39 protein-coding genes (1 of these 39 running past the window's edge) are annotated in these 41,590 nt (G+C 69.2%); 24 read left to right on the forward strand and 15 right to left on the reverse strand.

The window, feature by feature from the left end:
• Nucleotides 1–174: the 3' portion of a fatty acid desaturase family protein gene (locus tag FCN18_RS12650; RefSeq protein ID WP_137095071.1), read on the forward strand. 948 nt of this gene lie to the left of the window's left edge; 174 of the gene's 1,122 nt are visible here — the last part of the coding sequence; the start codon falls outside the window, past its left edge; the stop codon is at nt 172–174.
• A 13-nt stretch (nt 175–187) separates the two neighbouring features.
• The gene (locus tag FCN18_RS12655; RefSeq protein ID WP_112275265.1) at nt 188–418 is read left to right on the forward strand and encodes a hypothetical protein; all 231 of its coding nucleotides are present in this window, start codon (nt 188–190) and stop codon (nt 416–418) included.
• On the opposite strand, the gene FCN18_RS12660 is transcribed toward FCN18_RS12655, so the two are convergent.
• Nucleotides 401–1,225: an MBL fold metallo-hydrolase gene (locus FCN18_RS12660; protein ID WP_112275267.1), complete on the reverse strand. Its 825-nt coding sequence runs from the start codon at nt 1,223–1,225 to the stop codon at nt 401–403. The genes FCN18_RS12655 and FCN18_RS12660 overlap by 18 nt on opposite strands.
• A gap of 88 nt (nt 1,226–1,313) precedes the next feature.
• Here FCN18_RS12660 and FCN18_RS12665 point away from each other — a divergent pair, with 88 nt between their 5' ends.
• Together FCN18_RS12665 and FCN18_RS12670 are read left to right on the forward strand one after the other, a co-directional pair.
• On the forward strand, nt 1,314–1,883 hold the full coding sequence (locus FCN18_RS12665) for an NUDIX hydrolase (RefSeq protein ID WP_137095072.1): 570 nt from the start codon (nt 1,314–1,316) through the stop codon (nt 1,881–1,883).
• 31 nt (nt 1,884–1,914) lie between these two features.
• Nucleotides 1,915–3,402, forward strand: a complete 1,488-nt coding sequence (locus FCN18_RS12670; RefSeq protein WP_112275271.1) for an MFS transporter — start codon at nt 1,915–1,917, stop codon at nt 3,400–3,402.
• 128 nt (nt 3,403–3,530) lie between these two features.
• Here FCN18_RS12670 and FCN18_RS12675 read toward each other — a convergent pair whose 3' ends face one another.
• Together FCN18_RS12675 and FCN18_RS12680 are read right to left on the reverse strand one after the other, a co-directional pair.
• A complete protein-coding gene (locus FCN18_RS12675; protein ID WP_137095073.1) occupies nt 3,531–4,535 on the reverse strand; it encodes a Gfo/Idh/MocA family protein in 1,005 nt (334 codons plus the stop codon).
• A gap of 17 nt (nt 4,536–4,552) precedes the next feature.
• The gene (locus tag FCN18_RS12680) at nt 4,553–5,557 is read right to left on the reverse strand and encodes a LacI family DNA-binding transcriptional regulator (protein WP_137095074.1); all 1,005 of its coding nucleotides are present in this window, start codon (nt 5,555–5,557) and stop codon (nt 4,553–4,555) included.
• A gap of 124 nt (nt 5,558–5,681) precedes the next feature.
• On the opposite strand from FCN18_RS12680, the gene FCN18_RS12685 reads away from it, so the two are divergent.
• From FCN18_RS12685 to FCN18_RS12725, 9 genes are read left to right on the forward strand one after another with little or no spacing between them, the layout of a single operon-like run.
• Nucleotides 5,682–6,575 (forward strand): TIM barrel protein, encoded by an 894-nt coding sequence (locus FCN18_RS12685; RefSeq protein ID WP_137095075.1) that lies wholly within the window; start codon nt 5,682–5,684, stop codon nt 6,573–6,575.
• Between the two features lie 23 nt (nt 6,576–6,598).
• A complete protein-coding gene (locus FCN18_RS12690) occupies nt 6,599–7,606 on the forward strand; it encodes a sugar ABC transporter substrate-binding protein (protein ID WP_112275279.1) in 1,008 nt (335 codons plus the stop codon).
• The gene (locus tag FCN18_RS12695) at nt 7,603–8,646 is read left to right on the forward strand and encodes an ABC transporter permease (RefSeq protein WP_112275281.1); all 1,044 of its coding nucleotides are present in this window, start codon (nt 7,603–7,605) and stop codon (nt 8,644–8,646) included. Before FCN18_RS12690 ends, FCN18_RS12695 begins: the two co-directional genes overlap by 4 nt.
• Nucleotides 8,643–9,422, forward strand: coding sequence for an ATP-binding cassette domain-containing protein (locus tag FCN18_RS12700; protein ID WP_112275283.1), 780 nt, complete (start codon nt 8,643–8,645; stop codon nt 9,420–9,422). Before FCN18_RS12695 ends, FCN18_RS12700 begins: the two co-directional genes overlap by 4 nt.
• Nucleotides 9,419–10,354, forward strand: coding sequence for a 5-dehydro-2-deoxygluconokinase (iolC, locus tag FCN18_RS12705; RefSeq protein WP_113644160.1), 936 nt, complete (start codon nt 9,419–9,421; stop codon nt 10,352–10,354). Before FCN18_RS12700 ends, iolC begins: the two co-directional genes overlap by 4 nt.
• Nucleotides 10,351–11,238 carry a Cgl0159 family (beta/alpha)8-fold protein gene (locus FCN18_RS12710; RefSeq protein WP_113644161.1) on the forward strand — a complete coding sequence of 296 codons (888 nt, stop codon included), beginning with the start codon at nt 10,351–10,353 and terminating at the stop codon, nt 11,236–11,238. Before iolC ends, FCN18_RS12710 begins: the two co-directional genes overlap by 4 nt.
• Nucleotides 11,235–12,125 carry a 5-deoxy-glucuronate isomerase gene (gene iolB, locus FCN18_RS12715; RefSeq protein ID WP_112275287.1) on the forward strand — a complete coding sequence of 297 codons (891 nt, stop codon included), beginning with the start codon at nt 11,235–11,237 and terminating at the stop codon, nt 12,123–12,125. The genes FCN18_RS12710 and iolB overlap by 4 nt, the downstream gene beginning before the upstream one ends.
• Complete coding sequence (gene iolD / locus FCN18_RS12720; protein ID WP_112275289.1) at nt 12,122–13,957, forward strand: 3D-(3,5/4)-trihydroxycyclohexane-1,2-dione acylhydrolase (decyclizing); 1,836 nt, start codon at nt 12,122–12,124, stop codon at nt 13,955–13,957. The genes iolB and iolD overlap by 4 nt, the downstream gene beginning before the upstream one ends.
• A 5-nt stretch (nt 13,958–13,962) precedes the next feature.
• On the forward strand, nt 13,963–14,214 hold the full coding sequence (locus FCN18_RS12725) for an ABC transporter permease (protein ID WP_206077877.1): 252 nt from the start codon (nt 13,963–13,965) through the stop codon (nt 14,212–14,214).
• A 109-nt stretch (nt 14,215–14,323) separates the two neighbouring features.
• Here the strand turns inward: FCN18_RS12725 and FCN18_RS12730 are convergent, their stop codons facing one another.
• On the reverse strand, nt 14,324–15,436 hold the full coding sequence (locus tag FCN18_RS12730; protein ID WP_137095076.1) for a glycosyltransferase: 1,113 nt from the start codon (nt 15,434–15,436) through the stop codon (nt 14,324–14,326).
• Between the two features lie 64 nt (nt 15,437–15,500).
• On the opposite strand from FCN18_RS12730, the gene FCN18_RS12735 reads away from it, so the two are divergent.
• On the forward strand, nt 15,501–16,214 hold the full coding sequence (locus tag FCN18_RS12735; protein WP_137095077.1) for a Clp protease N-terminal domain-containing protein: 714 nt from the start codon (nt 15,501–15,503) through the stop codon (nt 16,212–16,214).
• 4 nt (nt 16,215–16,218) lie between these two features.
• Here the strand turns inward: FCN18_RS12735 and FCN18_RS12740 are convergent, their stop codons facing one another.
• Nucleotides 16,219–17,118, reverse strand: a complete 900-nt coding sequence (locus FCN18_RS12740; protein ID WP_137095078.1) for a nitroreductase/quinone reductase family protein — start codon at nt 17,116–17,118, stop codon at nt 16,219–16,221.
• 770 nt (nt 17,119–17,888) lie between these two features.
• Nucleotides 17,889–18,353 (reverse strand): hypothetical protein, encoded by a 465-nt coding sequence (locus tag FCN18_RS12745; RefSeq protein WP_228713899.1) that lies wholly within the window; start codon nt 18,351–18,353, stop codon nt 17,889–17,891.
• A gap of 131 nt (nt 18,354–18,484) precedes the next feature.
• Between FCN18_RS12745 and FCN18_RS12750 the strand changes: the two genes are divergently transcribed.
• Nucleotides 18,485–18,838: a YciI family protein gene (locus tag FCN18_RS12750; RefSeq protein ID WP_137095079.1), complete on the forward strand. Its 354-nt coding sequence runs from the start codon at nt 18,485–18,487 to the stop codon at nt 18,836–18,838.
• A 10-nt stretch (nt 18,839–18,848) separates the two neighbouring features.
• On the opposite strand, the gene FCN18_RS12755 is transcribed toward FCN18_RS12750, so the two are convergent.
• Nucleotides 18,849–19,775 carry a VOC family protein gene (locus FCN18_RS12755; RefSeq protein WP_113644167.1) on the reverse strand — a complete coding sequence of 309 codons (927 nt, stop codon included), beginning with the start codon at nt 19,773–19,775 and terminating at the stop codon, nt 18,849–18,851.
• Nucleotides 19,776–20,035: 260 nt separating this feature from the next.
• Here FCN18_RS12755 and FCN18_RS39060 point away from each other — a divergent pair, with 260 nt between their 5' ends.
• The gene (locus tag FCN18_RS39060; protein ID WP_158303093.1) at nt 20,036–20,998 is read left to right on the forward strand and encodes a hypothetical protein; all 963 of its coding nucleotides are present in this window, start codon (nt 20,036–20,038) and stop codon (nt 20,996–20,998) included.
• A gap of 939 nt (nt 20,999–21,937) precedes the next feature.
• Nucleotides 21,938–22,669, forward strand: coding sequence for a hypothetical protein (locus FCN18_RS12765; RefSeq protein WP_170200545.1), 732 nt, complete (start codon nt 21,938–21,940; stop codon nt 22,667–22,669).
• A gap of 452 nt (nt 22,670–23,121) precedes the next feature.
• Here FCN18_RS12765 and FCN18_RS12770 read toward each other — a convergent pair whose 3' ends face one another.
• The 7 genes from FCN18_RS12770 to FCN18_RS12800 all read right to left on the reverse strand — a co-directional run bounded on the left by FCN18_RS12770 (nt 23,122) and on the right by FCN18_RS12800 (nt 36,253).
• Nucleotides 23,122–27,438, reverse strand: a complete 4,317-nt coding sequence (locus tag FCN18_RS12770) for a hypothetical protein (RefSeq protein WP_137095083.1) — start codon at nt 27,436–27,438, stop codon at nt 23,122–23,124.
• Nucleotides 27,431–28,918: a lipase/acyltransferase domain-containing protein gene (locus FCN18_RS12775; RefSeq protein ID WP_137095085.1), complete on the reverse strand. Its 1,488-nt coding sequence runs from the start codon at nt 28,916–28,918 to the stop codon at nt 27,431–27,433. The genes FCN18_RS12770 and FCN18_RS12775 overlap by 8 nt, the downstream gene beginning before the upstream one ends.
• 21 nt (nt 28,919–28,939) lie before the next feature.
• Complete coding sequence (locus FCN18_RS12780) at nt 28,940–29,395, reverse strand: hypothetical protein (protein ID WP_137095087.1); 456 nt, start codon at nt 29,393–29,395, stop codon at nt 28,940–28,942.
• A gap of 317 nt (nt 29,396–29,712) precedes the next feature.
• Nucleotides 29,713–31,779: a hypothetical protein gene (locus tag FCN18_RS12785; RefSeq protein WP_137095089.1), complete on the reverse strand. Its 2,067-nt coding sequence runs from the start codon at nt 31,777–31,779 to the stop codon at nt 29,713–29,715.
• A gap of 88 nt (nt 31,780–31,867) precedes the next feature.
• Nucleotides 31,868–33,865, reverse strand: coding sequence for a hypothetical protein (locus tag FCN18_RS12790; protein WP_137095092.1), 1,998 nt, complete (start codon nt 33,863–33,865; stop codon nt 31,868–31,870).
• Entirely contained in the window at nt 33,862–34,575 is a 714-nt protein-coding gene (locus FCN18_RS12795) for a hypothetical protein (RefSeq protein WP_228713900.1), read from the reverse strand. Before FCN18_RS12795 ends, FCN18_RS12790 begins: the two co-directional genes overlap by 4 nt.
• Before the next feature lie 325 nt (nt 34,576–34,900).
• A complete protein-coding gene (locus tag FCN18_RS12800; RefSeq protein WP_137095094.1) occupies nt 34,901–36,253 on the reverse strand; it encodes a helix-turn-helix domain-containing protein in 1,353 nt (450 codons plus the stop codon).
• Nucleotides 36,254–36,275: 22 nt separating this feature from the next.
• Between FCN18_RS12800 and FCN18_RS12805 the strand changes: the two genes are divergently transcribed.
• The 7 genes from FCN18_RS12805 to FCN18_RS12830 all read left to right on the forward strand — a co-directional run bounded on the left by FCN18_RS12805 (nt 36,276) and on the right by FCN18_RS12830 (nt 41,191).
• Complete coding sequence (locus FCN18_RS12805; RefSeq protein ID WP_137095096.1) at nt 36,276–36,641, forward strand: hypothetical protein; 366 nt, start codon at nt 36,276–36,278, stop codon at nt 36,639–36,641.
• Nucleotides 36,642–36,706: 65 nt separating this feature from the next.
• Nucleotides 36,707–36,934 (forward strand): hypothetical protein, encoded by a 228-nt coding sequence (locus FCN18_RS12810; RefSeq protein WP_137095099.1) that lies wholly within the window; start codon nt 36,707–36,709, stop codon nt 36,932–36,934.
• Between the two features lie 412 nt (nt 36,935–37,346).
• Nucleotides 37,347–38,618: an ApeA N-terminal domain 1-containing protein gene (locus FCN18_RS12815; RefSeq protein ID WP_137095101.1), complete on the forward strand. Its 1,272-nt coding sequence runs from the start codon at nt 37,347–37,349 to the stop codon at nt 38,616–38,618.
• Between the two features lie 179 nt (nt 38,619–38,797).
• Complete coding sequence (locus tag FCN18_RS39065) at nt 38,798–39,262, forward strand: ATP-binding protein (protein ID WP_158303094.1); 465 nt, start codon at nt 38,798–38,800, stop codon at nt 39,260–39,262.
• 145 nt (nt 39,263–39,407) lie between these two features.
• Nucleotides 39,408–39,734, forward strand: coding sequence for an anti-sigma factor antagonist (locus FCN18_RS39070; protein ID WP_158303095.1), 327 nt, complete (start codon nt 39,408–39,410; stop codon nt 39,732–39,734).
• Nucleotides 39,735–39,981: 247 nt separating this feature from the next.
• Nucleotides 39,982–40,344: a VOC family protein gene (locus FCN18_RS12825; RefSeq protein WP_137095106.1), complete on the forward strand. Its 363-nt coding sequence runs from the start codon at nt 39,982–39,984 to the stop codon at nt 40,342–40,344.
• A 184-nt stretch (nt 40,345–40,528) separates the two neighbouring features.
• Complete coding sequence (locus FCN18_RS12830; protein WP_158303096.1) at nt 40,529–41,191, forward strand: nuclease-related domain-containing protein; 663 nt, start codon at nt 40,529–40,531, stop codon at nt 41,189–41,191.
• A 10-nt stretch (nt 41,192–41,201) separates the two neighbouring features.
• Here FCN18_RS12830 and FCN18_RS12835 read toward each other — a convergent pair whose 3' ends face one another.
• Nucleotides 41,202–41,432, reverse strand: coding sequence for a hypothetical protein (locus FCN18_RS12835; RefSeq protein ID WP_206077878.1), 231 nt, complete (start codon nt 41,430–41,432; stop codon nt 41,202–41,204).
• Nucleotides 41,433–41,590 lie beyond the last annotated feature (158 nt).

Below are 41,590 nucleotides of genomic sequence, written 5' to 3' on the forward strand. Positions count from 1 at the left end.
GAGGTGCGCGCGATCTGCGAGAAGTACGGCCTGCCGTACCACACCGGTCCGCTGCACAAGCAGCTCTTCTCGGTGGCGAAGAAGCTCGTCAAGCTGGCCTTGCCCGGCGGTAAGGGTGCGGACGAGCCCAAGGCCAGTACGCTGAACCGCGACCGGAACCTCAGTGCGGCGTAGGGACGACAGCGACATGGTGAGTCGGTTCGAGAGCGGCAAGGACACGGTGCAGGTGCTGACCGAGTCCGCGGCCACGCACATCGGCAACATCGCGGGGATCGTCACCGGTGCCGTGCGCGACATCGCGCGCGAGACCGGCGACTGGCTGACCGACGTGATCGAGATGCGCGAGGCGGCGCAGCGGGCGCGGGAGGACGACGAACGTACCGCCGGTGAGGCGGACGGATCACTCGGGCGCGAGTGATCTCGCGAGGCCGGTGAGCGGGAGGCTTTCGCCGCGCCGCAGCAGCCGCACGCTCGTGCCGGGGTGCCGCCTCGCCGCCTCGTCGAGGAAGTTCGAAATCGGCGACGTGAAGTTGCGGTAGTCATCGAAGTGCACGGGCACGGCGTGCGCCGGATCGAGCAGCTCCAGCAGCTCGCCGCCTTGCCGGTCGTCCATCGTCACCAGCATGCCGAGCACCCTCGTGCCGCCAAGATGCAGCACGGCGAGGTCGATGCCGGGAAGCCGCTCGCGGATCTCACGCAGCTCGTCGTGCACCACCGTGTCGCCGCTGACGTAGATGCGCAGCCGCCGGGAGTCTGGCGCGGCGACGTAGTCCCAGACGGTGCCCATCACGGGCGGCAGCACCTTGCCGAGCACGCCGGTGGAGTGCCGCGCGGGCACGGCTGTGACCGTGAGTGTCGCGCCCCGCTGGCGCAGGGTCTCCGCCGACCACGTCGCGAGCGGCACCGGCTCGCGGAACCCGTGGCGCCGCAGCCGCCGCGCCGCGTGGCCGGTGGTGAGGATCGGCAGGTCGGGGGCGAGTCCTCGCCGCGCGACACGGTCGAAGTGGTCCCCGTGCAGGTGGGAGAGCACCACGGCGTCGAGCGGCGGCAGCTCCGCGATCCCTGCCGACGGCTCGGTGCGCCGCCGCGAGAACAGGCCCTGGCCGAAGTAGCACCACTGACCCCGGTGCAGGAAGTTCGGATCGGTGAGCACCGTGAACGGGCCGAGCCGCACCAGCGTCGTCGCCGTGCCGATGAACGTCAGTGAGTCCTCGCGGGGAAACATCGCCGTGGGCTACCCGCACGGCCGCGGCGTAACCTCCCGATCATGACCGTCCACAACGGAGCGTCCACGATGGCGCTACGCTGCGTTCATGGCTGACGCTCTCGCTCCGTTGACGCGGCTGCTGCACCGGTATCGTGCGCAGGATCCCGTGGAGGAAGCCGACCTCGCTCGCGTGCGCGAGCTGGTGGAGACCAGCGACGCGCCCTGGGACCGGTCGACGCCGCTGCACGTCACCGGATCGGCGTTCGTCGTGCACCCGGGAACGAACCGGGTCCTGCTGCGCTGGCACGAGCGGCAGCAGGCGTGGCTGCACGTCGGCGGCCACTTCGACCCAGGTGAGAACGACCCGCTCGACGTCGCACTGCGTGAGGGCCGGGAGGAGACGGGGCTGCGCGACCTCGCGCCGTGGCCGGACGCGGAGCTGGTGCACCTCGCGATCGTGCCGGTGCCCGCGAAGGGCGCCGAGCCCGCACACGAGCACGCCGACCTGCGCTTCGTGCTCGCCACCGGCGTACCCGGCACGATCACGGCCGAGCGGCCCGACGCGCCTCTGCGCTGGCTCACGCTGCCCGAGGCGCTCGAGTCGAGCGACCTGCCGAACCTGCGCGAGAGCCTGGCCCGCGTGGAGCGGCTGGTTCGTCCTCCGGGGGTGAGGTGACGGGTGCCTCGAGAGGGCACCGTGTGTCCTCATGAGCACCGCGACCACCTCGGCGCACAGCGGCGTCCTCGGGACGGCGTGCGTCTCCACGTTCGTCGTCAACGCCAACACCTCGGCGGTCAGCATCCTGCTGCCCTCGATCGGCTCCGACCTCGGCGTCTCGATCGACCTGCTGCAATGGGCCGTGACCGGGTACATGCTGGTCGGGGCGGCCACGATCGTCACGTCGGGCGCGCTCGGCGACGTGTTCGGCAGGCGGAGGATGTTCGTCTACGGGCTGCTGCTGTTCGTGGTCTCGTGCGTGTTGATCGCGCTCGCGCCCGGCGGCTGGCTGGTGATCGTGGGCAGGGTGATCCAGGGCGCGGCGGGCGCGGCGATCGTCGCGTCGGGGCTGAGCCTGCTCTCGGTGGTCACCACCGGGCCCGCACAGATGCGCGCCGTGGCGCTGTGGGGAGGGGCCGCGGCTGCAGGCGCAGCGGCTGGGCCCGTGCTCGGCGGTGTGCTCAACGAGGCGACCGGCTGGCAGGGACTGTTCTGGATCGACGCGGGCATCGCCGCCCTCTGCGTGCCGTGGGTGTTGCGCACGGTGCCGGAGTCGCGCGACCCTGCGCGCCCACGCAAGATCGACGTGGCGGGCACGCTGCTGGTGGCCGCCGTGCTCGCGCCCTTCGTGTTCGCGATGACGGAGGGCTCGTCGTGGGGCTGGGCGTCGGTGCCCACGCTGGTGTGCCTGGTGATCTCGGTGGTGGCGGCCGTGGTGTTCGTCGCCGTCGAACGCAGGGTGGCCGCGCCGCTCGTGGACCTGCGGCTGCTGCGCAACACGCGACTGGTGGGCGCGACCACGGCCATCCTCATCGGGGCCGGGGCGATCGCGGGACTGTCGCTGCTGATCAGCCTGTACTTCCAGGAACCGGCGACGTTCGGGATGAGCAGCCTGGAGGCCGGGCTCGCGACGCTGCCACTCGCGGCGCTGGTGATTCTGGCGGCTCCCGCCGTGACCCCGCTGGCGCACAAGTTCACGCCCCGCGCGGTGATCATCGCCGGGTTCGTGCTGATGACGGCCGGGTTCGCGGTGCTCGGCGCCGTCGGGCCGTCGTGGACGTACTGGGCGATGCTGCCTGCCCTGGTCGGAATCGCCGTCGGGCTCGCGCTGTCCAACGGGCCCGCGTCGTCCATCGCGACCGCGTCGGTGGCCGAGGAGGAGGTCGGCGCCGCGTCGGGGATCTCGAACATGGCCAGGTACGTGGGCGGCGCGGTGCTCACCGCGGTCGCCGCCGGAATCTACGGGTCGGTGACCGCGAACCGCGAGGCTGCGGGCGATCCGAGAGGCTCGTCGCTGGCCGACGGGCTCGCCGTGTCGTGCCTCGCGCTGGCGATCTTCTCGGCGTCGGGGATCGTGCTGGGCTTGCTGGCGGCCCGGCGTGCGCGCCGCCCCCGGCCGCTCGACTACGCCGCCGCCGCGGCGGCGACCGCCCACACTCTCCCGGTGCACACCGCGGAACGCGCCCCGCTGGGGTGACCCCGCGGTTGCAGTGAAGGCCACCTTCACTGCGTTGGATCAACACAGCGGCGCGCAGCGTCTCCGTTTGGGTGGTGGTGGGAGGCGGGTGGGCGCAGGGATGGTGGCCTTCACTGCGTTGGATCAGGTCAGCCGGATCGGACCTCCGCGAGGGCTACCGGGCGGTGTTCGGCGCGGGAGATCTCGCACGCCTCGGCGACGTAGAATGCCTCCAGCGCGTCCGCCGGGGTGCACGGGCTGGGGCTGCGGCCGGCGACGACCTGCGTGAACGTCTCCAGTTCACGGACGTAGGCGGGGGCGAAGCGGTTCAGGAAGTGCGGGTACGGGGGGCCCGCGGGCCGGTCGATCCCGGGCTCGGCGGACGTGAGCGGGGTCCGCTCGTCGAGCCCCACGGCGATGCTGTCGTGCTCGCCCAGCAGTTCCAGCCGCACGTCGTAGCCCGCGCCGTTGTAGCGGGTGGCTGAGACGAGCGCGATGGTGTCGTCGTCGAGCGTCAGCACGGCGGCTCCCGTGTCCACGTCGCCGGCCTCGGCGAAGAACGCCGCACCGCGGTTGGTGCCCAGCGCGTAGACCTCGGCCACCTCGCGGCCGGTGACCCAGCGGATGATGTCGAAGTCGTGCACGCCGCAGTCGCGGAACAGCCCGCCGGAACGGGGCACGTACTCGGCGGGCGGGGGAGCCGGGTCCAGCGTGGTCGCCCGCAGCGTGTGCAGCCTGCCGAGCTCGCCGGAAGCCACGGCGGCGCGCGCGGCGGCGTAGCCCGCGTCGAACCGCCGCTGGAACCCGATCTGCACGGGCACCCCCGAGCCCTCGGTGGTCTCGATGACCTTCAGCGTGCCCGCGAGGTCCGCCGCGACGGGCTTCTCGCAGAACACTGGGATCCCCGCCGCGACCGCCCTGCCGATGAGCTCGGGGTGGGAGTCGGTGGCCGTGGCGATCACCAGCCCGTCCGGCGCCGAGGCGAACAGCGCGTCGAGGTCGGCGACGAACTCCGCGCCGAGCCCGGCCGCCGCCACCCGCGCGCGCTCCGGGTCGAGATCGGTGACGAGCAGCGACTCGACCTCCGGGATGCCGCGCAGGATCCGCGCGTGTGCCGTGCCGATGCGGCCGATACCGGCGAGTCCTAACCGCATGTGCCGCCCTTTCGTGGTCAGTTCGGGGGAGCGCCGGTGGTGCCCCTCGGCACCAGCGACGGGTGGAGCAGGTGCCGTGCCGGGGCGGTCCGCTCGCCGCGCACCCGTTCGAGCAGCGCCTCGATCGCGAGCCTGCCCATCTCCAGCCTCGGCTGGTCGACCGTGGTCAGGGAGACACGGCGGAGCGCCGAGAACGACGTGTTGTCGTAGCCGACCACCGAGATGTCCTCGGGAATGCGCAGGCCCTCCTCCTCCAGCGCGGAGATGGCGCCGAAGGCGTTGAAGTCGTTGCCGCAGAACAACGCCGTGGGTCTTTCGGCGCGCGGGACCGTGTCGAGCAGGTGGCGGACGGCCTTCTCCCCGGCGGTGTCGGTGTGCTCGCTCGGCAGCACCACGGGAGTGAGCCCGTGCGCCTTCATGGCGAGCCGGTAGCCGCGCCGCCGGGCCGCCGCGGTGGTGGCGGTGCCGCCGTCGAGGTGTGCGATGCGGCGGTGCCCGAGCGAGATGAGATGCTCGACGGCGAGGACGGAACCGGCCACCCCGTCGTCGTTCACGGTGTCCACGGTGGACAAACGCGAGCCGCGGGAGACCAGCACCACGGGGCACGTTCGCGCGGCGGCCTCGATCGCGGACGCAGGCAGCACGGGGGAGAGCAGCACGACCCCGGCGGGGTGGAAGGAGAGCAGGTTGCGCAGTGCGGCCTTTTCCCTGCCGGGACTGCGGGAGCCGGAGTTGAGCACCAGCTCGAACCCGGCCTCCCTCGCCGCGCCCTCCAGCCCCTCGATCACGTCGGCGAAGAACGCGTTGCGCAGGTCCGAGACCATCACGCCGAGCACCGTGGACGTGCGGCTCGCCAGTGCCCTCGCCATCACGTGCGGCTGGTAGCCCAGCTCGTCGGCCGCCGTGAGCACGGCCTGCCGCCGCCGGTCGCTGACCTTCGGCGAGTTGTTGAGGACGAGGGAGACCAGTGCCCTCGACACGCCCGCACGGGCGGCCACGTCCTCCATCGTCGGTCGTGCCAACACGCCCTCCGCAAGAAACCGCTCCGCGACGCACTTGACAGTGCCGCTCGGGACGCTACACGCTTGGAGCGCTCCAACCAATAGAGCGCTCCAACGGCGGAGCGCCCGGGAGGGACGCACCCTGATGACGTCGCCGTCGCGGTTTCGTGTGGCAGGAGCCCCGATCTCGTGGGGTGTGTGCGAGGTGCCGGGCTGGGGCACGCAGCTCGACGTCACCACGGTGCTTGGCCAGATGGCCGAACTGGGTCTGGGGGCTACGGAGCTCGGGCCGCCGGGCTACCTGCCGACGGAACCCGGGGCGCTGCGGGCGTTGCTGAGCGAGTACGCGCTGGGGCTGGTCGGCGGTTTCCTCGCCGTGCCCATGCACACCGAACCGGAGCGCGCCCGCGCCGCCGCCGAGGAGTCCGCCGCGCTGCTCGCCGAGTGCGGGGCGGAGGTGCTCGTGCTCGCCGCCGCGACAGGGCTCGACGGCTACGACGAACGGCCCGCGCTCGACTACCGGGGCTGGCGCGCGCTCGTCACCACGGCGGAGGAGATCCAGGTCCTCGCGCGAAGGCACGGGCTGCGCGCGGTCCTGCACCCGCACGTCGGCACCCACGTCGAGCGGGAGGACGAGGTGGAGCGCTTCCTCGCCGACTCGTCGCTCCCGCTGTGCCTGGACACCGGGCACCTGCTCGTCGGCGGCACCGACCCGGTGGCGCTCGCCCGGCGGCACCCCGCGCGCATCGGGCACGTGCACCTCAAGGACGTCCGCGCGGACCTCGCCGGGCGGGTGCGCGCAGGGGAACTCGACTACACCGCCGCCGTCGGGCAGGGCCTGTACGTGCCGCTCGGCGACGGCGACGTGGACCTCGCGGCGATGGTCGGCTTCGTCCGCGCCGCGGGCTACCCCGGCTGGTACGTGCTCGAACAGGACACCGTGCTCGGCGAGCACGACACGGGCGACCGGCCGAAGCGGGACACCGCGCGCAGCCTGGCCTACCTGAACGACCTCGTCAGCCGGCTGCCCGCCGGCTGAGCCGAACCGACTGGAGAGAGACGATGAAGTCCGAATCCACTCACAGGTTCCTTCCGAAACGACGATGGCTCGCCGCGGCGGGACTCGCCGGCGCCCTCGCGCTCACCGCGTGCGCCGGGCCCGAGGGCGAGGAACCCGCCGCGCAGGAGGGCCAGAACCAGCAGGCGCAGGGCGACCTGACCGTCTCCGTGATCTCGCACGGCACGGCGGGCGACGCGTTCTGGAACGTCGTCAAGAACGGCGCCGAGGCAGCGGGCCGCGACCTGGGGGTCCAGGTCGAGTACACCGCGGACGGTGACCCCGGCGCGCAGGCTCGGCTCATCGACAACGCCGTGGCACAGCGGGTCGGCGGGCTCGTGGTGTCGATGGCCAACCCCGACGCGCTCGGGCCGTCCATCCAGCGCGCGGTGCAGGCGGGAATCCCGGTGATCACGATCAACTCCGGCGAGGACCGCAGCGCCGAGTTCGGCGCCCTCACGCACGTCGGGCAGAACGAGACCGTCGCGGGCGAGCAGGCCGGTGCCGCGTTCGCCGATGCGGGCAAGCGCAAGATGCTGTGCGTCATCCACGAGGCCGGCAACATCGGCCTCAACCAGCGTTGCGACGGCGCACGTGAGGGTTTCTCCGGGCAGGTCAGCAATCTCCAGGTCGACATCAGCAACCCGACCGACGTCGAGTCGCGGATCAGGGGAGCCGTGCAGACCGACCCGTCGATCGACGCGGTGCTGACGCTGAACTCGCAGGTCGCCGCACGCGCCGCGAGCGCGATCGAGGCCGCGAACTCGAACGCCGAGGTGGCGACGTTCGACCTCAACGCCGACGTCGTCTCGGCCATCAAGTCCGGCGAGGTGCTCTTCGCCGTCGACCAGCAGCAGTACCTCCAGGGCTACCTGCCGGTGCAGTTCCTCAAGCTGTATCGCGACAACGCCAACGTGGTCGGCGGAGGGCGGCCGGTGCTCACCGGGCCGGACCTGGTGGAGCGGGACAACGTCGACCGCATCGGCCAGTACGTGGAGCGGGGCACGCGATGACCGTCGCGCCACCCACGCCCGTCGACGAGCGCGTCGCGGCGCCCCGCCTGCTGGACCGGCTCGTGGTCCGGCCGGAGATCGGGGCGCTGCTCGGGGCGATCGTGGTGTTCGTGTTCTTCTCGCTCGTCACCGACCAGTTCCTGAGCCCGGGAGGCGTCTCGACGTGGCTCGACGACGCCTCGACGCTCGGGATCATGGCGGTGGGGGTGTCGCTGCTGATGATCGGCGGGGAGTTCGACCTCTCCGCCGGTGTGATGACCGCGTCGACAGCGCTGGTCACGGCGATACTGGCGACCGAGGCGGGCTGGAACGTGTGGGTGGCGCTGGGTGCCTCGCTGGTGTTCGCGCTGCTGGTGGGCGGGTTCAACGGATGGCTGGTGATGCGCACCGGCCTGCCGAGCTTCATCGTCACCCTGGGCACCTTCCTCGCCCTGCAGGGACTGAACCTCGGGGTGACGCGGCTGCTGACGGGCACCGTGCAGGTGTCGGGTGTGCGGGCCGCGGACGGTTACGAGTCGGCCGGGATGCTGTTCGCGTCCACGATCGAGATCGGGGGCACGGAGTTCCAGGTGTCGATCCTGTGGTGGATCCTGGTGGCGGCGGTCGCGGCGCTCGTGCTCGTGCGCACGCCGTTCGGTAACTGGATCTTCGCGGTGGGCGGCTCGGCCGTCAGCGCCCGCGCCGTCGGCGTTCCGTTGGTGCGCACCAAGATCCTGCTCTTCATGACAACGGCGTTCGCGGGCTGGATCGTCGGCTCGATCAACATCCTGCGGTTCGACAGCGTGCAGGCCAACCAGGGCATCGGTCAGGAGCTGCAGTTCATCATCGCCGCGGTGGTGGGCGGGTGCCTGCTCACCGGTGGCTTCGGGTCGGCGATCGGGGCAGCGATCGGCGCGCTGATCTTCGGCATGGCGCGGCAGGGCATCGTCTTCGCGGGCTGGGACAACGACTGGTTCATGTTGTTCCTCGGCGTGATGTTGCTCGCCGCGGTGCTCGTCAACAACACGTTCCGGCGGCGCGCGGAGAGGGTGCGGAGATGACTCCCCTGATCGAGGTCACCGGCATCGGCAAGTCCTACGGCAGCGTCCACGCGCTGCGGGACGTGTCCACTGTGGTCAACGCGGGTGAGGTCACGTGCGTGCTGGGCGACAACGGTGCCGGTAAGTCGACATTGATCAAGATACTGGCCGGGGTGCACCAGCACGACTCCGGGGAGCTGCGGGTCGGCGGCGAGCCGGTGCGGTTCTCCTCGCCGAGGGACGCGCTCGAGGCGGGCATCGCGACCGTCTACCAGGACCTCGCGGTCGTGCCGCTGATGAGCGTGTGGCGCAACTTCTTCCTCGGCTCGGAGCCGACGATCGGGTTCGGGCCGGTCAAGCTGCTCGACCGGCGGAAGGGCAAGCGGGTCACCAAGCAGGCGCTCGCGGAGCTGGGCATCGACCTGCGGGACGTCGAGCAGCCGGTGGGCACGCTCTCCGGTGGTGAGCGGCAGTGCGTCGCCATCGCGCGGGCCGTCCACTTCGGAGCAAAGGTGCTGATCCTCGACGAGCCGACCGCGGCGCTCGGCGTGAAGCAGGCGGGGATCGTGCTGCGGCACGTCGCGCAGGCGCGTGATCGCGGCCTCGGCGTCGTGCTCATCACCCACAACCCGCACCACGCCTACCCGGTGGGCGACCGGTTCCTGCTGCTCAAGCGGGGTGCGCCGCTGGGCACCTACGAGAAGTCGGAGATCGACCTCGGGGAGCTGACCAGCCAGATGGCGGGCGGCGCGGAACTGGCGGCGCTGGAGCACGAGTTGCGGTCGGTGGAAACGTGACGCTGGAGGCGCTCACCGTGGGCCGCGTCGGGGTGGACCTCTACCCCGAGCAGAGCGGTGTGCCGCTGGCCGAGGTCAGGACGTTCGCGAAGTCGCTGGGCGGCACGGCGACCAACGTCGCGGTGGCGGCGGCGCGGCTGGGCAGGCGCACCGCCGTGCTCACCAAGGTGGGCGCCGATGGCTTCGGCGACTACGTGCGCACGGCGCTGCGGGGCTTCGGGGTGAGCCCCGACCACGTGGGCACCGCGCCGGAGTTGCGTACTCCGGTGGTGTTCTGCGCGCTCGACCCGCCGGAGGATCCTCCGCTGCTGTTCTACCGTGAGCCGCTCGCGCCCGACCTCTCGCTGACGGAGCGGGACGTGCCGTGGGACGTCGTGGAGGCCGTGCCCCTGCTGTGGGTCACGGGCACGGGCGTGTGCGCGGAACCGGCGCGCGGCACGCAACGGGAGATCCTGCGGCGCCGGGATCGCCGGACCCACACGGTGCTGGACCTGGACTACCGGCCGATGTTCTGGCCGGACGAGGGCACGGCACGCGCGGAGATCGGCGCGCTGCTGGAGCACGTGACCGTCGCCGTGGGCAACCGGACCGAGGCGGAGATCGCCGTGGGCACCGCGGAACCGGCCGAGGCGGCGAAACGGATGCTCGAACGCGGCGTCGAGCTCGCCGTCATCAAGCAGGGCGGTGACGGCGTGTACGTCGCCACGCGAGAGGGCGCGTGGACGGTGTCACCCCGGTCCGTCGACGTCGTGTGCGCGCTGGGTGCGGGCGACGGCTTCGGCGGGGCACTCGTCCACGGCCTGCTGTCGGGCTGGGAACCGCCGCGGATCGCCGCCTACGCCAACGCGGCGGGCGCGATCGTCGCCTCCCGGCTCGCGTGCGCGGACGCCATGCCCACGGCCGACGAGATCGAGAGGACACTGGCGAGTTGATCACCGAGGAGCAGTGGGCGGACCTGTTGCGGGTGCGCGCGACCGATCCGCGCGCGGTGCGCCGGGCCTACGACCGCCGGAAGCGCAGAGCGAGCCTGCTGTCGGAGCGCGGCACGCTCTTCCTCGTGGCCGCCGACCATCCGGCGAGGGGCATGCTGGGCGTCGGCCCCGATCCGCTCGCGATGGCCGATCGCAGGCGGCTGCTGGAGCGGCTGCTGGTCGCGCTCGCCGACCCCGCCGTCGACGGCGTGCTCGGCACCCCCGACGTGGTGGAGGAGCTGTTGCTGCTCGGCGCGCTCGACGGCAAGGTGGTGCTCGGCTCGATGAACCGGGGCGGGCTCGCCGGCGCCGACTGGGAGATCGACGACCGGTTCACCGCCTACACTGCCCGTTCCATCGTCGACTGTGGACTCGACGGCGGGAAGATGCTGCTGCGGATCGTGGACTCCGATGCCGGGACCGCGCCCACTCTGGAGTCGTGCGCGCGGGCGGTGTCCGAGCTCGCCGGGGCCGGGCGGCTCGCCATGGTGGAGCCACTGCCGTACGCCCGTGACGGCGGCACGCTGGTGCTGCGGCGCGACGCGGCCTCACTCGCCCGCGCGATCGGCGTGGCCTCCGGCCTTGGCGTCACGTCGGCGTACACGTGGCTCAAGCTGCCGAGCGTGCGGGAGGCCGTTGTGCTCGACGCGACGACGTTGCCCGTGGTGGTGCTCGGCGGGGTGCCGTCGGGGGACTACGCCGCCGATCTCGAGCAATGGGGCGCGACCCTGCGCCACCCCGTGGTGCGAGGGCTGGTCGTCGGCCGTTCGCTGCTGTACCCGCCGGACGGCGATGTCGCCGGTGCGGTGGCCGCCGCGGCGCGAATGCTGGAGAAGTCCCGATGAGCGCCCTGCATCGCCCGCACGGGACGCTCGCCGACGGGGCCGACCCGGTGCGGCTGTACCCGGAGGACGCGGGCTGGGCCTACACCGGGCTGCGCGTGCTGACCCTGGAGCCGGGCGAGCCGCGCACGGTCACCACCGGCGAGTTCGAGGCGTTCGTGCTGCCGCTCTCCGGCGGGTGCGAGGTCACCGTCGACGAGGAGCGCTTCGTGTTGCGCGGGCGGTCGTCGGTGTTCACAAGGGTCACCGACTTCGCCTACGTGCCACGGGATGCCGAGGTCGAACTGTCCGCTGTGGAGGGTGCGGAGATCGCGCTGCCGATGGCCCGCTGCGAGCGCAGGCTCGTGCCCCGCTACGGACCCGCCGAGCTGGTGCCGGTGGAGGTGCGGGGCGCGGGCAACGCGACCCGCCAGGTCACCAACTTCGGTGTCCCCGGGGTGTGGGAGCACGCCGACAAGCTCAACGCGTGCGAGCTGATCACCCCGGACGGCAACTGGTCCTCCTACCCGCCGCACAAGCACGACGAGGCAGGCGAGTGCGAGGTCGTCAACGAGGAGATCTACTACTTCCGCATCGCCGGGCGCGACGGGACCACGCCGAGTACGGCGGGCTTCGGGCTGCACCGCACCTACACCGCCGACGGGGAACTGGACGAGGACGTGGCCGTGCGCGACGGCGACGTGTTCCTGATCCCGCGCGGCTACCACGGCCCGTGCGTGGCGGCGCCGGGTTACCCGATGTACTACCTCAACGTGCTCGCCGGGCCCGGCCCCGAGCGCTCGATGGCGTTCTGCGACGACCCCGCCCACGGCTGGGTCAGGGACACGTGGCGCGACCTGCCTGCCGACCCGCGCTGCCCGGTGACCGGAGCCGAAGGGAGGCGGGGGTGAGACTGACGACCGCGCAGGCACTGGTGCGCTGGCTGGTGGCGCAGCGCGCCGAGCTGCTCGACGGAACCGAGGTGCCGTTGTTCCCAGGCGCGTTCGCGATCTTCGGCCACGGCAACGTGCTCGGCCTCGGCAGCGCGCTCGAGGAGCATCGCGACCGGCTGCCGGTGTGGCGGGGGCACACCGAACAGGGCATGGCGCTCGCCGCCGTCGGCTACGCCAGGGCCGTGCACCGGCGTCAGGTGGGCGTGGTGACGTCGTCGATCGGACCCGGTGCGCTCAACATGGTCACCGCCGCAGGGGTCGCGCACGCCAACCGCCTGCCGTTGCTGCTCCTGCCCGGCGACACGTTCACGGGCCGCGCGCCCGATCCGGTGCTACAGCAGGTGGAGCACTTCGGCGACCCGGCGGCCACCGTCAACGATGCCTTCCGCGCCGTGAGCCGCTACTTCGACCGCGTCGTCCGGCCCGAGCAGCTGGCGCACACCCTGCCCCAGGTGGCGAGGGTGCTCACCGATCCGGCCGAAACCGGTCCGGTTACGCTCGCACTGCCGCAGGACGTGCAGGCCGAGACGTTCGACTTCCCCGGCTCGCTGTTCGAGCCCGTTGTGCGGCGGGTGCCTCGGCCCCGCCCGGACACCCGCGAGGTCGCCGAGGCCGCCGACGTGCTGGGAAAGGCCCGGCGCCCCCTACTCGTGCTCGGCGGGGGCGTGCGCTACTCCGGTGCGGAGCGGGAGGCGCTCGCGTTCGCGCGCGAGCACGACTTCCCCGTCGTCGAGACCACCGCGGGCCGCACCCTGGTCCCGCACGACGAGCCCCTCTACGCGGGCCCACTCGGCATCACCGGCTCCGCCTCGGCCAACGCACTCGCGGCCGAGGCCGACGTGGTGCTCGCCGTCGGCACCCGGCTGCAGGACTTCACCACCGCGTCGTGGACGGTGTTCGACCCCCGGGTGCGCCTGGTGACCCTCAACGTCGCGCGGTTCGACGCGGTCAAGCACGGGGCCACGGCGGTGGTGGGCGACGCGCGCGAGGGGCTGGCCGAGCTCACCTCGGCGCTCGCGGGCCGCGGCGTCGTCGACCCGGCGTGGACCATGCGGGCGGCCATGGAGCGGGCGCGGTGGGACGACTACGTCGACGGCCTGCGCGCACCCGGCGAGGGGCTGCCCACCTACGCGCAGGTGGTGGGCGTGGTCAACGACGCCGCTGAGCCGGGGGACTACGTCATGACCGCGTCGGGCGGGCTGCCGGGCGAGCTGGTGGGCGGCTGGCGGGCGATGGACACCGCGAGCATGGACGTCGAGTACGGCTTCTCGTGCATGGGCTACGAGCTCGCCGGCGCGTGGGGCGCGGCGCTGGCCCGCGACGGCGTGGTGACGACGCTGCTCGGCGACGGCTCGTACCTGATGCTCAACTCGGAGCTGTTCTCAGCCGCGTTCGCCGGGCATCCCTTCGTCGCGGTGGTGTGCGACAACGACGGCTACGCCGTGATCGCGCGCCTGCAGGAGGGCCAGGGCGCGCCCGCGTTCAACAACCTCTACGCCGACTGCGCCTCTGCACACGAGAACCCGCCGCGCGCCGACTTCGCCGCGCACGCCGAGGCGCTGGGCTGCGTCGCGTTCGCCGCCGCCGACCTCGCCGGGTTCCGCGACGCCTACGTCAAGGCGCGTCAGGCCGCGCGCACGCAGCGCAGACCCGTGGTCGTGGTGCTGCGCACCGACCCGGCCGCCTGGACCGACGCGGGGGCGTGGTGGGAGGTCGGCGTTCCACCGCACCTGCCCGGCCACGCCGAGTACGAGGTGGGCAAGGCCCGCCAGCTGCGTTACCGCGCCTGAGCGTCGTGCGGGCGCGGCAGGCGGCGGACGAGACGCTGACGACGCTGATGCTCGCCCTCGGCGGGGTCGCGCTGCTGGTCGGCGGCATCGGCGTGGCGAACACGATGGTGATCGCCGTGCTCGAACGCCGTGCGGAGGTGGGCCTGCGCCGTGCCCTCGGCGCGACCAGGGCCCATGTGCGCAGGCAGTTCCCGGGCGAGTCGGTGCTGCTCGCGGGCTCGGTGGGATCGGCGGCGTGGTGCTGGGCGGCGCGGTGACGGCGGTGTTCGCGGCGAGCCGCGACTGACCGTTCGCGCTGGCCGGTGGGTGCTCGGCGGCGCGGCCGGTGCCACCGTGCTCGTCGGCGCGCTCGCGACGATGTGGCGGTCAGCGGAATGCCTCGTCGGTGGTGGGTACGCGCGCCAGTTCGCCGGCGAGCTGGCGCGCCCGCGTTCGGTAGGCGGGCGTGGTGAGCACCGTGTCGAGCGCCGCCCGCAGGCTCGCCGCGTCCGGTGTGGTGTGAACGCCCGCGCCCGCCTCGGCGACCCGCCGCGCGTTCAGGTGCTGGTCCTCGGCGAAGAGGGGCGCCACCACGAGCGGAGCCCCGGCCGCGAGCGCGCCGAGTGTCGACCCGCCGCCGCCGTGACACATCACTGCGGCGGCATGGCCGAGCACCGTGTTCTGGTCGACCCAGCGTTCCACGCGCACGTTCGGCGGCGGTTCGCCAAGCGTTGCGGGATCGAGCCCATGGCCCACGGTCAGCAGCACGTCGGCGTCGAGCCCGGCGACGGCGGCCAGCGCCTCGGGGTAGACCGGCGCCGCATCGGAGAGCACGCCCGTGACGCTGCCGAACGTCGCGTAGACGAACGGTCGTCCCGCGCGCTCGCCCGGCGAGGCCCAGGCCGCGTCGCGGAACCGTCGTGTCCGTGGGGGATCCGGCACGGTCGGATCCTCGAGCCCGGCGGGGAACAGGGTCAGGTACGGCGATTCGTGCAGGCGGGTGGCGTCCGGGTCGGGAGGCAGGCCGGACGCGCGGCGCAGCCCGTCGACACTCTCCGCCGCGTAGCGCACGAACCGCTCCTCCATGACGCCGAGCCCGATCGCGATCCTGGCGTGCGGCACGTCGTGCAGCTCCGCGGCCACGGCGGCGGCGAACTCGGCGCTCTCCCGCACCACGACGTCCGGCCCCCAGTCCGCGATCGTCTCCGCGAGCCGGGGGAGTGCGGCGCGCGGCCGGAGCCTGCCGAAGATCTCCCCGCACATGAACGCGTTGGCCTCGTCGTGCGGCAGTGTCGCGAGGATCTCGTAGGCCGCCGCCACCGCGTCGGCGGGCGGGTCGTCGACGCGCCGGAATGCCGCACCGGTCGCCTCCGCGGTGCTCGCGAGCGCGTCCGGCCCGGTGACCAGCACGTCGTGGCCGGTACGCAGGCACGACCGCACGAACGGAGCCATCGGGCCGAAGTGCCCGGCTCCCGCGGTCGAGGAGAACAGCACCCGCATCGCCTCACGATACGCCGTCAACCCAGAGTTGACGAGGCGCGAATCGTCAACCTATGGTTGACCCGTGACCGAACCCATCCAGATCCGTCTCGACGACCTGATCGAGTCGATCAAGAAGGTGCACACCGACGTCCTCGAGCAGCTCACCGACGCCGTGCTCGCCGCCGAGCACCTCGGCGAAGTGGCCGACCACCTGATCGGCCACTTCGTCGACCAGGCCCGCCGCTCCGGCGCGTCCTGGACCGACATCGGCAAGAGCATGGGCGTCAGCAAGCAGGCGGCACAGAAGCGTTTCGTGCCGAAGCCGGACGCCGTGCTCGACCCGGACGACCTCGGCCGGTTCACCCCGCGCGCCAAGAACGTCGTGCGGCTGGCGCAGGATGAGGCGCGCGCCGCGGGCAACCCCGAGGTCCTTGCCGAGCACCTCGTTCTCGGCCTGCTGGGCGACCAGGACTCCCTCGCCGCCAAGGCGATCGTCGCGCAGGGAATCGCGCTCGCCGCCGTGCGGCAGGCCGCCCTCGCCGCCCTGCCGGCGAAGGCCGGGAGCGTGCCCGATGCCGTGCCCTACGCCGCGACCGCGCGCAAGGCACTGGAACTGACGTTCCGGGAAGCGTTGCGGCTGGGCCACAACTACATCGGCACCGAGCACGTCCTCCTCGGTCTGCTGGAACACGAGGGCGACGCCGGCGTGCTCACGGGCCTCGGACTCGACAAGGCCGACGTGGAGGCCAACGTGCTCGCCGCGCTCGCCGAGATTGTCGCCAACCGTCCACAGTAGAGGATCAGACCGGCGGGAACGGAACGGACTCCAGCACCGGCAGAAGCTGCTCCTCCTCGTAGTCCAGGTGCGAGTTCAGCTCGGCCGACATCCGCTCCAGCTCCGCACGGAACCGTGCCGGGCCGGTGCTGGTGATGTCGGCGAGCAGCTTCTCCAGCTCCTCCCTGATGCGCGAGACCGTGCCGTGCTCGGCCCGGAGGCGTGCGATCGCCTCGCGCAGGTGCGGGTACTCCCGCTCCAGGTTCGGCAGCAGCACCGCCTCCTCGCCGCCGTGGTGGAAGTGCAGTCCCTCGCAGAAGGCCAGGCAGTGCTGGCGCAACCGCAGGCTGAGCCCCGGTGGCCTGCCGGCGGGTTGCGCGAAGTACTCGTCTGCCTGGGCGCGGAGCTCGGCGAGCTGTGCCCGGAGCCACGTGTGGATCTCGACGAGCTTGGCGGCGAGCGTCGTCACCTCGGCGGGTTCCGTGGTCCACCGCGCCCGTTGCAGGACCACCACGGGAAGCTCACGTGCGGTGCGGGCCTGGTAGTCGCCGAAGCCCGGTTCCCTGGCCACGACCTGCTCGAACAACCGCTGGCGCTCGGCACCCTCGGCGGGAACGGCGATGGCGTCGAAGGTTTCGGTGCCCAGCTCGACCCTGACCGCGGGATGGGCGAGCAGGTTGTGGTACCAGGCGGGGTTGCGCGGTCCGCCACCCGCGGAGCCGACGATCACGAGCTCGCCGTCGACGCGGAGGTACGCGAGCGGAGAGGTGGTCTGCTGGCCTGATCTCGCGCCCACAGTGGTGAGCAGCAACAGGCCCCCGCCCTCGAATGGGCCCCCGACCCTGCCGCCGTTGGCGCGGAACTCGTCGACGACGGCCTGGTTGAAGGGCGCGACCTTGGCAGGTGCGTTCGGATGTGCTGGCAAGTAGGAATCTCCTTCGGTACGGGGAAAAACGGCAGGAACGCACGACAAATCGTCGCCCTGGCGCGAGGAAATGCGGACACACACGCACGCGACCGTGCGGATGTGGCGGGAGAGAAGAACGCGGCGAGGCGGAAAGCCTCTGCCACTACGGCAAAATCAGCCGGCGTCCGTGAAGTGAGTACTCACGATGGACCCCCTAGTGATGACGGTGCCTCCATGCCGACCACCTTCAACCCGGTTGGCGACACGCGACACGAGCGCCATTACACCCGAACCGTGATCGTCCTGTCAACGTGAGGAAAAGCGGGAGAATCGCCATGATCGGGGGAATCCTGAGCGGATATGTCGGATCCGGTCAGGATTCCCATGCGAGCTGTCACGCGATGGGTGCTCACGCCGGACCCACCCGAGCCCTCGTTCGCCGAGGTGCTCATCGGCTCGCCGTTCGGCCCGGGGATCGGGGACGGGCCGCCGTTCTTCGACCCGCCGGGCTGGACGCCGCACCCGGCCTGCTCGGCTGGACGGCCGAGCGCCGGTGCGGCGGTGGAGTGTCTCAGCCACGCGAGCGGACGGCTCCCGTGCTCGCCGCCCCGGTGGAACCGGACCTGCTCGCGCACCAGCCCGAGTACTGGCGGAGGCCGCGCAGCGGCAGGCGTGGCCGGTCGGGTCGCTGCGGTACCCCGTCGTCACTGGCGACGCCGCCACGGTGGCGCGGACCCTGAGGGAACCCGCACCCACCCACGGGCAGCGCTCCTCGCGCTGCAGCTTTCCTAGGCGGCGTCGGCGTCGGCCTCGATGCGGCCCTGCGCGGCGGCGGCCATGCTCGCGCGGCACGTGCGCACGATCTGGCGGGTCGCGGCTCCCTCGGGACTGCGCCCGCAGCGGGGGCAGCTCACCGACACGTGCCACGTCAACTGGTCGACGGCGACGTTCGCCGCGGTCGAGCAGTCCCGGCACCAGCGGTGACCGGTGACCACGAAGACGTGCTGCGGGCTCGCGATGCACTCGTGCACCCAGCGCCGGTGGGTGCGGCACGTCAGCCGCTCCAGCGGATCCAGTCCGTTCGGCTCGGCGGCGTCCTCAGCGGTGAGCGTCTGGGCGAGGGCGCGATCACGCAGCCCGGCGTAGGCGGGGTCCACCGGAGCGAGGCGGTGCCCACGGTGCCGGTCGCGGCGCAGCAGCGGCGTGACGGCGGCGTCGGTGACGGTGGTCTGCGCGGTGCGGTGTTCGGACATCGTCGGCCTCCTCCCGGTGTGTGCCCCTCGGGCACCTTCTACCCATACGTCGAACCAGGTGCCGCCGAATCGACATGCCGCTGGGGAAGAATCCAGAATTCCGGAAGGTCCGACACCGCGAAGGAGCAGCCGTGCCGCACTACCTGCTCAGCATCTACCAGCCCGACGGCGACCCGCCGCCGCCCGAGGTACTGGAACCGATCATGCGGGATTTGGAGGCCGTGAACACCGAGATGCGAGAGGCAGGCATCTGGGTGTTCGCGGCGGGCCTGACAGCTCCGGACACGGCGAGTGTCGTGCGCGCCAAAGGCGGCGACGTGCTCGTCACCGACGGTCCCTACGTCGAGGGCAAGGAGCACATCGGCGGGTTCACGGTGATCCAGGCACCCGACCGCGAGACCGCGCTCGGCTGGGCCCGCAGGGTGGCCGAGGCCATCACGCTGCCGATCGAGGTCAGGGCTATGGAGGAGGGCGACCACTGCTGAGGACGGTCCCTCAGCGGGGCGTGTGCTCCGCCAGCTCCACGCGCACGCCGTCGGGGTCGGTGAGGAACACCGACCACCCGGTCTCGTGCGTGCTGCCGGGCGCCGGGTTCCATCTCGGCGGCTCGCCGTTCGCGAGGCCGGCGGCCTCCAGGTAGCGGTGTGCCATCCTGGCGTCCTCGACGGCGAAGGCGATGTGTGCCAGCCCAGGCGCGTTTCCCGCGGAGCTCGCGGGGGCGGAGCCGGGTGGGTCGACCCACTGGAGCAGCTCGAGCCGGAACGGGTCGTCCTCACCGAGCTGGAGCGAGGCGCTCGCGACCTCGACCTGGCCGACCAGCCCCAACGGCAACCCCGGCAGCAGCGTCGACGTCTCCTTCGCGGCCACGTCGAAGCCGAGGTGCTCGTACCACTCGATGCTGCGGGCCAGGTCCGTGCAGTTGAGCCGCAGGTGCGACAGCACGGGGCCGTCGGTATCGGTCAGGCGCGACTGGACCAGCTCCACCGTTACCCCGTCGGGGTCGAGCGTCCACGCGGTGGGGCCGGTGCCGGTGGGCCAGCCAGAGGGCAGCATCCGCGCGTCGCGGCCCGCCCTGGCCACGGCCGTGCGCACCGTGGCCACCGACTCCACCCGGAAGCCCACCGCCCTGAGGCCGGTCGTGGTTGCCGGTGTGGGCACCACCGTGTGCGCACGCGGCTCGTGCCACTGGGCGAGCTCCAGCGCGGGCGTCCGGCGCGACCAGCGCCGGTCCCAGAGGCGTGACCTGGTGCGATGCGCGGGCTGCGAGATGCCCAGTGCGGAGACGTCCGCGTCGGTGTCGGTGAACTCGCCTCGCTGCCGCAGGTCCAGCACTTCGCGGTAGAAACGGGCCGACTTCACCCGGTCGGCGGTGTTGAGCGTGCAGCGGAGGAACGCATGCGTGGCCGCGTCGTCACGTGGCATCCGGCATCCTCCTTAGGGTGACCTTAGGAGGGTAGTGCCGGACCCTTGGCACTGAACAGTTTCCGCGGCAGGACACCGCCGTGAGCTTCGTCCCAGATCAACGAGTTCGCCCCCAGGGCCCACGGGCCTCCGAAATAGACACTGGCGCGGTGCCGTGTGCCGTTACGTGTCCTGGCCGTGACGGGTCCGTGTCCTGCGGTAACGCCCAGCTCCGGGGATCGATTCGTAGGTGTACCGGCCGCCTCACACGGGAGCGCATCGTGGTCGAGAACTCTTCCTCGGGACTGTCGCTGCTGCCCGGCGAGGTGAGCGTGACGGTGACCCGCGAGGAACACCACCAGGCGGAGCTGGCGCGGTACGCCCCGGCCGGCGGTGAGCGTCGCGTGGTCGTGGAGCTGGGCTGGTGCACGATCACGTCGGGCAAGCACAGGGGAAGGCGGGCCGTGGAGGTGCGGCTCGACGGGCACCGCATCGGCGAGCTGACGTACCTGATGTCGCAGCGTTACGGGCCGCTCATGGAACGCGTCGGGGCCTCCGGGGGCAGGCCAGGGTGCGAGGCCCTGATCCAGCAGGGCGAGAAGAAGATCGAGGTCGTGCTGCGCCTGCCGAAGGACGCCCAGGGCGCCTTGCGACCGCCACCCGCCGAGCCGGTGACGATGCCCGTCCCGATCGTCCCCGCGCCGCAGCCGGAGACCGTGTTCCAGCCGGTTGCCGCACCGGCCCCGGCGCCGCGCCGTCCGTGGTACCTGCGCCGTCCACTGTGGATCGCCGCCGCGGTCTTCGCACTCTTCCTCCTGGTCGGCATCGTCAACGGTGGCGAGGACGACGGGCGGCAGCCGGCCTCCGACGTCGCCCTGCCGGCCCCCGCCACGACGACCACCACGCCGGTAACCACCACCGACGAGCCGGAGCCGACGACGGAAGCCCCCGAGCCGGAGCCGCCGGCCGCGCCGCCGGAGCCGACGTACCAGGAGCCCGCCCCCGACCCGGTGCGCTCGGAAGCGCCCGCACCGCCGCCCCCACCTCCACCGGCTCCCGAACCGGGGCCAGGGCCCGACTGTCACCCGAGCTACGAAGGCGCTTGTGTCCCCATCGCCCACGACGTCGACTGCGAAGGCGGCAGCGGCGACGGTCCCGCCTACGTGCGTGGGCCGGTGATCGTGGTGGGCGACGATGTGTATCGCCTCGACAGAGACGGTGACGGGATGGCCTGCGAGGACTGACCGCTGACCGTCCCGTGTGGACAGCCAGGAGGTTGTCCGCGAGGTGATGGCCCTCGTCGAGGTCGGCGGTGAGCGCTGGCCTCGTGCGCGGCCGGCCCCAGCCGTGCCTGTGGATGCTCGAGTCGAGGCGTCCGGCGTGCGGACGCGCACCTATCAAGCCGAGCCGTTCCACCGCTTCCCAGGGGACATGGCGGCCACCGGCAGGCCCCGACCGCGCCCGCTGGCCTCGGTGGTCTCTGGAGCGGCCACGCTCTCCTCCGCGACCCGAGCAGCCGGTTGTCCCTCCGGGGGGAGTCGGGACGGTGGTCCGGAACAGCGGTGCCGCGCCGAGCCGGCGCGCATCAGTGAGGTGGATCTCTCGCTCCTCAGCCGCGCCCGTCCCGGCGTGGTAGGGCGCCGGTGCGCATTCCCCCTGGTCAACGCGGTGACCAGGGGTGGAGCGCCCCCGGCAGGGCACACAGCAGATGGGAACAGCTCCGACCAGGGGTTTCTTGAGGGGACGTCTGGTCGTTGAGCACCGCGTATCGCTCGATCGGAGTAGCGGACAAGTCTCGGCTCAGCTTGCCGGTGAGGACGAGCCGACGCCAGGGAGTCGCACGTGATCTGGCGGTCTCGTCTGCGTCGACCCGCGTTCACACAGTGGACGCCCTGCGGCGGATCGCGCTGCGGGGCATCCGAGATCGCGTTCCGTACTAGTTCAGCTCGAATACGTCGTGCTGCACGACGTGCCCGGCCAGACCTGCCGTTGTGAAGGCGGCCCCGCCGGGTGCGTCACCACCCACGGCGGGGCCTTGACCCCCACCCTGTAAGGAGGGCGAGGACCCAATGAGCGACGCTACAGAAACCTCACGTTCAGGCGAGGCTGGGCGCCCACCCAATGGCGGAGTGGCTCAGCATGCGACCGATCCGGTAACAGTTGTTCGGACCGTCACTGTGATCATGGGTACCGTCGTCGGGCTGACGTTCCTCTTCGGCTTCGGCAATGTCCTCAATCTCGCTCTTCGGCTCGGTGTCCCTGCCTGGGTTGCCCCGCTTGTCGCGCCTGCAGTCGATCTTTCGATCCTCGGACTTCTGCTTGGTACGCGGCACTTGGCGCTCACTGGTGCCTCCGTAGAGGTGTTGAGGCCGGCCCGTCGGCTGCTGATCTTCGCCAGCATGGTCACCCTCGCGTTGAACGTGGCGGAGCCGCTCGTTGCGGGCGAGTACGGGAAGGCGGCGTTCGACGCGGTCGGGCCGCTTCTGTTGATCGGTTGGTCGGAAGTTGGCCCCGGCCTGCTACAGGCGATCAGCACGACGAGCCCGATGCCGGCCGTACACGATGCGGATCGGCCAGAGCCGCATGTCCCTGCGAAGTCGGATGACCGTATGGAAGAGGCGCAACCTCAACTCAAGGAGGAGGTCGTCATGCGGCAGGGTGGGCGGCAGGCAGCCGGAAGGCGCTCGCCGGAGGTCCTCTTGGTGCAGGCGCGTCAGGAGGACGCAGCTCATCGCGCAGCGCACCAGAAGCCGATATCGGCTGACACCCTGCGCGTTCGGCTCGGCGTGGGCGCCGCCCAGGCGCGACGGCTGGTCAAGATTGTTCGATCCGAGTTCCAGTCGCAGACAGAGAGCGATTCGGAGCCGAGCGATATCCCGCGGGAAGTACAGCGGGCCGAGGCAGTGGCAGCCTGATGCAGATCGCTCAACGTGTCGCGAGCAAGGTCGCAAGATTGATCAACGCTGCGGCCTTGCCGCCGCTTGGCCACGACCAGAGTGCGCCCGGCGACTGTGCTGGCGGCGAGCGTAACGCCAGTTCCGGCGGGTACGACGCCTGTAGATAGCTGAACGTCGGGGGTCAGGGCATGGGCGACGAAGATGACGAGCTAGCGGTGTTGTTCGCGGCGTGGCGCGAGGACATCGACAGTGTTCCAACACCGGTCATGCCTGTGTTGGAGGCCGTCGTCATCCTCCACGCCGACTCGCCTGTTCTGCCCGTAGCTGGTCCCAAGCGGTGCCATCGGCTCATAGCCGAGCTCTTGCGCCGCCCGCTGTCCGGTGGCTGCCGAGGCCCTCGATCCACTCGCCCTCCACTGCGACGCTGACCACCAGCCCCGGTCGGACCCGTCAGCTTGTTTGGATCTCACTTAATTCGGTGTCTGATTCAGTTCGAGAAGTGTGACGCCCGACTTTGATCCCACGATCAGCCGTTCACCGGATGCGTGGCATGCCGTGATTTCCTCGCCGAAGTTGAGTCGGTGCAGAAGAGTCCTGGTTGCCAGGTCCCACAGCCGGATCGTGTGGTTGGTGTTCCCTGTGACTAGAAGGTCATGACCGATATCCGTGCGCATCATGGTCATAGCGGTCACCCTCCCGCCTCCGCCCGATGGTGCTCCGGTCGCCTTGATCGGCGGTGGGGACATCGATCGTCCTTCCATTTCACCTGTCACGGTGTTCCAGACCCTGATCTTTACGCGGTCCTCTTGGGAGGCGACCGCGACGAGTGGGTCGCCGAGGTGGTCGGGCACCGGCAGCATCGCTGAGAACGGCGCTCGGTTGTCGATGGGCGGTAGGTTCCCGCGGGTCCCGGTGACTGGATCCCAGAACCGGATTGTCTGGTCGTGGCCGCCGCTGGCGACGAGCAGGTCACCACGAGGAAAGCGGACGGCTGTCAGCGACGCGACATGCCTCTTGTGCGCGGCGGGCTCGTGGCCGATCCGGCGACGGTGCAGCAGGTCCCAGAACTCGATCGCGCCGTCCTTCCCTCCGATCACTAGGCACACGGTTCCATCACCGTTGGCGATGAGGGCCAGCGCGGACACGGAGCCGAGACCGGTCGTGATCACTTTGAACGGGTGGGCGTCACCGCCCGCGAAGTTCCATACCTTCACGACCCTGTCGCCGCCGGCAACCGCCAGGAGGTTGAGCTCTGCGGAGACCGCGAGGGTGCTCATTGCCCTGACGGCCACCGTGTTGCCCTCCAGCGGCTGCCGAACTGACTTCCCGGTGTCGACGTCGAGGAGCTGCACCGTGCCATCGTCGTAGCCAGCCGCGATCACCGAGCCGTCCTGCCCGACCCGGATCTCCGCGAGTGCGGTCACTGTCGCCGCCCAGTTCGACACGGGTCGGGTCCCAGCGCTTTCGGTGAGTTCCCACAGGCGTACAGACGAGTCGCGGCTGCTCGTCGCTAGGAGGGCGGGGCCGCCAGGCAAGCTCAGTTGCGTGATACCGAGGACTTGTGCCGTATGGCCATTAAGCGGTGGTCCCAGCTCACGATGTCGGCGCGGGTCCCACAGCCGTATCGTCCGGTCATCGCCCGCGGTGGCGATCGCCGGTGTGCCATCGGGCATCTCCACGGTTGCGATGGACCGCACGGCGTTCCGGTGGCCGCGCAACTCCGCGACAGGTTTCTCTTGAGCTGGGTTCCACAGCCGGACCACCGCGTCGAGACCGCCGGATACCAGCAGTGTCCGCTTCGGGGCCAGCCGCACCGTGGCGAGCGCGTACCCGGCTCGGGGCCTGCGAGGGCTAGGCGTCAGCTCTCCGCTCTGCCGCCAGCGCCCCGCATCATGTTCCCAACAGCGGATCGTGCCGTCCTCACCGTAGGTCGCGAGAACACCGACTTGCGGAGGATCCAGCGCGGTGATCGCGTTCACCGAACCCTCATGCGCCTGCCTATGGTCGCCTTCCTGGGCACCGGTGATCGGGTCCCACAGGCCGATCGTGCCGTCGTCGGCGCCGGCCGCGAGCAGCGTTCGTCCGTCTGGCCAGCGCACCGGCGTGAGCGCCCGAAAACGCGCACCGCTGACCGAGGTGATCGTGATGACAGGGAGTCGCATGGCGGGATCCCAGATGTAGATCTCGTCGTCCGTGACGACCGCGAGGGCGACCTGTTCGGGTGCCTCTCCTTCGGAGACGAGCTGGAGCGGGACAATCGCGGAGACGGCAGCGCTGTGGCTCATGCCCTCGCCGACCTGACCGCCGGTCAGTGGGTCCCAGATTCGCGCGATCCCGGACGTCTGTCCGGTGGCCAGGAGCCCGACACGCCGGGGAAGATCGAAGGTCGCGATCGCTCGGATCGAGTCGGAGTGGTCCCGGCTCCCGCTGCGAGCGGTGGACCGCCCCGTCAGGACGATGTGCAACGGACGGGGAACAAGCCGTGCCCATCCAAGCCGCCACCAGCCGGACACGTCAGCGCCGTCCGATGGTCCCGCGATCGAACCGGTGTGCCGGGCGACGGAGAGCCAGCGGAGCAAGGCGCGGTCCTCTGGCGGCGCGGACGCGAGCAGATGGGACGCGGCGACAATCCCGGCGATCGGGTGCGGCAGGACGAACCTCCCGAAGGCGGTCCGCATGACGGCGCCCGTAACGGCGGCGGAACTCAGCTCATCCAGGATCTTCGAGTGCGCAGCGAGATCCTGCCATGCGGACTCACCGCCTGCGCCGGCATGCGCCGGGAGATGGTGCACGAGGTACGGGTTGAGTTGCAGTTGCTCCTTGCCGAGGGCGATGAGCCGCTGCGTGATGGCCCTGTGTCGACCCTGGTTCTGGTCCGGGTCGGTGAAGTGCTCGACGAACGCGCGGTGTGCGAGCCGGTAGACGGTCTGGCCGTGGTCTCGGTCGATGGCAAGGTACGGGGCGGCGTGTTCGAGCAATGTGCTGATGTCGTCTTGGGACGCCGTTTCGGTGTCATCGCTGAGCGCGTTCGCCACGGCTGCCCATATCCCGTCGCGCATCGGTAACCCGCGTCCTTGGGCGTACGCGAGGGCGGCGAGTAGCCAGAAATTGACGCGGCTCCTGCGGCGCAGGCGACTCACAGCGCGTGCGAACAGGCCGCGGTGCGTAGTGCGCGTCAGCTCGACGAGGTCGTCCATTCGGCTGGGGTCGGGCAGGACGATCCCTGGGTCGCCGAGGATCTCATGCACCGCCAGCCGGGCGAACAGGAAGTCCCCAGCGGTCTCACCGAGTGTGGCGGCGACGTGTTCGATCGTTACGTCTTCGGCGCGCAGACTCTCGTCCTTAGCAGCGGTGGCGAGGCGTCTGTAGATGTAGCGGCGGCAGGAGTGCGGGTCGCGGCCCACCATCACGGTCTGGTCTGGGCGGACGTCCAGCGCGTCGAGCAGGTCCTGGTCGGGTGGTTCCTCTTCGCCGGGGCTTTCGAAGGTGGAGCGGCGGGTGCCGATCAGTAGCCGGACCTCTGGCAGCACTGAGAGGGGTCGCACCACGGCCTGCGCGATGCCGATCGGGTCGTCGGCTTCATCCAGCGCGTCGATCAGGATCGTGACGAGGGTGGCACGTTCGCGGATTCCCGTGATGAGTGTGTCGGTCTGCTCGGCGAGAGGCGCGCCAGGGTCTGGCGTGGGGAGCGCTAGGTCGTCGGCGATGCGGCCGAGGAGGTCGGCGGCGGTGAGACCGGTGAGGTGGACGGTGGCGGAGAACACGTCGTCGGGCGGCTGCTCGTCCTCCGGCAATGGTTCGAGCAGCTCGGCGTCGATCATGGCTTGCCGCAGTTCCGGCCGGGAGTGGACGAGCAGGTTGCCCAGCAGAGCCGATTTGCCGCTGCCAGCTCGGCCGGTGACGACGAGCATGCCCTCGGCCGTCGTGCGCAGCCAGGCGACGATGGCTTGGCGCTCGCGCGAGCGTCCCTCGAAGTACCAGGCGAATTCCCGAAGCTCGCCGCCCTGCGCCTTGGGAACGTAGTGGTATCGCTCGTCCTCGCTGAGCCTCATCAACGCAGCCTGGATGGCCTGCGCCATATCGAGAGTCGCTTGGGTCGGCAGCGGTATCTGGCGCCGCATCACCAGCCGGTGCACGTGCCGGGGGATCGGCGGGTTGTGGCTGGGCAGGCGCGCCAGCAGCTCCTTGCCAAGTTCCCACAGGTCGACGTGCGGTTCGGCCGCGAAGGTGTCGCGCAAGGCGGTCCGTAACGCGCGGCTGAAGACACCCAGATTGGTCGTGCCCTCGCCGGACACGCCGACGAGCAGCAGGCGGCGGGCACCCTGGAGTGTGTCCAGTTCTGCGTTCAGCCGCTCGACGAACTGAGCGGACCGGCAGGTGTCGATCACGATGATCGACCAGGTGTCGGTGCCCTGGTTGTGACGTTCGCGCTGGTAGATCCATTCGGCGAGTTGGCTGGGGACAACGCCTTGCTCATCGGCGGGTGACTTGGGTGAATCTGTGTGGAGCAAGATTGCGCGATCACCGGTGGCCCAGCCGTGCCCGACCCAGTAGAGGAAGGTGTTGCCGGTAAAGCTCTGCGCCCACTGGTCCATCCGCTCGTGGACGGTCTGCCCATCACGTTTCTGCGTCCAGTTGCCCCACGGCACGAGCATCCCGCCGTACTCGGCAAGCACTCGGGCGACCTCTTCGACCTCGGGGCCGACGTTGAGGTTGTCGTGATGCAGGTAGGTGCCGATCGCGACGGGGAAGACCTCCAGCCGCGGTTCGGGGAGCGAGTCAGTCATTGTCTCCAAGATCGTCTGCAGGTTCGTCCTGGCTGGTCGCGAGTGTCATTCGCTTGAGGGGTGAGCCGCTGCCCGCATCCACCACAATCTCGTACAGATGTTGGTCGGGGACAGTGACCGTGAACTGCCACTGTCCATCGCGCTTTTCCAACTGGGGCCGAGCGACATGCTTGCCGGTCTCGGCGTCAATCACCTGGCAGGTGGCGTCATCGGGGCCCTCCACTCCAGTGACTGCCACGGGCCATTCGGCGCCGACGGACACGACGTCGGGGGCGTCGATGCCCACCTGGCCACGTGGCGCGAGTGTGGGCCCTTGCGGTTCGCCCGTGATGACAAACCGGACGGAAGATATCGCCTCGTCGACATTGGCGAGACTGCCGTGCTGCTGCGCCCGAGGATCCGTGGGCACACCCCGCACGATCGCCGAGTCGACCGGAACGGTGCCATCCCCAAGACTTGGGAAATGCGCCGGCACGCCGCGCTCGTCATGGACGATCTTTCCGTCGCGTGAGGGACGGAACGTGTGGCCGAGTCCCTCGACAGTTTCGTCATCCAGCCGCAGGCAGGCGAGCGTGGGCTGTTCGACGCCGATCACCAATCGGTGCCCAATCAGCGACTGGGTGTCGAGCCGCGTTCTGTCGTCGAAGGCACGTTGGGCTTCGACCGGATCCCCGCCGAACCTAGCGACGTCCTCGGCAGTCAGCGGCCGGACGTGGTCGCCTTCGTCCACGCACCTGTACGACGGGAGAAGGTCATAGATTCCGGGCAGCTGCCGGGCGAGCCGCATCATCCGCCGTCTTGGAGGCAGTAGGCCGCGCCCGTTCGCCAGAATGATCGCTGCCTTAGCTGCACCTCGGAACGGTGTCCCCAGTGTGATGGTGGCCCGGATGTCCTCGGTCACCGTGGGAACTTCACCGGCCTCGTCTTCAGTGCCTTCGACAAGCGGCAGTGCTCGCGCCAGCAGACCGCCCATGGAATGGGCCACCAGCACCAACCGGGCCGGGCTGGGGTCAGCCTGCAACACTCTGAGCCGTTCATGATCCTGGGTGGCCCGCCACGTCGCCAGGTGCTCCTGCGCGGCCCGCGCGAGCAGGCGAGCGTTGTGCAGTACCGGCAGCCGCCAGTCATAGGCGAACTCGCGCACGGCGCGTGGATGCACCATCTCCTTGAGGTGACGGACGAGCCTGTCGTAAGGCTCGAAGTAGCCCAGCGGCGCCCAGGCCGGAAACCGCAATAGCCCTTGGGGCTTGATCCGTCCCGGTTCCAGATCGGCGAGGTCGCGCAGCGACGACCCGGTGGACCACGCCCGGCCGTACCAGCCGATACGATTCACACCCCACAGCGTCTTCTTCGTGGCGGTGTCCACCAACGTACTGCCCATGATCCCTGGAATCACGACGACCGCATCATGGGAGTGATTCAGACGGAGCTCCGGTCCTGCATGATCAGGCAGAGGATTGGCGCCTGTGTCGAGCGTCACGCCGAGCACAGTATCTGACCATTAGTTGATCACTAAGGGGGTGCCGGGTTGGGTCTCGATCTCACGCCACCAGGCCGCGATCTCCTCGCGCATTCGGTAGATCATTTCTCCCTTGGAGCCTTGCCAGTTCTCGATCGGCCAGCGCTTGCCGCCGAACAGATCAGCCGCGATACGGCTCATTCGGGCATGTTCGTTGGCCTGCTGCTTGGCGTCCAGGCCCGAGTAGGCGATTAGTTCGCTGAACGTTACCCGGTCGCCAACACGGCGTTCCGTGATCTCGAACAGCGATCTGACGCCCGGCAGGTGCTTGGACTTCTCCCATAGGGAGACGACCTCGCCCTTGGTCCAGATGCCTTGCCGCCCAAGGTCCACTGTCACCTCGCCATCGATCATGGCGAGCGTTCCCTTCAAGCGGTCGAGGAGCGTCTGCGCGTCGGCGATGGCCTGCACCACGGTGGTCCTCACGGCGTTCGTCATTACAATCTCCGCTCCTACGGATTCGTACACGACTCGGTAAGCGTATGGAGTCGTGTACGAATCGGCAAGGATTGGTCGACCGTGGATCGTGCAGTACGTCCATGCAGTGGCGGCCTGACGCAGGTCGTCCAACACCGTGGCTCGATCGAGCTCGCGACGTCCCGCGACGTCGCCGTCAGGTGGCCGTCGGCATTCGCGAACGCATCGCCCAACTCAACGGCGTCTGGCAGGACACGGTCCTCATCGAACACCGCTGACCCGTCGCGTAGCCGGTTCAGATGTCAGCCCGAGTGGATCCTGTGGCGACCGGTGCGCGGCTAGGAAGACAGATCGTGCGGTGTGGGCCGGTTGCCGGCCACGACGCCAACGATTACATTGCGGTCCTTTCCGGCGCCAGCGGGACGATGCCGGGCGAGCCACACCGATTCGTCGAGCCGTGGTGCACCGTCCGGATGCGGCGTCAAGTCGAGCACAAGGAGCTGGCCGAAGGGCACGTTCGTGTTGCCGTACTCCGCAGCCTGGCGAAGGTAATGCCCTTCAAGGCTTTCCGGGGCGGAATCGCTGAGTTCCCGTTTGATCTCGGTGAGGTAGCGGATGGTTCCGAACGCCACGATGACGTCTGCCCGGCCCATGGCGATGTCGCTGCGCTCAACCGAGACCAGACCGCTAAGAGGGCCGCTTTGGAGCCATTGGTGGAAATCCTGTTGTAGGTCCGCCTCAACGGGTCGGCTTTCGCCAGCCTTGAGTTCCCTGCGGTAGTCGTTGTTCTTCTTGTGCAGTCCCCACGTCTTGGTCGTGAGGTCGGCGCGGCTGAGGAGAAACAGTAGGGTCTGTTCCAGCAGCAGGCCAAAGGTGTCTCGTACGTCGCCGACGAAGTCTGGGGACTGGGCCAGTTGCCGGAGTAGGTCGTCCAGAAGGCGATCGAGCACGGGGTGTGCGGTTCGTGAGCGCGCAAGCTCGGTGCTGTGTACAACCCCTTCCAGCACTTGGAGATTGTCGTCGCTGATATCGGTGGCCAGGCCCGCGGCCTGATGCTCGCCGAGGATGTGAACGAGCGACGGAGCAAGACGGTACAGCCGAGCAGTGTCGACCTGGTGAGGCTCCTCGTCATCGTCCCCGTCTGATGCCGGTCGCGCTGAGCGCGTGTGACCTTCGCGCGATCCGATGGCCGCGGTCTCGATCCTTGTGAGGAGCAGCTCGACCGTGCTGGAGTCGAGGGATGGGGTGTCCTGCTTGGACAGTTCGACGACTGAGCGGCGGAGCGCCGCAAGCAGGCTTTGCTGGTGCAGTATTTGGTTTTCGATAGTCGGCTCGACGACTGCGGCCAATCCGGGCGCCGTTTCCAAGCCCGGTAGTGGTCTGGCGGTGCGTGCTTGGGTGTAGGCGTCGAGAACCGTTGCGAGCGCGTCCCACACGTCCATCCAGACCGTTTCAGACAGGCGCTCGGCCGCCGCGGTCAGTACAAGTACGAGTCGCCGCCACGCGAGTTCTGCGGCACGTCGTGGTTGAAGCCACGTCGGCGCGTTCATCCCGCCCGACCACGCCTCGCGCTGGTTCAGGGCATCTGTGAGCCGGCTGGCGGCGTCGGCCAACCGGGGCTGATCCTGTGCAGCGAACGCGAGGAGAGCGTCACACGCAGCCGCGTACGCTCGCGCGTCGTGCCGGGCTTCCTCGGCAGTGTCGACAGTGGCGAAGCCAGAACGTGCGCTAGTGAGTGCCTCCATGGCCGCTGGCAACGTTTCCGCGGTGAGCGCGGACCTCAGTTGGAAGCAAGCCAGTTCGAACGCAGCATCCACACCTGCCGCACCGTCGTGTCGAAGGTGATCCAGGGCAGCATGCAGCGCGGCGGCGATCGTGGCCTCGTTCGCCCAGCGATCCATCGCGGCGCCGAGCAGGCGAGGGAGGCGTTCGGTGAACTCCTCGGGGGCGTCGGAAGGAAGTGCCGTTAGGTGGCCGAGAACGCCGAACGGCGTGACGGCACCTGCCACCGCCAAGCGGACGGCTCCTTCGAGGCGGCCGGCTGCAAGCAACGGATTGGAGTGGATCAGTGGCGCGAGGTCGCGCAGCAACACGTTGTGCAACTGCATCCCTTGTGTGTCCACTGTGATGGGGCTGGCGAGAAGCTCGTCCAGACTGCTCGCCAGCGCCAGCAGACTCTGCTGGTCGGTCAGGCCCTCGATGAAGCTGGCAGTGGCTGTCTGCCATTCGCCGGTCTCGGCGCCGACGATGTGGGCTAGCGCGTGCGCCAGCACCGGCGCCAGCGGGCTGGCGGCGATTGCGGCTGCCTCTTCCGCCACCGCCTCTGCGCCGAGTTGAGCGATCGCTGCCGGAGTCTCGTCGACTGCTGTGTCGACGAGGTGTTCAGCGAGCCGGGTCATGGCCACAACCGCCAGGCTGCGCGGTCGTTTCTCCCGATCATGTCGAGCACTGCAGAGTCTGCGCCCGTTGGAAGCTGCTGCGGAGGTGTCAAGGTCACCACAGCGGCGCACCTTCCTCAGCCGTGACAAGGCAGTCTGCGGGCAGAACGGCCCTGCTCAGCTCGCGGTCCGCGGTTGTGATCAGCACCTGGATGTGGTTGTTCGCGGCCAACTCCGCGAGCTCCTTGAAGACAACGGCTGCGTCGAAGTCTTGAACTTCCTCGGCTTTGGGGCTGTCGATCAGGACGAGACCGGGATGGGTCGAGATCCCGAGACGTGCACCCACCCGCAGCAAGGCGATCACAACGGCGATGCGCAGCCGTACCTGTTCGCCGGGACTCTGCTTGCCGAAGTACGACTGCGCGCCGCCACCTTTGATCACCTTGAGCTGAGCGGCCCGGTTGACCTCCACCCGTTCCAGCGCGCTCATCCCGAACCGACGGGCAAGGTCAGCGATCTCGGCGTTCAGCTCGGTGAACAGTGCGGCTGCAGCGGCTTTGCTGTCCTGATCGAGCACTTTGTCCGCGGCGGCGAGCACCTTGAGGACGGTGGACTCCTCGTTGCCGTCGTGCTCGGCCGGTTTGGGCACCATCTCCAGCGCGCCCTTCCACCGCGCCACTTCAAGCTCCGCCGTCATGCGCTGACGCACCGTGTCGTCGCTGCCGGCGGTCCGCAACCGCTGTTGCGCCTCGTCCAGCTGTGCCGTGAGCTGGGAGAGAGTGGATTCGGCGGATTCCAGCGCCTGTCGCGCCGCGTCTTCGGCCGATTTGCTGGCGTCGACACGCGCCTGTGCTTCGGCCTCGACTTCTTCATCGCTGGCGGTCTCACCGACGACCTCAGCGGTGCAGACCGCGCAACGGTGGACATCGCGCTCTTCCTTGCGGCGTTCCTTGGTGATTGGTGTCTCGCAGCGCGGGCACGCGCTGGGGTCCAAGCCGTGGAACAGCAGTCGGGCGATCTCGCTTTCCTTGACGTCGTTCAGCGCCTTTTCGTCCGCCTGGCGTTGCCGCCGCGCGGCGCGATAGGCACGGTTCAGCTGATCCCAGTCCTCTTCGGCATCGGCAACGTGGCGGGCGAGTCGGCCTGCGGCGTCTGCCAGGTCGGTGAGCGACGGGCCAGGCGCTTGCTGGACGAGTCGGTCGAGTTCGGCCTGGGCGGCCGTGAGCGCCTCCTGGGCTCGGGCACGGTCAGCCACCCGCTGCTCGGCTACTTGCCGTGCCCGATCACGTTCCTGGGAGACCTCCGACTGCAGCACTTCGCGCGTCGCCTTCACCCGCGTGAGTACCGCGGCAGCCGGCAGGTCGAGGAACACTTGCAACAGCCGTCCGGGCAGCCCGGCCATCGGCTGATCCCCGAGCAGGGGTTTGTCAGGGCCTGCCGGGAGATTGATCGCGGAGTAGTAGGCGGGCCAGCCATGAGTCTGGGTGCCGACCTGCTTGTCCTTGCTCACCGAGTTGACCAATGGCTGCAGGTCGAGCCGATCGAGCATCAAGGTGGCCACCTGCGCGGCGAAGTCGTCTTCGTCTGCCGTGTCAACGAGGATCGAGACGCCCTGGCGTCCCGCATCACTGTTCTCCGCTGTGAGGCGCTGCCGCTGCGAGGCTGCGAGCACCTCGCCCCTGACCAGGGCACCTTTGTCCAGGGAGAGGCGAAACCCAACCGCTTGGCCCGCGATGGTGACGTCGAGTTCGATTCCTGACAGCCATCGGCGGACATCAGCCTGAAGGCGGTCGCGGGGTGACCCTCGCAAGCACCACGTGATGATCTCCAAGACGCTGGTCTTGCCGCGGAAGTTCGACGCGACCAGGGCGGTGAAGTCGGTGTCGAAGGTGAAGGTGCGGTCAAACGGGCCGTCATGCTTCGTTCCGGCGCGAACCCCAAGGACGCGAAGGCGGTGGACACGAACAGATCGAGGCCGTGCCGGCGGGTAGGCCAGGGGGATGCCGTAGGTCGTGAAGACCGCGACAACATCGTCCTCGGTGGTCTTGGCCGCAGCAGCGATTCGGCCGACGAGCGAGCCGGAATGTTCGGCGCTGGATGCCTCCACGGTCATGCGTCCACTCCGTCGGTGACCGGGGTCCCCGCCCGCAGTTGGGCGAGACGGCTCCGTGCCCGAGCGCTGATGCTGCCGATTCGTGTTCCAGGGGCCGCCGTCGCGTACTCGTCCTGCAGGTACTGGCGCTCCTTCAACTGGTTCCCCCCTCGTCCGTCGGCCAGATCGAGCACCAACTGCACACGATCGACGTAGTAGCGGAAGGCTGGCGCCTGAGCAACGACCGTTCGGGCGACGTCGCGGCCCCGAGCCAGCAGGTAGTAGTCGTGTCGCGAGGTCCGGCCGACTCGACCATGGCGGCGACGCACGACCAGCCCCGCGCTGCGTAGGACCGCCAGGGCGTCATCGAGCGGCTCGTAGGCGCCGAAATGGTGACGCAGCATCGGGTATCGGCGTACCTCGGGCTCCTCGGAGTCGAGGATCTGTGCCGCCAAGTCCAGTAGTCTCGGCTCCCCGCTGCGCTCGTAGTCGTTGAGCAACTCGTCGGCGAGGAAATCGGGACTCCGTAGCCAGAAGTCCAGCTTCTGCAGCCGAAGCTGCCCCTCCACGATTCCGACAGCATCCGTCAGGGCCGCGTCGTCACGGATCGGCGCAGAGAGGGGTTCGGCAGCGCCGTCGATCAACAACAAGATCCGCACCGCATCTTGCTCGCGGCTGGTCGCAGCCGTGCTGACCTCGTCGTTTACGTCGTGACCACTGTCGCCGTCCACGATCAGTCAGCCTAGGCGACCCTGAGTGACAGCCAAAGATCGAAACGCCCTGCAGGCGGACTTCGTTATTCAGGCGAGAGCGACGCTCTTGCGCAGGTCCGACGGAGGTCCAGCGGGTCGGCGGGTGTTCCTACTTAGCGATGCTTCCAAGTGTGTTCGTACGCATGTTCGACCTCGTTAGCCGATGAAGCCGCTAGAGACGATCAAGAGCCGCGTCCAGAAAGCCGAACGCTACGCCGCCGACGCTCATCAACACTCGGCGATGTGCGCTGGTCAGGGTAGGCAGGAGACGGTGGACGTTGTCGCTGGGACGGTCTTTGCGCCGTCATTGTTGACGGTCGCCTGACGGTCCCGCATCTCGATCGTCGTGCCGTTCTCGAACTGGATCACGCCTTTCGACGTTCTCGTCGAGCGGGTTCAGCGGCCGTCCGAGCGTGCCTTGCGGGCCGCCTAGTTCGAGATAGCGCAACCACACTGGGCGTGGGAGCCACACGAACCGTTCTGCAGGGGTGCTGCTGACCATCGCACCAGGGGTGAACTCGCCCCCTTCGAGTGGGACTACGCGGGCGTTGCCGCAGGTGATGGGGTCGGAGGTGGGGTAGCCCTGGAGGCCGGCGGCGAACTGGTTGTGGGGCTTGGTGTAGTCGGTCCAGTAGGTACCGGTCATGACGATCACCTTGTCGGAGTCGAGCGCCATCAGCCGGGTCTGCCGGTTCTGCTCGTCGGCCAAGTCTTGGCTCAGGCCGCGGCCCCACTCGTGGACCAGGCCCTGTTCGCGGACCGACACGGGGCAGCCGAGCTTGTCGCGACCTCCTGCGGCGTTGTAGGCGTTCAGCCACGCCTGCCGGTTTACTCGGTAGGCGTCGACGTTGTCGTAGGCGGCGCCGATGTCGTCGCATGTCGGGCTCGGCCCGCCTGGCGTCGAGTCTGCGCGACTCCACAGCACGATCCCTACGACCAGCATGCCGACGGTCACCAGTGTCACCACCACACCGGGCGTGGTTGTCATCCATCTCCGGAGGCTCTTGGCCGCCCCAGGTGGTGCCGTTGCCTTCTCACCCTGATCCGACGAGGCAGCATGCGGCGTCGCTGCCTCGTCGGACGTCGAGCTCGACCCGCCGTTGACCTGGGGCTCTAGCACGGATGCACCTTCGTGTGTGGTGCTCTTCTCGATGTCGTCGGTCTCGGCGTCCGGGAAGGGAGGCTGGACAGGCAGCGCGGGCACCTTCAAGCCGAGGCTTTCAGCTTCGGCGCGAGCTGATGTCCAGTCGGTCCACCACTCGGTGTCGACCTCTCGGCCGCATGCCGTGAGGAAGTCCGCGGTCACGTCCCAGGTGGGCAGCTCGGTACCAGAGCACGCCACGGAGAAGGAGGACTTCGACCGGTGGACACGGTCACCCAACTCCCGGTAGCTCGGCGGCGGCTTGGGCATTGCCTCGCGCACCGCGCGCAGCTTCGACGCGAACCGCGCTACCGGTCCTGCATCGGGATCGAGCGGCTTGAGCGGGCGCCCTGGTGTCACACCAGCCTCCTCACCCTTTGTTCGGACGATTATCCAGCTCTGACCTGGGTTTCTGGACAAATCGACGGTCGGTAGGACAGAGGCACGGCACCACTTCGGTGCCCACGCCGCCCAGGCAGACACCGTGCTCGTGTCCGTCGCGGCGGCGATCTCCATCCACAACCACGGAGGATCATTCATGTCCCTCACAACCGTCCCGTCGCCGCCCCGCGACCCAGCTCGCCGACTGCGCCGGGCCGCGGTCGTCGCACTCGGGTCGATCGGTCTCGCCCTCGGTGGTCTTGCCACCGCGGCACCCGCGTCGGCCGCGACCATCATCGGGGGCATCGACATCGCCCAGCAGTGCCGCGTGCAGGAGTGGCGCCCGCTGGAAGCCCGCCTGCTGGACCCGCACAACGCGTACTCCTGGCGCTGCTACTCGCCCTACACCGGCAACCTTTACAGCGTCGACATGAACGCCGCCTGCAGGAACCAGTACGGCAACGGCGCCTACGCCGTCGTCCTCAACGGATCCGACCCGTACTCCTGGCGCTGCGCCCGCTAACACCACGACGGAATACCCGTCGACCCGGCGGGTATCCACGATCAACAATCGAGAGAGGTGAGGTGATGTTGACGAAGCTCAAGCGGCACGCGGCACGAGCACTCGTCGCCGCCGCCCTGATCGCGATGCCCGCAGGCATGATCGCCACCACCCCGCTGGCCTCAAGCCAGACAGACCGGGAGACCGACAGCCAGCAAGCCTGGATGATCCCGTTCCCCGGCTGGTGGGCGGGCAAGGTCTACTGCATGACCTTCCCCGACCAGCCCGGATGCGGCGGGGGCGTGATCGCCTGACGGCAGTAACCCCGTAGTACCACCGAGCCTCCAGACGACGTACCTCTGTCTGGAGGCTCGGTGCGTTCGACTCAACGTGGTCACTCTCCGCCAACGGTGCCGTGCCTTCACGTCCGAAAATGTCCGAGGAGACCTCACACTCAGGGCGGTTCAAGGCCCTGATGGGGAGCAGGGGCGTCCCAGCGCCAATGGTCAGAGGCGCAGCACGACCCCGGCGGCTCACGGAGAACCGGACCGGGGTCGCGGGCATGCTTCGGGGGTCAAGCACGCCTCTGCAGGTGTCGCACTTCGGCCGGCCGCCGTTTCATGGGGTGACTGGTCTGGGTGATTAGAAGAGAACCCGTTTGGTCGTGATGGATTCCCGTTCTACGCTGGCGGGTTCGACTCGTAACGGATCGATGTGGGGTAGGCGATGGCGGGACAGGTGCAGTTTGACGGCGAGTTCTGGTTGCCGGACGCCCCGGCGGACAGGATAAGCGGCGTCGTGACCTTCTCGCCGACCGACGGTGGTGTGCTGTCGCTGATTGGCAGCTTCGCGGACATCTGGGATCGCATCAACCAGCGCCCGGTACCGAACTACCAGCGCATCCTGGGTGAGACTGACCGCTGTGGCCTGACGCTGGATGACTGCCGGCGCACCTTCGAGAACCCGTTCGGTCGTCGCCAGCGCTTCGCCGTCGGAAAGCTGTTGGTCAATGCCCACTATGAGCACGGCGAGCCTGTGGAGCTTGACCGGCTCGTCACCCGTATCAGCGACATGGTGCTCTGGCTGCTCGACGGCGCGCCCACGATGATGCCCGAGCGGCAAGCGCTCGCAGACGGTATCCCGATCGCCAACCAGCAGACCGAACTCATCCCCCTGGACGCGGGCGCGCAGCTCAACCTGATCCATCGGCTGAGCGTTACCTATGACGTGGGGCGCACGGAGCTGCGCCAGACCGTCACACCGCGGTTCGAGTTCGCTGCGCCGGTGGAGCTGGACTCGGCCTTGGACCACGCGTTCGACCTGTTGGCGGCGGTCACGATCGCGTCCGACCGGGTCGTGGCGTTCGAGGACGTCCACTACAGCCACCCGGCCCTGACCAAGCCGGGCGGTTCGACACGCCAACTCGTCGACGTGCACGAGCAGTGGCGGGTGCAGGCGGATCCCGACCGCAAGCAGTTGATCGATGACCGCATGGCCTTTACCTACGGGCAGCTGGGCGGCGCCGAAGTTCTGGGGCGATTCCTCGGCGCGGTCCGGGCCCATCGCGCGCTGGTGCGGCAGGTCCTCCGTCCGCGCTATGACGCGGCTCCGACCGTGCAGGATTCCTTCTTCACGCGGGCGGCGGCGCTGGAAGGGCTCGACAAGGAGCAACACGGCGATGACATCTGGTTGGTGAAACGCTATCTCCGGCTCGCGGAGAATGTGGCGCAACCGTTCGAGGCGTTGATCGGGCAAGAAGACGCCACGCAGCGGTGGTGCAAGCGCATGGTGAAGCTCCGCAACAACCTCGGACACGGCGATCCGGTGCCGCTGCACCAAAGCGCAGCCGAGCTGTTCGAGATGTCCGAGAGCGCCTACTGGCTGTTCGTCCTCAACCTGCTGGCCGAGGCCACAGCTCCGCCAGCGGTCTACCACCACCTGATGACCAGGTCGCAGCGATTCCTCTTCTTGAGCAAACAGGTCCGTCGGCACTACTGACCCTGACCGCCGTCAGCGTGTCCGTTCCCTTGGCAAGCGAAACGTTCGGTTCGCCCCGGCACCGTGGGGTATGCGCGGGACTACTCCGGCCTGTTTGCCTGGATCGAACGCCGGGTACCTACCTCCTACGTCGCATCTGTTCGGCGGCGATCGCGTGTAAGCGAGGGTGGTGCGGGTGCATGTCCATGCAGGCACGGGACACGGCCAACCGAGAACCGAGCCCGCTGGCCGTGAGCTGTGACCTGGACACGATGCCCACCAGAGACGTTCGTCAACTTGTCCGCCGCGTGCTGGCCGGCCGAGACGGCATCGTCGCCGACGACGCCGTCCTGGTCGTCGACGAACTGGTCAGCAATGCCCATCGGCACGCCCGAGGCCCTCGCACCTGTCGCCTCGGCCTGGTCAGCCAGGGCCGGCGCCTGCGGATTGAGGTTGACGACGCCTCCCTCGCCGGACCGAGGATGCGCACCCCGGACCGATCCGGCGGTCGCGGGCTGGTCCTGGTCGATCAGCTGGCCTCCTCCTGGGGCGTCCAGCACCACGCCGACCACAAGACCGTGTGGGCCGAAGTATCCCTGGACGGTGCGAGCAGCAGCCGCGGCCCGGCCCGACATCTGTCCGTGGCACCGATCGGCCAGCCCTGAACAACCCGCCCTCCGCGCCGCGTTCGACGAGGTCACGCCCCGCCGCGCTCATATCGCAAGTCGGGCGATCCGCGTAGCGTGCGTAGTCGTGACCCAGCGATCCGAAGCCGAGCCGTCCCCGCCGGGGCTGGACATCCTCCACCAGGTGGTGGACGGCACTCTCGTGGTCGCGGTCACCGGTGAAGTCGACCTGGACACCGCGCCGCTGCTACACACAGCCATCACCGCCGCCATCGACCGTGCAGGCGGCGGACTGTGCGTTGTGGATCTAACGGCGGTCACGTTCCTCGACTCGGCCGGCCTCACCGCGTTGCTGCAAGCAGCACACCACCCACCAACCCACCGCGACACCTTACGTATCGTGGTCGACTCGAACCGCCCCGTGATCAGACCCATCGAGATCACCGGCCTCGACGACGAACTGAGGCTATACCACACCGTCGACGAGGCCCTCAACGCCAGCAAGGCGTAACCCGGCGTGTGACGGATCGCGCTATCTGTCACCTGCCGCCGATGTGGTCCTGCGGATTCGATTGGGTCGGATCGCGGTTGTTGTCACCGATTGACCACGCTAGTTGTCCCCAAAGGGCGTTGGTGGTCCGGCGCGTCGGCGGTCGTACCTGTCGATCATGTACTTCGATCAGACCCGTTGACATCACGCATGCGGGCTGATTACGACGGATGCGAACCTACTCGTCGATGCGGACGGAGAGCTGTTCATGCGAGTCATCCGGGTGACCGCCGACCTCACGGTGCCCGACCTAGACGAGGCGAAGGCTTTCTATACCGATTTCCTCGGCCTCGATGCGCAGGACATGGGCCTGGACTGGGTTACGCGCGTCGTCGTGCCCGCCTCGGGCGAACACATCCAGTTGCTCTCGCGGGACGCGACCGGACCCGAGAACCCGCTGCTCACGGTCAAGGTCGATGACGTCGACGAGGCGTACGCCACCGCGCAACGCCTCGGCTACGAGATCGTCCACCCGCTGACCACCGAGGGGTGGGGCATCCGCCGATTCTTCGTCCGAGCACCGGGCGGGATCGTGCTCAACATCGCTCAGCACCACGACCCGAACGAGTAACACCGGGCGCGGTCCGGGGCGGCACCTGGTGGGTCAATCACTTGCGGTGATATCGGTTTGCCGTTCGCGGTGGTCACGGAGTGAGGCCGCGCAACTGGCGAGCGCCGGGAATCATGAGTGAGGGTGAAATGTCGGAGGTGGCTGCCATCCTGTCACTGGAGATCAACGGCGACAGGAGTTGGGCGTGGGTGCCGTGGTACACGGTCGTCCTGGGCAGAGTTTGCGGCAGTCGGACGAGTGGCGGTGGTCGGGGACAGCTAATGCCCGGCGCGGGGCGTTCTTTGAGGAACGTGTCGCCCAGGTGCTGCATCTGTGGTTGGCCAGTCGGCCGGACGAGGTACACGTCTTCCATGACCTGGTCGGTTTGAACAACATCACCGGAGCGGGATTGGAGCCGATCAGCCTTGGTGGCAGCAACATCGATCACCTGATTCTGACCGGCGGCGAGTGGTTGATGATCGACGCGAAGGGCTGTGGTGCCGGCAGTCTCCGCGTTGAGGCAGGTAAGGGTGTGCTGGTGCGTTCTGATGGCAGCCGAAGCCCGCAACCCTGGATGGACGACCAACACGCGTACTCTCACGCAGGTGTGCCGTTTCGTCTAACCAACGGCAAGGGCGGAGCCGCGATCTGGGTTGTTCCGCATGAGACTTCTTACGACCATCCCAGCGTTCCTCGGGCTCGCTTCCTTTCGCGCAAAGGTGCCGAGATGTGCTTGCTCAACGACTCCGAAATCGCGGCCGGGGCGCTCGATGAGGTCCTCCCATCGCCTGCGCAGCCGGTGGATCTACGCGACGTGGATCGGCTGCATCCGCACGTCAGTGCTCCGGACATTCTCTACAGGCTTTAGGCGTTGAGCCCTACTTGTCTCTGTTCGCACCGCGCTGGCGGAGGCGTTCGAGGTAGGTCTCGTAGATCGAGCGCGGTCGTGTGGCACTGGCGGGATGGATCTCGATGCCGCCTCCCTCCTTGAGGATCACCTGGCGGCCTGGGTAGGCGCCTTGCGCGGTCTGAAGGTCACGTTCGTCGAACTGGCCGGAGGACACCAGCACGCCGTCGACGAGTTCGACCTTTCCGTGCCGGAAGGCCAACGGTGGAAGTAGACATCCACACTGAACGGTTCAGTAAGTGCACGCAGGTGTGGTCCCGGCATCTGCGCACCTCCTCCTGGCCGGCTTGCCGGGTCTATCCCATGATCGGTGTTTCCGGCGTTGTTGATCAGTAGGTCTCGGCTCCCGGCCAGCGGTCA

It is taken from the genome of Prauserella endophytica, from assembly GCF_005146945.1.
GTDB classification, from domain to species: domain Bacteria; phylum Actinomycetota; class Actinomycetes; order Mycobacteriales; family Pseudonocardiaceae; genus Prauserella_A; species Prauserella_A endophytica.

Coding starts and splice junctions, on each gene's coding strand:
- FCN18_RS39065 (WP_158303094.1), top strand. CDS start 38,798: ATGTCCATGCAGGCACGGGACACGGCCAACCGAGAACCGAGCCCGCTG.
- FCN18_RS12755 (WP_113644167.1), bottom strand. CDS start 19,775: ATGCCACGTGACGACGCGGCCACGCATGCGTTCCTCCGCTGCACGCTC.
- FCN18_RS12790 (WP_137095092.1), bottom strand. CDS start 33,865: ATGACCGTGGAGGCATCCAGCGCCGAACATTCCGGCTCGCTCGTCGGC.
- FCN18_RS12655 (WP_112275265.1), top strand. CDS start 188: ATGGTGAGTCGGTTCGAGAGCGGCAAGGACACGGTGCAGGTGCTGACC.
- FCN18_RS12695 (WP_112275281.1), top strand. CDS start 7,603: ATGACCGTCGCGCCACCCACGCCCGTCGACGAGCGCGTCGCGGCGCCC.
- FCN18_RS12810 (WP_137095099.1), top strand. CDS start 36,707: ATGTTGACGAAGCTCAAGCGGCACGCGGCACGAGCACTCGTCGCCGCC.
- FCN18_RS12675 (WP_137095073.1), bottom strand. CDS start 4,535: ATGCGGTTAGGACTCGCCGGTATCGGCCGCATCGGCACGGCACACGCG.
- FCN18_RS12700 (WP_112275283.1), top strand. CDS start 8,643: ATGACTCCCCTGATCGAGGTCACCGGCATCGGCAAGTCCTACGGCAGC.
- iolB (WP_112275287.1), top strand. CDS start 11,235: ATGAGCGCCCTGCATCGCCCGCACGGGACGCTCGCCGACGGGGCCGAC.
- FCN18_RS12800 (WP_137095094.1), bottom strand. CDS start 36,253: ATGGAGATCGCCGCCGCGACGGACACGAGCACGGTGTCTGCCTGGGCG.
- FCN18_RS12745 (WP_228713899.1), bottom strand. CDS start 18,353: ATGTCCGAACACCGCACCGCGCAGACCACCGTCACCGACGCCGCCGTC.
- FCN18_RS12780 (WP_137095087.1), bottom strand. CDS start 29,395: ATGACGAACGCCGTGAGGACCACCGTGGTGCAGGCCATCGCCGACGCG.
- FCN18_RS12730 (WP_137095076.1), bottom strand. CDS start 15,436: ATGCGGGTGCTGTTCTCCTCGACCGCGGGAGCCGGGCACTTCGGCCCG.
- FCN18_RS12805 (WP_137095096.1), top strand. CDS start 36,276: ATGTCCCTCACAACCGTCCCGTCGCCGCCCCGCGACCCAGCTCGCCGA.
- FCN18_RS12690 (WP_112275279.1), top strand. CDS start 6,599: ATGAAGTCCGAATCCACTCACAGGTTCCTTCCGAAACGACGATGGCTC.
- FCN18_RS12685 (WP_137095075.1), top strand. CDS start 5,682: ATGACGTCGCCGTCGCGGTTTCGTGTGGCAGGAGCCCCGATCTCGTGG.
- FCN18_RS12825 (WP_137095106.1), top strand. CDS start 39,982: ATGCGAGTCATCCGGGTGACCGCCGACCTCACGGTGCCCGACCTAGAC.
- FCN18_RS12670 (WP_112275271.1), top strand. CDS start 1,915: ATGAGCACCGCGACCACCTCGGCGCACAGCGGCGTCCTCGGGACGGCG.
- FCN18_RS12815 (WP_137095101.1), top strand. CDS start 37,347: ATGGCGGGACAGGTGCAGTTTGACGGCGAGTTCTGGTTGCCGGACGCC.
- FCN18_RS12665 (WP_137095072.1), top strand. CDS start 1,314: ATGGCTGACGCTCTCGCTCCGTTGACGCGGCTGCTGCACCGGTATCGT.
- FCN18_RS12770 (WP_137095083.1), bottom strand. CDS start 27,438: ATGACTGACTCGCTCCCCGAACCGCGGCTGGAGGTCTTCCCCGTCGCG.
- FCN18_RS12660 (WP_112275267.1), bottom strand. CDS start 1,225: ATGTTTCCCCGCGAGGACTCACTGACGTTCATCGGCACGGCGACGACG.
- FCN18_RS12765 (WP_170200545.1), top strand. CDS start 21,938: ATGGGTACCGTCGTCGGGCTGACGTTCCTCTTCGGCTTCGGCAATGTC.